This is a genomic window from Gemmatimonadaceae bacterium, from assembly GCA_030647905.1.
Classification (GTDB): Bacteria; Gemmatimonadota; Gemmatimonadetes; order Gemmatimonadales; family Gemmatimonadaceae; genus UBA4720.
Window position 1 is genome coordinate 1 of the sequence record JAUSJA010000017.1, and the last position, 57,671, is coordinate 57,671.

Annotated in this window: 55 protein-coding genes (1 of these 55 running past the window's edge); 41 read left to right on the plus strand and 14 right to left on the minus strand. The window is 63.0% G+C overall.

What is annotated here, in order from left to right; translation table 11 throughout:
* Positions 1 to 338 precede the first annotated feature (338 nt).
* Together Q7S20_02990 and infA are read left to right on the plus strand one after the other, a co-directional pair.
* Positions 339 to 548, plus strand: coding sequence for a cold-shock protein (locus Q7S20_02990; protein ID MDO8500785.1), 210 nt, complete (start codon positions 339 to 341; stop codon positions 546 to 548).
* A 101-nt stretch (positions 549 to 649) separates the two neighbouring features.
* Positions 650 to 871, plus strand: a complete 222-nt coding sequence (gene infA, locus Q7S20_02995) for a translation initiation factor IF-1 (protein MDO8500786.1) — start codon at positions 650 to 652, stop codon at positions 869 to 871.
* Between the two features lie 23 nt (positions 872 to 894).
* Here the strand turns inward: infA and Q7S20_03000 are convergent, their stop codons facing one another.
* The 8 genes from Q7S20_03000 to Q7S20_03035 all read right to left on the minus strand — a co-directional run bounded on the left by Q7S20_03000 (position 895) and on the right by Q7S20_03035 (position 10,729).
* Positions 895 to 1,098, minus strand: coding sequence for a dodecin family protein (locus tag Q7S20_03000; GenBank protein ID MDO8500787.1), 204 nt, complete (start codon positions 1,096 to 1,098; stop codon positions 895 to 897).
* Positions 1,099 to 1,251: 153 nt separating this feature from the next.
* A complete protein-coding gene (locus tag Q7S20_03005; GenBank protein ID MDO8500788.1) occupies positions 1,252 to 1,470 on the minus strand; it encodes a DUF2283 domain-containing protein in 219 nt (72 codons plus the stop codon).
* Between the two features lie 79 nt (positions 1,471 to 1,549).
* Complete coding sequence (locus tag Q7S20_03010) at positions 1,550 to 2,248, minus strand: NYN domain-containing protein (GenBank protein ID MDO8500789.1); 699 nt, start codon at positions 2,246 to 2,248, stop codon at positions 1,550 to 1,552.
* Positions 2,249 to 2,375: 127 nt separating this feature from the next.
* A complete protein-coding gene (locus tag Q7S20_03015; GenBank protein MDO8500790.1) occupies positions 2,376 to 5,699 on the minus strand; it encodes a hypothetical protein in 3,324 nt (1,107 codons plus the stop codon).
* A 9-nt stretch (positions 5,700 to 5,708) separates the two neighbouring features.
* Entirely contained in the window at positions 5,709 to 6,911 is a 1,203-nt protein-coding gene (locus Q7S20_03020; GenBank protein MDO8500791.1) for a patatin-like phospholipase family protein, read from the minus strand.
* A 33-nt stretch (positions 6,912 to 6,944) separates the two neighbouring features.
* Positions 6,945 to 8,363 (minus strand): M20/M25/M40 family metallo-hydrolase, encoded by a 1,419-nt coding sequence (locus Q7S20_03025; protein ID MDO8500792.1) that lies wholly within the window; start codon positions 8,361 to 8,363, stop codon positions 6,945 to 6,947.
* 89 nt (positions 8,364 to 8,452) lie between these two features.
* Positions 8,453 to 9,595, minus strand: coding sequence for a glycosyltransferase family 4 protein (locus Q7S20_03030; protein ID MDO8500793.1), 1,143 nt, complete (start codon positions 9,593 to 9,595; stop codon positions 8,453 to 8,455).
* Positions 9,596 to 10,729 (minus strand): glycosyltransferase family 1 protein, encoded by a 1,134-nt coding sequence (locus Q7S20_03035; protein MDO8500794.1) that lies wholly within the window; start codon positions 10,727 to 10,729, stop codon positions 9,596 to 9,598.
* Between the two features lie 70 nt (positions 10,730 to 10,799).
* Here Q7S20_03035 and Q7S20_03040 point away from each other — a divergent pair, with 70 nt between their 5' ends.
* From Q7S20_03040 to Q7S20_03050, 3 genes are all read left to right on the plus strand, one after another.
* Positions 10,800 to 12,065, plus strand: coding sequence for an aminotransferase class I/II-fold pyridoxal phosphate-dependent enzyme (locus Q7S20_03040; GenBank protein MDO8500795.1), 1,266 nt, complete (start codon positions 10,800 to 10,802; stop codon positions 12,063 to 12,065).
* Between the two features lie 62 nt (positions 12,066 to 12,127).
* A complete protein-coding gene (locus Q7S20_03045; protein MDO8500796.1) occupies positions 12,128 to 13,207 on the plus strand; it encodes a hypothetical protein in 1,080 nt (359 codons plus the stop codon).
* Entirely contained in the window at positions 13,200 to 14,189 is a 990-nt protein-coding gene (locus Q7S20_03050) for an NAD-dependent epimerase/dehydratase family protein (GenBank protein ID MDO8500797.1), read from the plus strand. Before Q7S20_03045 ends, Q7S20_03050 begins: the two co-directional genes overlap by 8 nt.
* On the opposite strand, the gene Q7S20_03055 is transcribed toward Q7S20_03050, so the two are convergent.
* A complete protein-coding gene (locus tag Q7S20_03055; GenBank protein MDO8500798.1) occupies positions 14,168 to 15,166 on the minus strand; it encodes a flippase-like domain-containing protein in 999 nt (332 codons plus the stop codon). The genes Q7S20_03050 and Q7S20_03055 overlap by 22 nt on opposite strands.
* A 348-nt stretch (positions 15,167 to 15,514) precedes the next feature.
* On the opposite strand from Q7S20_03055, the gene Q7S20_03060 reads away from it, so the two are divergent.
* Complete coding sequence (locus Q7S20_03060; protein MDO8500799.1) at positions 15,515 to 16,207, plus strand: hypothetical protein; 693 nt, start codon at positions 15,515 to 15,517, stop codon at positions 16,205 to 16,207.
* Here the strand turns inward: Q7S20_03060 and Q7S20_03065 are convergent.
* Positions 16,195 to 17,430, minus strand: a complete 1,236-nt coding sequence (locus Q7S20_03065; GenBank protein MDO8500800.1) for an MFS transporter — start codon at positions 17,428 to 17,430, stop codon at positions 16,195 to 16,197. The genes Q7S20_03060 and Q7S20_03065 overlap by 13 nt on opposite strands.
* Before the next feature lie 26 nt (positions 17,431 to 17,456).
* The gene (locus Q7S20_03070; protein MDO8500801.1) at positions 17,457 to 18,845 is read right to left on the minus strand and encodes a hemolysin family protein; all 1,389 of its coding nucleotides are present in this window, start codon (positions 18,843 to 18,845) and stop codon (positions 17,457 to 17,459) included.
* 32 nt (positions 18,846 to 18,877) lie between these two features.
* On the opposite strand from Q7S20_03070, the gene Q7S20_03075 reads away from it, so the two are divergent.
* The 21 genes from Q7S20_03075 (at position 18,878) to Q7S20_03175 (ending at position 41,759) form a co-directional block, all read left to right on the plus strand.
* Positions 18,878 to 20,251, plus strand: a complete 1,374-nt coding sequence (locus Q7S20_03075) for an ATP-binding protein (protein ID MDO8500802.1) — start codon at positions 18,878 to 18,880, stop codon at positions 20,249 to 20,251.
* A gap of 11 nt (positions 20,252 to 20,262) precedes the next feature.
* Entirely contained in the window at positions 20,263 to 21,633 is a 1,371-nt protein-coding gene (locus Q7S20_03080) for a sigma-54 dependent transcriptional regulator (GenBank protein ID MDO8500803.1), read from the plus strand.
* Complete coding sequence (locus Q7S20_03085) at positions 21,630 to 23,303, plus strand: tetratricopeptide repeat protein (protein ID MDO8500804.1); 1,674 nt, start codon at positions 21,630 to 21,632, stop codon at positions 23,301 to 23,303. Before Q7S20_03080 ends, Q7S20_03085 begins: the two co-directional genes overlap by 4 nt.
* A 225-nt stretch (positions 23,304 to 23,528) precedes the next feature.
* Entirely contained in the window at positions 23,529 to 23,900 is a 372-nt protein-coding gene (locus tag Q7S20_03090; GenBank protein ID MDO8500805.1) for a prepilin-type N-terminal cleavage/methylation domain-containing protein, read from the plus strand.
* Positions 23,901 to 24,121: 221 nt separating this feature from the next.
* A complete protein-coding gene (locus Q7S20_03095; protein ID MDO8500806.1) occupies positions 24,122 to 24,466 on the plus strand; it encodes a prepilin-type N-terminal cleavage/methylation domain-containing protein in 345 nt (114 codons plus the stop codon).
* The gene (locus Q7S20_03100; GenBank protein ID MDO8500807.1) at positions 24,457 to 25,386 is read left to right on the plus strand and encodes a type II secretion system protein; all 930 of its coding nucleotides are present in this window, start codon (positions 24,457 to 24,459) and stop codon (positions 25,384 to 25,386) included. Before Q7S20_03095 ends, Q7S20_03100 begins: the two co-directional genes overlap by 10 nt.
* The gene (locus Q7S20_03105) at positions 25,383 to 25,832 is read left to right on the plus strand and encodes a hypothetical protein (protein MDO8500808.1); all 450 of its coding nucleotides are present in this window, start codon (positions 25,383 to 25,385) and stop codon (positions 25,830 to 25,832) included. Before Q7S20_03100 ends, Q7S20_03105 begins: the two co-directional genes overlap by 4 nt.
* 78 nt (positions 25,833 to 25,910) lie before the next feature.
* Positions 25,911 to 26,942 (plus strand): type IV pilus assembly protein PilM, encoded by a 1,032-nt coding sequence (gene pilM, locus Q7S20_03110; GenBank protein ID MDO8500809.1) that lies wholly within the window; start codon positions 25,911 to 25,913, stop codon positions 26,940 to 26,942.
* Between the two features lie 24 nt (positions 26,943 to 26,966).
* Complete coding sequence (locus tag Q7S20_03115; GenBank protein MDO8500810.1) at positions 26,967 to 27,731, plus strand: PilN domain-containing protein; 765 nt, start codon at positions 26,967 to 26,969, stop codon at positions 27,729 to 27,731.
* Between the two features lies 1 nt (position 27,732).
* Positions 27,733 to 28,362, plus strand: a complete 630-nt coding sequence (gene pilO, locus Q7S20_03120) for a type 4a pilus biogenesis protein PilO (protein MDO8500811.1) — start codon at positions 27,733 to 27,735, stop codon at positions 28,360 to 28,362.
* Positions 28,359 to 28,826, plus strand: a complete 468-nt coding sequence (locus tag Q7S20_03125; protein ID MDO8500812.1) for a hypothetical protein — start codon at positions 28,359 to 28,361, stop codon at positions 28,824 to 28,826. The genes pilO and Q7S20_03125 overlap by 4 nt, the downstream gene beginning before the upstream one ends.
* On the plus strand, positions 28,823 to 30,901 hold the full coding sequence (locus Q7S20_03130; protein ID MDO8500813.1) for an AMIN domain-containing protein: 2,079 nt from the start codon (positions 28,823 to 28,825) through the stop codon (positions 30,899 to 30,901). The genes Q7S20_03125 and Q7S20_03130 overlap by 4 nt, the downstream gene beginning before the upstream one ends.
* Positions 30,902 to 30,903: 2 nt before the next feature.
* Entirely contained in the window at positions 30,904 to 33,348 is a 2,445-nt protein-coding gene (locus Q7S20_03135) for a hypothetical protein (GenBank protein MDO8500814.1), read from the plus strand.
* Between the two features lie 85 nt (positions 33,349 to 33,433).
* The gene (gene aroC, locus Q7S20_03140) at positions 33,434 to 34,627 is read left to right on the plus strand and encodes a chorismate synthase (protein ID MDO8500815.1); all 1,194 of its coding nucleotides are present in this window, start codon (positions 33,434 to 33,436) and stop codon (positions 34,625 to 34,627) included.
* Positions 34,617 to 35,138: a shikimate kinase gene (locus Q7S20_03145; protein MDO8500816.1), complete on the plus strand. Its 522-nt coding sequence runs from the start codon at positions 34,617 to 34,619 to the stop codon at positions 35,136 to 35,138. The genes aroC and Q7S20_03145 overlap by 11 nt, the downstream gene beginning before the upstream one ends.
* A gap of 88 nt (positions 35,139 to 35,226) precedes the next feature.
* The gene (locus Q7S20_03150) at positions 35,227 to 35,463 is read left to right on the plus strand and encodes a DUF494 family protein (GenBank protein MDO8500817.1); all 237 of its coding nucleotides are present in this window, start codon (positions 35,227 to 35,229) and stop codon (positions 35,461 to 35,463) included.
* 3 nt (positions 35,464 to 35,466) lie between these two features.
* Positions 35,467 to 37,896, plus strand: coding sequence for a type I DNA topoisomerase (topA, locus tag Q7S20_03155; GenBank protein MDO8500818.1), 2,430 nt, complete (start codon positions 35,467 to 35,469; stop codon positions 37,894 to 37,896).
* Positions 37,893 to 39,272 carry a methylenetetrahydrofolate--tRNA-(uracil(54)-C(5))-methyltransferase (FADH(2)-oxidizing) TrmFO gene (trmFO, locus tag Q7S20_03160; GenBank protein MDO8500819.1) on the plus strand — a complete coding sequence of 460 codons (1,380 nt, stop codon included), beginning with the start codon at positions 37,893 to 37,895 and terminating at the stop codon, positions 39,270 to 39,272. Before topA ends, trmFO begins: the two co-directional genes overlap by 4 nt.
* Positions 39,273 to 39,276: 4 nt before the next feature.
* Positions 39,277 to 40,203, plus strand: a complete 927-nt coding sequence (locus Q7S20_03165; GenBank protein ID MDO8500820.1) for a tyrosine recombinase XerC — start codon at positions 39,277 to 39,279, stop codon at positions 40,201 to 40,203.
* A gap of 87 nt (positions 40,204 to 40,290) precedes the next feature.
* On the plus strand, positions 40,291 to 41,049 hold the full coding sequence (locus Q7S20_03170) for a cytochrome b/b6 domain-containing protein (protein ID MDO8500821.1): 759 nt from the start codon (positions 40,291 to 40,293) through the stop codon (positions 41,047 to 41,049).
* Positions 41,046 to 41,759: a molybdopterin-dependent oxidoreductase gene (locus Q7S20_03175; protein ID MDO8500822.1), complete on the plus strand. Its 714-nt coding sequence runs from the start codon at positions 41,046 to 41,048 to the stop codon at positions 41,757 to 41,759. Before Q7S20_03170 ends, Q7S20_03175 begins: the two co-directional genes overlap by 4 nt.
* A 4-nt stretch (positions 41,760 to 41,763) precedes the next feature.
* On the opposite strand, the gene Q7S20_03180 is transcribed toward Q7S20_03175, so the two are convergent.
* On the minus strand, positions 41,764 to 42,159 hold the full coding sequence (locus Q7S20_03180; GenBank protein ID MDO8500823.1) for a hypothetical protein: 396 nt from the start codon (positions 42,157 to 42,159) through the stop codon (positions 41,764 to 41,766).
* A gap of 26 nt (positions 42,160 to 42,185) precedes the next feature.
* Here Q7S20_03180 and hslV point away from each other — a divergent pair, with 26 nt between their 5' ends.
* The 9 genes from hslV (at position 42,186) to Q7S20_03225 (ending at position 51,477) form a co-directional block, all read left to right on the plus strand.
* Positions 42,186 to 42,737, plus strand: a complete 552-nt coding sequence (hslV, locus tag Q7S20_03185) for an ATP-dependent protease subunit HslV (GenBank protein MDO8500824.1) — start codon at positions 42,186 to 42,188, stop codon at positions 42,735 to 42,737.
* Positions 42,734 to 44,185 (plus strand): ATP-dependent protease ATPase subunit HslU, encoded by a 1,452-nt coding sequence (hslU, locus tag Q7S20_03190; GenBank protein MDO8500825.1) that lies wholly within the window; start codon positions 42,734 to 42,736, stop codon positions 44,183 to 44,185. The genes hslV and hslU overlap by 4 nt, the downstream gene beginning before the upstream one ends.
* 20 nt (positions 44,186 to 44,205) lie before the next feature.
* A complete protein-coding gene (gene argF / locus Q7S20_03195; GenBank protein ID MDO8500826.1) occupies positions 44,206 to 45,126 on the plus strand; it encodes an ornithine carbamoyltransferase in 921 nt (306 codons plus the stop codon).
* 36 nt (positions 45,127 to 45,162) lie between these two features.
* The gene (locus Q7S20_03200; protein MDO8500827.1) at positions 45,163 to 45,693 is read left to right on the plus strand and encodes a pyridoxamine 5'-phosphate oxidase family protein; all 531 of its coding nucleotides are present in this window, start codon (positions 45,163 to 45,165) and stop codon (positions 45,691 to 45,693) included.
* Positions 45,694 to 45,820: 127 nt separating this feature from the next.
* On the plus strand, positions 45,821 to 46,936 hold the full coding sequence (gene gcvT, locus Q7S20_03205; GenBank protein MDO8500828.1) for a glycine cleavage system aminomethyltransferase GcvT: 1,116 nt from the start codon (positions 45,821 to 45,823) through the stop codon (positions 46,934 to 46,936).
* A 1-nt stretch (position 46,937) separates the two neighbouring features.
* The gene (locus Q7S20_03210) at positions 46,938 to 47,444 is read left to right on the plus strand and encodes a MogA/MoaB family molybdenum cofactor biosynthesis protein (protein MDO8500829.1); all 507 of its coding nucleotides are present in this window, start codon (positions 46,938 to 46,940) and stop codon (positions 47,442 to 47,444) included.
* On the plus strand, positions 47,441 to 49,030 hold the full coding sequence (locus Q7S20_03215; GenBank protein ID MDO8500830.1) for a sigma-54 dependent transcriptional regulator: 1,590 nt from the start codon (positions 47,441 to 47,443) through the stop codon (positions 49,028 to 49,030). The genes Q7S20_03210 and Q7S20_03215 overlap by 4 nt, the downstream gene beginning before the upstream one ends.
* Before the next feature lie 84 nt (positions 49,031 to 49,114).
* Entirely contained in the window at positions 49,115 to 49,852 is a 738-nt protein-coding gene (locus Q7S20_03220) for a hypothetical protein (protein ID MDO8500831.1), read from the plus strand.
* A 443-nt stretch (positions 49,853 to 50,295) separates the two neighbouring features.
* Entirely contained in the window at positions 50,296 to 51,477 is a 1,182-nt protein-coding gene (locus tag Q7S20_03225; protein ID MDO8500832.1) for an HD-GYP domain-containing protein, read from the plus strand.
* Here Q7S20_03225 and Q7S20_03230 read toward each other — a convergent pair.
* On the minus strand, positions 51,466 to 54,609 hold the full coding sequence (locus Q7S20_03230; GenBank protein ID MDO8500833.1) for an AAA family ATPase: 3,144 nt from the start codon (positions 54,607 to 54,609) through the stop codon (positions 51,466 to 51,468). The two genes, Q7S20_03225 and Q7S20_03230, sit on opposite strands and share 12 nt — an antisense overlap.
* A gap of 124 nt (positions 54,610 to 54,733) precedes the next feature.
* Positions 54,734 to 55,048 carry a BsuPI-related putative proteinase inhibitor gene (locus Q7S20_03235; GenBank protein MDO8500834.1) on the minus strand — a complete coding sequence of 105 codons (315 nt, stop codon included), beginning with the start codon at positions 55,046 to 55,048 and terminating at the stop codon, positions 54,734 to 54,736.
* A gap of 399 nt (positions 55,049 to 55,447) precedes the next feature.
* Between Q7S20_03235 and Q7S20_03240 the strand changes: the two genes are divergently transcribed.
* From Q7S20_03240 to atpF, 5 genes are all read left to right on the plus strand, one after another.
* Positions 55,448 to 55,726: an AtpZ/AtpI family protein gene (locus Q7S20_03240; protein ID MDO8500835.1), complete on the plus strand. Its 279-nt coding sequence runs from the start codon at positions 55,448 to 55,450 to the stop codon at positions 55,724 to 55,726.
* A 5-nt stretch (positions 55,727 to 55,731) separates the two neighbouring features.
* Entirely contained in the window at positions 55,732 to 56,076 is a 345-nt protein-coding gene (locus Q7S20_03245; GenBank protein MDO8500836.1) for a hypothetical protein, read from the plus strand.
* Entirely contained in the window at positions 56,066 to 56,911 is an 846-nt protein-coding gene (atpB, locus tag Q7S20_03250) for a F0F1 ATP synthase subunit A (GenBank protein MDO8500837.1), read from the plus strand. Before Q7S20_03245 ends, atpB begins: the two co-directional genes overlap by 11 nt.
* 144 nt (positions 56,912 to 57,055) lie before the next feature.
* Positions 57,056 to 57,331, plus strand: coding sequence for an ATP synthase F0 subunit C (gene atpE / locus Q7S20_03255; protein MDO8500838.1), 276 nt, complete (start codon positions 57,056 to 57,058; stop codon positions 57,329 to 57,331).
* A gap of 111 nt (positions 57,332 to 57,442) precedes the next feature.
* On the plus strand, positions 57,443 to 57,671 hold the 5' end (the start) of the coding sequence (atpF, locus tag Q7S20_03260) for a F0F1 ATP synthase subunit B (protein ID MDO8500839.1). The gene runs 350 nt beyond the window's last position; 229 of the gene's 579 nt are visible here — the first part of the coding sequence; its start codon is at positions 57,443 to 57,445; its stop codon lies beyond the right edge, outside the window.

Below are 57,671 nucleotides of genomic sequence, written 5' to 3' on the forward strand. Positions count from 1 at the left end.
CTGCTGAAGAAAAGCGGCGGCAACGCGTGATGTCCTTCCAAACCCCGCCAGCTGAGCAGTCAGAAGTTCCAATAACAACATGAACCCAAGGGGACATTTCTACTTTGTTAAGACGGGGGACATTTCTACTTTGGCTTGACATCTTCATTGACATGCCGGCCCGGTTGCGGTAACTTTGATATCTGTCGCACACATGCGTGCGACAACGACTCGCCAGTGAACACACAAGGGGACCTGGACATTACCAGGTCTCTTTTCAGTTTGGCGAGCCAGAACAAAGGTCGGCGGGTACGGCAATACCGGACTTCCGACGAACATCAACACGAGGAAGTACCAGTATGCGTACCACAGGAACTGTGAAGTGGTTCAACGATGCCAAGGGTTTTGGCTTCATCACCCCGGAGAACGGACAGAAGGATTGCTTCGTTCACCACTCCGCCATCAATGGCAGCGGCTTCAAGTCGCTCGCCGAGGGCGAGAAGGTCGAGTTCGACGTCGTGCAGGGCCAGAAGGGTCCCGCGGCCGAGAATGTAACGAAGGTTCGTTGATCCCACTCGCAGGTAGAGTGTGACAGAGGCGGGGCCACTCTGGTTTGACCAGGGTGGCCCCGTTCTTTCATCGTTAGGTAAACATCAGAGCACGGAGATTTATGGCCAAGGAAGAAGCGATCGAGCTGGAAGGAACCGTCACCGAAGTGCTGCCTGACGCGACGTTTCGCGTGCTCGTGGCGAACGGGCACGACGTTCATGCGACGATCGCCGGAAAGATGCGGCGGTTCAGAATCCGCGTGCTCGCCGGCGACCGTGTGACGCTCGAGGTTTCGCCGTACGACCTGACGCGCGGCCGCATCACCTTCAGGCACAAGAGCTAGCGCGCCAGACCGCTCGGCCGACTCTAGTCCGCCAGGACGAAAGTCACCTTCAGCAGTACCCGGTATTCGGTGATCTTGCCGTTGGCGATCACCACCTTCTGGCCCTTGACCCAGGCCCCCGTGACGTTCCGGAGGGTCTTCTCCGCCCGCGCGATGCCCACCTTGATCGCGTCGTCGAAGCTCTTTGTGGATGAGGACTGGATCTCGGTAACCTTTGCGACCGACATATGACGCTCCTTGGGATGGGAGTGTTGCGGAGAGCATGTATTTCCGATCCAGTTTGCATCAAGAAGCACACCCGGTCAGCAGAGAACCCCCGTCAGGCTACTTCAGGTTCCTGCGCATCGGCGCGAGAGCGACGCCGGGTGCGGTCGAGTGGACTACCCGGCGATACGTTCGATCAAGCTGGGCATGTGACTCACCACGAGCCTCTCGAGCTGCACCTTCCGACTCGCGTTATCGATGTCGATGCCTACGAGATTCCCCTCGGCATCGTAGTCTAGCACCACGCCCTCGGATATCTCCTGGCTGTCGGTGCTTGGACGTTCCGACAAGTCGATGTAGAGCGAGTCGGTGTCCGCGTGGTAGTTGAGCTTCATGGCTTGAATCTGCCCGAATTAAGCGTGATGCGATACTGGGGCAGCATAGGCACCCATGAATCCTGAACATCCTTCAGACTCACCATTCCGCGGGTTTCGTGATGGTTACGCCGCTCGCGCTTCGGAAGCTCGCTGGAAATTGATGGGACTGGTACTGCCGGGCTCCGATCTTCACATGCCGCGTTGCAAGCCGCTCGAGCTCGCGGTTGTGGCGGTGGAACGGAAAGACTACAGCTATCTCGGCGCCCGGATATAAGCGTCTCGCCGTTCGGATTGCAGGTGCGAGGTCTGTATCCCCTGTGACCAGAGCGACTCCGTCGCATCGACTGAGAGCGAGCAACTCCATAAGTTTGCATGCGATTGCGACGTCGGTCTCCTTCTCTTCGTGCGTCTGATAGGACAGCCTCACCGTCCGCGCGGGGATGCGGAGCCAGCGCTTGAACGGCGCAATCTGCATCCGCATTTCCGAAAGGTTCTTGATGTGCTGTTTCCGCTTGAAGTCAGCGAGGGAGATGTCCACCCCGCGCGCTTCCAGCGCGGCGATGAGAGCCAGGTGCCTCCGAACGACATCCGGCTTCTTCGATTCCAGATGTCTCGCCAGCGCTGAGAAATAGTGGATCCCGTCCATCGCATACCCGGGTCCGAACGAACTACGCACGATTGTGGTGCACATGGCGTGGATGTCGAGCCATCGAAGGGGCCCGGCCCCCAGATGCCTTTCCGCAGCCTTAACGGAATGGTAGAGATTGAACCCGTCGACGAGGAATCTGATTCGCATGACAAAAAAAACCCCGAGGCCGTAGCCTCGGGGGGGCCGGCGGCCGTAGCCGCCGGGGATGATCTGCTTTGAAAATACTACCGCAGTCGAAGCTGGTCAACCGAATCTACGTTCCCCCGCGGCGAAGTCAGGCAACCTTTCTTGCCGCCTGGTACCGTCCCGCCGCGTCGACCGTGATTTCGCCCATGAGAGCGAGCGTTTCGAGGTGACGGACGATTAGATCGCGGCGCGCTCCCTTGAATGCGGACATCGCCTCGTCAGGCGTGACTGCCCTCTGAGCGACAAGCGATCCGATCGTTGAGAGCTGCTCGACAGCGGTAGCCGGCCAGGTTCTCGGCTGCTCCCCTTTGACTGCCACGGATATTTCCTTCTCGGGCTGAGTCGACTCCGGCTGCTGCGCCGCGGGCGCGAAGCGGGGGATCTGGTAGTCGGGCCTGAGCCAGCGGATGATGCCTCGCTTCTCCTCTTCGACGCGTTCGTCGTGCAGCGCGACGAGCCGCTCGAGGATTTCCTCCTTCTCCATCGGCCACGGCCACCCGTACGCCTCGGCCACGAGTGCATCGAGCTCGTTGTGGATGTCGCGAAGAACGCCGCACGCAGCGATCTCGTGGATCGCGCGCTCTTTCGGCGTGAGGCGCGCGCCGGAGCGGAGTTTCGCGACGACGTTGTACATGCCCGTCATCGTGACGCGCTCGTCGCGGGCGATGGCGGCTTTGCGGTGGGCGTCGAGGCGCTCGGCAACGGCGGAAACCCTGTTAGCAAGTTCAGGCTGGCCGACAGGAAAGCAGTACGGATCGAAGCAAAGGGTCTTAGTGTACCGTGGGCGATCCTCCAGAGTCGCTCCAGCGGAGAGTGCCCACGTCTCGTGCAGTTTGGATGACAGCACTCCAAGAATTGCGGCATTGTCAATGGCGATAGCGACAACGCTGTGGTCGGGCGCGATCGCTGCATCGACGAACTGGAAATGGCGAAACTTTGCTGTCTCGGTAGTGCCGATGTATCTCGAAAGTCCATGCAACGCTTGTCGAAGCTCCCGTCTTGGCCAGCCGAACTGCCACCATTTTTCCCTGAGAACATCGCGTGCATTCGCTGCTCTTTCGGGTTTCACGCGGTCCCTTACGATCTCAAAAGCTTGAACGAAGGAAGTGGCTTCCGACTCCTCCATATATCCGAAGTCGATGACCCAGCGGTCGCGGGAGCGTTGAGTAAGATCTTTCCCAGCGACCATCGGTCTCACAATCTTGGTCAACGAAGGGCTCTGACGGAGTAGGGCGGCTGCTTCCTCTGCGGTAAGAAGGAACCCCGCGCCGTGAAGCGCGAAGCCCATTGATGCCACGCCCTTGTTGGCAAGGACGCGTTGTTCCGTAGCTTCAGAAACATCCGCGCTTGCTGTAAGATCGTCGTTAAGCTGGGTGGCGGTCTGTATGCTGCCAACGGACCCCGCATCGTCGATACTTACGAGTCGGGCGTTGTCAATCGGTTGTCCAAGTACGGTTAAAGCGACTCGAACGGCAGCCCCATCAACATCGTCATTCCACGGATGATTGGGAATAGCCCAAATAACTCGTGCACCTAATTCACGTACTTGCTGGAGTACCGGGCGTGCGTGCACCTGAGTTATCGAGTTGGTCGTGATAATGCCTGCTCGAGCGACTGCACCAGACGCAACCGCAACACCTGCCTTGTACCACCAATAGAGGACAAAATCCGCGCTCTCTGGGATGGTGGCGTACACGGTTCGAAGCGCATCGACGTAGCCGTCTCCCAAGGCGTCGCGCATGCGCTTTGAGCCCAAGTACGGTGGATTCCCGACAATGAAATCTGCCTTCGGCCACTCCGCCTGCCTCGCGCCCAGATACTCATAATACGGCAGCTTCGCCTCAGGGTCCGGCACGAGCTCTCCGGTCACCGGATGCACGACGCGCGGCGTCGGATCGGGACGATCCCTCTCCGGCCGGTGCACGATCTCATCCCACGCCAGCACCGCGTCGCGGCACTCGATCGTCCCAGTGTCCTCGAGTATCGGATCGGGCGGCGTACGACCACCATGCGACTCGCGCCAGAACTGGTGATAACCGATCCACAACGTCAGCTCGGCGATCTCACGCGCCCACGGCTTCACCTCGATACCGTGAAACTGCCGCGGATGCACCTCGTCGAGAACGAGCGCGCCCTGACCGCCCGACAACCGCGTGATCTCGTTCAACACCTCGAGCTCGATCCGCTTCACCGCCGCCATCGTCACGTAAAGAAAATTGCCGCTCCCGCAGGCGGGATCGAGAAACGACAGCCCGCGCATCCACTCGTGAAAATCGCGAAGCTGCTTCACAGCTGCGGTCTTGTCCTTCGCCTTCCCGGTCTCCTCGAGCTGAAGCACCGCAGCCTGCACCGCAGTCCATCGCTCGCGTATCGGCTCAACCACAGTCGGCTCGACCAGCCGCTCTATGTACGCCCTTGGCGTATACTCGGCCCCCAGCCGATGACGTTCCTCCGGATCGAGCGCGCGCACTAGCAGCGTTCCGAAAATTGACGGCTCGACCTGCGACCAGTCGTGCTTCGCCGCTTCGATCAGGAGATCCACATCGCGCGCCTCGAGAGGCAGCGCCTCCACCGTTTGAAAGAAGTGTCCGTCAAAGCGATGCAGCATTTCTGCCCCGAACATCCCACCCGTATCCATCGTCTTCCAGAGGGAATCGAGGGCGAGAGTCAGCCGGTCCTTGTCCCGCGCGTGTCGCGCGGTCTCGAGCGTTCGACGAAAGAGATTCTCTGGCAGGAGCCCGACATCTTCAGAGAACAGAGAGAAAACGCAGCGCATGAGGAACCGCCCGACACGCTCGGTGTCGAATCCGCGCGACTCGAGCTCAGCCGCCAGCTCGGCGAGTCCACCGGCGATCTCCTTGCTCACGGCCTGAGCCTTCCCACGGGGATCGCGCGCCGCTGGCTGAGCGAAGATGTCGAACAGCAGCGCGATATCGTCGTGCCGCTCGTGCAGCGTCGAGAGCGCGATGCGGCGGCCGGCGGCGAAATCCCCGTACGCTCCGCTCCACCGGTCCCACACTATCAGCGTGCGCGACACGTCGAGCACCATCAGATATGGCGGCGGATCACCGGAAACGTGCGCGACGTAGTTGCGAACCTGCCCGAACGCCTTGCGGAGCAGGGAATCGTTGCGCGGACCCTCACCCGACGATTTCGCCTCGAGCGCGAAATACCCGGCCTTCCAGCAATCGATGTAATTGATCGATTCGCGCCCTTCCCGATCCACGACCGACACCGGCAATTCGAACCGATAGTCGTTCGTCGGGGGGTCAGGCTTCTCCACGCCGAGCGCGTCGCAGAAGCGCAGCATCCAGGTCTGGAAGGATGCTCGTTCGTTGACGCTGGTTTCCGCCCAGTCCTGGGCGAGCCCCGCGAGACGCGACGCGGCTTCGCGGGGAACGGATTCCGTCACGCGCCCAATCTATGGAATAGGGGTATCAGCAGCAGCATCTGCCCCTTCGATGAACCCCCTGATCTGCTCCGACTGCGCCTCCGCGTCCTCTTCGCCAAGCTCGATCAGACGGCGCAGATAGTCCTCCTGGAACAGCACGAGGCTGATGAAGTCGGGGCTGGTCGTCTCCTTCGTTCCCAGCCCTCTCGTGAGATATCGCACCGCAGTCGGAAGCCGCGGCTCCAATTCGCGCGCGAGGCTCCCAAGCTCGCGCGATGGACGCAGCACGAGAATGTTGACCACGCGCGTCGACTCCCGATGCTCCGGCGGCACGTGCCGAAGAAGGCGGTTCACCTTCTTCAGACGCAGAATGTCTTCCTCGATGATATCGAGAAAAATCGAGCTGTAGAGCACGCCGAGCACCTGCGCGGGCGGCGGATACCCGGCCGTCATCGGCACGTCCGCCTCGGCGCGAGTCTTCTGATGCTTGGTGGAGATCGTGAGAATGCGCGACGCGCCGAGATGCAGCGCCGGAGAAAGCGGCGCGGTCAAACGAACACCGCCGTCTCCGAACCACTCGCTTCCGACTTTCACGGCGGGGAAGAGCATCGGCAGAGCGCTCGACGCCATCACGTGCTCGACGGTCAGCCGCTCCATCTTGCTCCGCCGCTGCGGACGCTGCCACAGGTCAATGTCCTTTCCTTCGATCCACGTCACGGACTGCCCCGTCATGTAGCTCGTCGCGGACACCGCCACGGCCTGCAACGATCCGCTGGCGATCCGCCGCGCGATGCCGGGAAGCGTTCCGTCGGCATTCCGTTCGAGGCTCCCCTCGAGAAACTCCCTCAGTGGCTGCGTATCCATCATTCCGCGTATGGGCTCGCGCGCGTGGCGCGTGCCGCCCGACGTCAGCCGCACGCCCCACGTCACCATGTTCCTGAGTAGCGGGCCGGCGCGAAGGTCGTACACCTGTTCAGGTGATAGCGAGAGCCAGAGCTTCACGAGGTCGTCGGCCGCACGCTCGAGCGAGCCCTCGTGCGCTGCGAGATGCACCGTGTTCACAGCGCCAGCCGAGATGCCCGTGAGAATCGGGATCTTGAGCTGTGGATAGATTCGCGCGAGCCCGCGGAGAACGCCCGCCTGATAAGCGCCACGCGCTCCGCCGCCGCCGAGCATCAGGGCGAGGTGTCCTGGGTTCTCGCGGTCCGTCTCGATCAACGGATTCTCAGCCACGGCGATCGCCCGTCGTCGAGCGCAGCGACGGCTCTACTGCACGTACCTCAGAATGTCGTACACGTATTTCACTCCGAACCCTACGTTCTCGATCGAAAGCCGCTCGTTGTTCCCATGCACGCCCATCTGCCGCTCGGCCTGCTCGGTCCTGAACGGATCGATCGCGTAGGTGATGATACCGAGCTTGCGATACGTCGGCCGGTCGGTCGCTCCGGTCTGCATCGGCGTCGTGACGAACGCGGTCGGCTCGCGCTCCTTCGCTGCCCGCTCGATCGCGCGGAAGAGATCGGTATCTGTCGGGCTCTCCAGCGGCGTCTTGGGTTGAAGGATCGTGCTCCAGTGTACCGCGGTGTCGCCGACGATGCCCTGAAGCGTGGCGAGCATTGCCGCCGGATCGGTGTCGGGCAGCAGGCGGATGTCAATTTCGGCCGTCGCTTCGGGCGGAATCACGTTCGTCTTGCCCGATCCGTTCAGCCCCGTCAGCGAGATCGTGTTGCGGAGATACGCGTTCCAGTACACGTCGCTCAGGATCCACTCGCGCGCTTCGGGATTATCCAGCGCCTTCGTCACGTCCGCCAGCCAGCTCTTCTTTGGCTCGGGATAGAGACGCGAGATGTCGCGGAAGAACTTGTCCACTCCCGGCGTCACGTGCAGCGGAGTCTCGTACTGTGCGATCTTGTCGAGCGCCGCGACGAGACGCGGTACGGGGTTCTGCTTTGTGGGACGCGAGCCGTGCGACGGAACTCCCTTCACGGTGAGACGCTGCCAGAACGTCCGCTTCTCGGCCACACCGACCGCGAAATATTTTACCTTGCCATCGACCACCGCGTTCTCTGTCGCCTCGGTGATGAGGTACTCGACGTCCTTGAGGAGATCGGCGTGATTCTTCACGAACGTCAGACCGCCGGTTGACGTGAACTCCTCGTCGGCATTGGCGATGAAGACGATGTCGCGGTTGAGTGGCACGCCCGAGCGCTTGAGCGCGATCATCGCCATCAGATGCGCGACGGCCTCGCCCTTCATGTCTATCGCGCCCCGGCCCCAGATGTAGCCGTCCTTCACCTCGCCCGAGAAAGGATCCACCTTCCACTGCGACGGCGTGGCAGACACGACATCCATGTGATGCAGCAGCGCTATCGCTTTCTTCTTCCCGTTGCCCTTGAGACGCGCGTAGAGGTTCGCCCGGCCCGGTCCCAGATCGGCAGTGTCCACGATCTCGGCGGGGATTCCTTCCTTGTCGAGAATGTCCTTCAGGAAATGCGCTGCGGCGAGCTCGTTGCCCGGTGGATTCGTTGTGTTGATGCGCAGGTACTGCGAAAGGATTCCCTGCGCCTCCTTCGCGATGGCGTCCCAGTCAACCGGACGCTGCGTGGCGCGCTGCGCGCCGGCGAGAGAGGGAAGCGCAACGAATGCGAGCATTGCGACGAGACTGAATCTTCTGATAGTCGGCATGTTGTCGGAACGGGTGCGGGAGAAGAGAAGTGAAATTGGGCGCGGAGCGGCGCGCGCCGCAATCCTCGGCGTCCCGTCCGCCGCTGTAATCAGCGGGGGCCCTCGACCAGCTCTCGCATCACCTCGATGTATCTGTCCGTCACCCCCGCCCATCCGAATCGCGAAGCGGTATGCAGGCGCGCGCGGACCGACGCTACGCCGAGCCGATCCGGGTTGTCGTAGTAGCGCATTATCGCCGCGCGGAACTCCGCGACGCTGCCGCTTTCAACCAGATGGCCGTTCTCCCCCTCGGTGATGACGTCGGCAATTCCCTCGAGCTGTGACGCGATCGTCGGCAGCCCGCACAGCCCCGCCTCGAGCATCACCAGGCCGAACCCCTCGATGTCACCCGGCACCGGCACGTTCGGCATCACGAACAAGTCGGATCCGCGATAGACGACCTCGAGCTCCGAGTCGCTAACGGCGCCGGTCAGCTTGACGCGAGCGCCGAGGTCGTGGTGGCGGATAGTGTCCTCGATGCGTGTGCGCTCCGGACCGTCGCCGACGATCAGGTAATGGACATCGGCCGGAAGCAGCGGCATGACGTTGGCGACGAACCACGCCACTCCCTTCCGCGGCACGAGCCGTCCGACGCTGCAGAGAATCAGTCGCGGTGCGGTTGCCTCGGCATCCGCGTACGCGGTGTGAATCCTCTCCCTCGCCGTGGCGTGATCTTGTTCTGGAGAGAACCTGTCCAGTCTGATGCCGAGTGGGACGACGGTGCACCTGGTGCGCGCCAATCCTCGCGCTTCGCTCGCCGCGGCGGTTGCGCGACTGATCGGCAGGGCGAGGTCCAGCGTCTCAAAGGTCCGGCGGACCAGCGATGGATAGGGCCACGTCGGGGTCGTCACGTCGAGGCCATTCACGATGGACGCCGTGACGATGCCGTTCCGCTTCAGAACGCTACGCAGTGGAACGACGAGCGCTGCGGTGACCATCGAGGAAAAAAGTATCGCGTCAACGTCGCGGCTCCGCGCGAGGCGGCGGATCTCCCGCAGCGCGGCTCCGAGGAAGACCGGCGTGCGCCAGGCGCGCTGATTCCATGGGCTTCGCAGGACGAGCGTAGTGACGTCGGCACCACGGTGCGTGAGCAGACTGTCGTGCAGATCCAATGAGACCCGCTGCATGCCGCCTACGTTCTCGAGTGGCCGTCCGCGCGGGGGAAGGGAATGCGAGACGAAGAGCAGGCGCATCTAATTCAACTCTTCGTAGTATGAAGCAAGCTGACCGAGAATCCTGCTCCACTCGTATCCCTCGGCAGCTTCGCGTGCGGCTTTCCCCATGCGCGCCCGCAACGAAGCGTCTCCGATCAGCATCGCGACGCGGTCAAGAAATGCGCCGGTATCGCGCGGCGTGGCGAGAAATCCCGTATCTCCGTCATGCACCAGCGCATTGCTTCCCGTCGCGTCGGCGACCACCGCCGGGAGTCCCGATGATAGCGCCTCCAGCGTCACGTTGCCGAACGTCTCTGTCTCGCTCGGAAAGAGGAAAATGTCGGAGGATGCATACGCCGTGGCGAGCGCCTCTCCGGTGACATGTCCCTCGAAGATCGCCCCTGGAAGCGCGGCTTCCATTGCCGCTCGCTCGGGGCCGTCGCCCACGATCAGAGCGCGGTGAGGAATCCCTCTCTCACGCAGGCCCGAAATGACACCGGACACCACCCCGAGTCCCTTCTCCGTCACGAGCCGGCTCACGAACGCGACAACCACTTCGTCATCGCCGATCCCGCGTTGGCTTCTCCACGCAGCAGAACGTCGCGAGGGCGCGAACAGCGCCGAATCAACTCCCCTCGGCCAGAGCCGAAGGTCGCCCGCAATACCCCGGGACCGGAGGACCGCGAGCATTGATGGAGTCGGAACATAGACCTGGCGGCACCGCGAGTAGAACCAGCGCAGGTATCGCCAGGTCGGCGCTTCGAGCATCCCCAGACGGTAGTAATCCAGATAGGAGGCGAAATGGGTGTGGTAGGACGACACCACCGGCGTCCCCGTGCGGCGAGCGATGCGAAGCGCCGTCAGCCCCAGGATATCGGGGGTCGCGATGTGAAACAGCGTGGGACGAAATCGAGTAAGGGAAGCGCGGGCCCTCGCCGACATGCCAGTGGATATCCGGTAGTCGGGCCGACCCGGCGCCTGTACGGATGGTACTGGGACGAGGGTTCCGGCGTGCTGCAGCGCGGGGACGGGAACGGTGGGAGCGTAAACCTCGACAGCGGCACCCTTTGCCTCGAGAAATGCGACGAGCCGGTTGAGGGTAAGGGAGACGCCGTCCGCTATATGGTTGTAGGCGCCGGTGAAGAGCGCGATGCGCATTTCCGAAATCTTCATATAATTAGGTGGGTAATCATACGGCGGAGCGCGTTCCGCAACCTGGCCTAACACCGGAGACCGAGCTTTCGTGAATCCGAGACACCAGCGCAGAATGCGCTTTCCCGACGCGTCCGGCCCTGTTGAAGGGGTGCCCGCGGACGGCGCCCCCGCGACCACCGACATGCTGGCGAAGGCCTACGCCTATACGCGCCCGCAGGAGGTCAAGGCCCTCGGACTCTATCCGTATTTCCTGGCCGTGGAACAGTCGGATGCCACCGAGGTCATGGTGGAAGGTGTCCGCCGGGTGATGGTCGGCTCCAACAATTACCTGGGGCTCACCAATGACCCCCGTGTTCTCGAGGCGGCGAGCGCCGCGCTCCGGAAATACGGCAGCGCGTGCACGGGGAGCCGATTCCTCAACGGCAATACCGATCTTCACGACCGCCTCGAGACGGAGCTGGCGCAGCTGATGGGAAAGGAAGCGGCGCTCGTTTTTCCGACCGGCTATCAGGCCAACCTCGGCGTCATAGCCGCGCTCGCGGGCCCGGGTGACGTGCTGCTCCTGGACAAGCTCAATCACGCCAGCATCGTGGATGGCGCGGTGCTTTCTGGCGCGGAAGTCGTTCGCTTCAGGCACGGCGATCTGGCGCACCTCGACGCCCGGCTGAATCGCGCCGTCGGCCGGCCGAAGATGGTGATCGTGGAAGGCGTCTTCAGCATGGAAGGCGACCTCGCGGACATCCCGAAGATCGCGGATCTCTGCGATTCGCATTCGGCGCTGCTCGTGGTTGATGACGCCCATGGAGTGGGCGTCTTCGGGGAGACCGGCGCCGGCGTGTGCGAGCATTACGGCGCTGTGCCGCGTGTGGACCTCATCGTCGGCACGTTCAGCAAGTCGTTCGCGTCCATCGGCGGATTCGTCGCCGGCGACGAAGCGGTCATATCGTATCTGCGCCACACGGCGCGCCCGCTCATCTTCAGCGCGTCCATTCCCGCATCGGCGTGCGCGACCGTTCTCACGGCGATCGAGATCATGCGGCAGGAGCCCGAGCGGCGGGAGCGCCTCTGGCAGAACGCCCGCCGGATGCAGCGCGAGCTTTCGGGACTCGGCTTCGATACCCTGGGCAGCCAGTCGCCGATCGTTCCGGTGATCGTCGGCGGAACGCTGCGCACGTTCGAGCTCTGGAAGCGGCTGCTCGACGCCGGAGTGTTCACGAATCCCGTCATCGCGCCGGCCGTTCCGGCCACGTCAGGGCGCATACGCACGTCCTACATGGCGACGCATACGGACGCGCAGCTCGACTTTGTTCTTGACGCGTTCCAGCGCGTCGGCCGCGAGATGGACCTGATCTGACCACCATCGCTGAACGCATCCGCGTCGAGCCCGTTCGCTCGAAGCCGGACCGGCGGGACTTCGTGGAGCTGCCGTTCAGGTTGTATCGCAACGATCCGCACTGGGTGCCGCCTCTCCGGCGTGACGTCCTCGAGCTGATCGATCCGTCGAAGCACCCCTTTCATCGGCATGCGACGGTGGAGCTGTTCCTCGCTCGCCAAGGGAAAAGAGTCGTCGGGCGGATCGCCGCGGTGCAGAACGATCTTCATATCGAAACGCACGGCGATCGTACCGGTTTCTTCGGTCTTTTCGAGTCGGAGCGGGACCGGCGCGTGTCGGCGGCACTGTTCGACGCCGCGCGAACATGGCTCGTCGCGCGAGGGCTCGAGACCATGCGGGGGCCGGCAAGCTTCTCACTGAACGAGGAATGCGGCCTGCTCGTCAGCGGATTCGACGGACCGCCGGTGGTGATGATGACGTACAATCCCCCCTGGTACGAGGAGCTGGTGGAGGGATACGGGTTCACGAAGACGAAGGACCTTCTCGCGTATTATCTGCCGGGTGCCGCGCCCACCGAGCGCCTCCTCCGGGTTGCAGACAAGCTGCGCGAGCGTTATCGGATCAGTGTTCGTGCGCTCGACACACGCCGCTTCTGGGACGAAGTCGCTCTCGTGCGGCAAGTGTATAACGAGGCATGGGAGGACAACTGGGGGCATGTACCGATGACCGAGGCCGAGCTCACCTACATGGCGAAGCAGCTCAAGCCGGTCGTGGATCCGTCGCTCGTCGTCTTCGCGGAAGTGAACGGCGAGCTCGCCGGGTTCGGGCTCGCTCTCCCGGATCTCAACGTTCCGCTCAAGCGCATGAACGGGCGGCTTCTGCCGTTCGGATGGGCGAAGGCGCTCTGGTATTCGCGAAAGATCAGCACGGCGCGCGTGCTGACGCTCGGCGTGCGGAAGAAGTTCCGGCGCAACGGAGTCGCCGAGCTGATGCAGCTCGAGCTGATGAAGAATGGCAATGCGCGGGGCATCGTGAACGCCGAGTTCTCGTGGATCCTCGAGGACAACACGATGATGCGCGCTCCTCTCGAGAAGATGGGCGCCCGTGTGTACCGCACTTATCGCATGTACGATCTTCCCACCGCCATGGGCTCCCATGCCTGAGCGTCCGCGCGTAGCGCTCGTTACGGGCGCATCGGGGTTCATCGGCAGCCACCTCGTCGAGGCGCTCGTTGCCCGCGGCTGGCGCGTGCGCTGCCTGGTACGGCGATCGAGTGTGCTGCGATGGCTTCCGACCGACGATGTGACGCTGATAAACGGGGACATCGCAGTGCCGGGCGAGGATCTCGAGCGCGCCGTGCGGAATGTCTCGGTCGTCTTTCATCTCGCCGGCCTCACTTCGGCGGTGAACGAGCAGTCCTACACCTCGGCCAACGTCGAGGGAACGCGCAATATCGTGGACGCCATGCGCCGCGCCGCGCCTGACGCTCTTCTCGTGTTCTGCTCGAGTCTTGCCGCGGCTGGCCCCGCGCCCAAGCGGCGCCCGTTGAACGAAACGGACGAGCCATCTCCGGTGAGTGCCTACGGCCGGTCGAAGCTCACCGCCGAGCGCATCGTCGTGGAGTCGGGCCTGCAGTATCTCATCGTCCGGCCGCCCGCCGTTTACGGACCGCGAGACACGGACATCCTCGCCGCGTTCCGCCTCGCCGCCCACGGGCTCGCGCTCCGCGTTGCGCCCGAGTCGCAGCAGCTATCGCTGGTGCACGCAGCAGACCTGGCGCGCGGCTTCGTGTGCGCGGTGGAAGCGGAGGGTCGCGGACTCTACTACATGACGGACGGGATGATCCACACCTGGGACGCGGTGATGGAGTACGTCGCGCGCGGGGTCGGTCGAAAGCCGAGGGTATTCGCGGTTCCCCCCGGAATTGCCGACGCGATCTCGCGGGCGGAACGACTGAGAGGATTGCTCACCGGCAGCAAGCCGCTCCTCACGCCCGACCGGATTCGCGAGCTGTCCGCGGGCGACTGGACGTGCGACGACACGCGTGCGCGACTGGATGTGGACTACGAATCCACGATCACGCTGCCGGAAGGATTGCGGACGACGGCGGAGTGGTACCGCTCTCAGGGCTGGCTGTCGCGATAGGTTCCGGGCGAGCGCCGCGTCGCCAGCACGAGCAGCAGCCCGATCGCGATCCATGAGAGTTCGCGCAGCCGGCTGATCACCGCCGCCGCCAGCCCAAGCCGGGCGGGAAGCCCGAGTGCCGCGAAGATCACGTACAGCCCTCCCTCTTTCGAGCCGACGTTGAACGGCATGAAGAAGAAGAGATTCACGACGAGGGACGAGAACCCGCCGATGATGAACGCGCTGCCGAAGCTCACCGGGTGTCCGACCGCGCGGGCGATGATGAAGAATTCGAACATCGAGAGCACCCGCGCGCCGTATTCCGCGGCGAGCGACACGTAATAGCGCAGCGGGCTCGCGTGGTGGAAGGCGCGGAGCTGCCGGTCCACCTCGATGAGCGCCGCCCGGCGCGGCTCCAGTCTGCTGGCCAGCCGGCTCAGGAACGGAAGCCGGCGAGCGAGATCGAACAATCGCTCTATCACGCCTTCGCGGTGAATCGCGAACAGAAGCGCGCTGAGCAGAAGCAGGACGGCGGTGATGAGCACGAGGAGCACCGTCGCGATCGTCCCCGCCGGCAGAAGGATGAACGCGAGGGCGACGCCGGTGAGGAACACCAGCAGGTGCGCCTGCATGTGCACGAGCCGGAAGTTGAGTACGGACGCGGCGCCGTTGCGCGCGCCCATCCATTGCGACGCCGCGATTATCTTGAACGGCTCGCCGCCGATGCTGGCGAACGGCGTCATGTAGTTGATGGCGAAAGCGGCGACGTTGATGACGTACGCGCGCGAGAACGAGAGCCGCGGCGTCTCGATCATCGTGAGACGCCAGGCTACGGTGTTGAGCGCGTAGACCACGCCGTAGACCACGACGATTGCCGGGACCGCCCAGCCGGCGCCGCGCACGTCGGCGACGAGCTGTGCCGGATTCGCGCGGGCGACGAGCACGGTGAGCGCAATCGCCCCGATCGCGAACAGGATGAGCTGCGCACGCCGGCTCATCGTTCGATTTCCTGTCGCCGATCCATGCGACAACATGAGCCGTCCGAGCTTTCAGATCAACGGGCCTCCTCTTGCGTGACGCCGCGGGGCCCGCTGTCCGCTACCCGCTACCCGCTGCCCGCTACCCGCTGCCCGCTACCCGTTGCCCGCTGCCCGTTGCCCGTTGCCCGCTGCCCGTTGCGACGAACATCGGCGATGCGAGCGCGCATAACGGGGTACAGGCAACGGGTCACAGGTAACGGGTCACAGGTAACGGGTCACAGGTAACGGGTCACAGGTAGCGGGTCACAGGCAACGGGTCACAGGTAACGGGTCACAGGTAGCGGCGAAGGCGATTATGATTCGGCGATGGCAGAGGAACGGCACATCCAGGTCAAGCGGTCCGCCCGCTACTGGCTGCTTGGCGACATCGGACCCGGGATCGAGGACGTCTGGTTCGTGTGTCATGGTTACGGCCAGCTCGCGTCGGATTTCGTGAAGGAGTTCGAGTGCATCGCCGATCCCCGGCGGCTGATCGTGGCCCCCGAGGCACTTTCACGATTCTACATCTCCAGCGGCCCGGGGTTTCACGCGGCCGACGCGAAGATCGGCGCCACCTGGATGACGCGCGAGGATCGGGAGGCCGAGATCGCGGACTACATTGCGTACCTCGATGATCTTTATGCGGAGATCATGGGGGCCCTTCAGCGCGATGACATCGCGGTGACCGTTCTCGGATTCTCGCAGGGTGGGGCGACGGCGAATCGCTGGCTGACCCGCGGAACAGCGCGTGCTGGTCGCCTCCTCATGTGGGGATGCCTGCTGGCGAGCGATTCCGACCTGTTCGAGGCGGCGACGTTCTTTCGGAACGTCGAGCTGTCCATCGTTTACGGGACACGCGACCAGTTCGCCGACACCGGAATGATCGAGGGCTACGAGAAACTGCTCGAGAAGCACTCGGTTCCGTATCGGCTCGTCACGTTCGAAGGCGGACACCGAATGGACCGCGACACGCTGATGCGTCTCGCGTCACCTGTGTCAGCCGCGAATCAGCCGGGCTGAGGTGGTATCAGCGGTCCGAGTTTTCTCAGCTCGGGCCACGCCGCCGCCGCCCCGGCGACGACGAGTATGGTCCCGATTCCGCCGCCCACCACGGCGACAGTCGGACCCACCACCGCGGCGAGCGCACCCGACTCGAATCCGCCGAGCTCGTTCGACATGTCAATGAATACGCTGTTCACGGCGGACACGCGCCCGCGCATCTCGTCCGGCGTCCATAGCTGAACGAGAGTTCCGCGAATGATCATGCTGATTCCATCCAGCCCGCCGAGGATCAGCAGCATCGCGAGTGACAGTCCAAAGGACCGCGAAAGACCGAACACTATGGTTGCGGCGCCGAATCCCGTGACCGCGAGAATCAGCGTCCATCCCGTGCGCTTCATCGGCCGCCTGTGCGCGATGACAACCATCACGATCAGCGCTCCGACGGATGGCGCCGCGCGGAGCCAGCCGAGACCCTCGGGTCCGACTTGCAGGATATCCTTCGCGAATATCGGTAGCAGCGCGGTGGCGCCGCCGAAAAGCACGGCGAACAGATCGAGCGTGAGCGCGGCGAGAATTACCTTCGTGTCCTTCACGAATCTCATCCCGGCGGCAAGCGACTGCAGCGTCATCGGCTCACGCGGCCTGAGCGCCATCGCGCTCGTCGAATCCGGGCTCATCCCTGCGTCGCTTCGGATCGCCAGCAGCATGACGAGGTAGATGGACGTGAGACATGCATCAATCACGTATGCGCCGGTGGCGTGGTGTTGCAGCGCGATCACAAGCCCGCCGATCGCCGGCCCCACGACAGCCGCCGTCTGGAACGCGCTGCTCGACCACGTCACGGCATTGCCGAACACTTCCGCCGGTACGAGCCGCGGCAGCAGCGCCGATCGCGCCGGATTGTTGTACGCCTGCGCGACGCCGCGCACGAGCAGGATCGCGTAGACGATGACGATCGGCCCGCGCGAAAAGGACACAGCCGCGAGGCAGAGCGACATGAGAATGAACACAAGCTGCGCGCCGACGACTATTCGCTTGCGATCCATCCTGTCAGCCAGGTGACCAGCGGGGAGGGCCAGCAGCACCACCGGAATGGCCGTGACGAGACCGACCATTCCCAGCGCCAGCGCGGAATGCGTGCGCTCGTACAACTCCCATCCGAGCGCGATCTGCAGCATCTGCCACCCGATGACACCGAGGATCCGGCCGATGAGAAACAGCCGGAAATCGCGGTGCCTCAGGGCGGCGTACGGGTCGTGCGCGGCTGTTATTTGCGGTCGCTCGCTGGCAGAGGATCGAGCGATCCGTTCGGCGGTGTGGGATGCGTGCGATGCACGCGAAGTGCGGCGATCCTCCGCCCGTCCATCGCGATCACCTCCAGCTCCCCCCCGGGCACGGGTACCCGGTCTCCCATGCGCGGCAGACGGCCGAGCTTTGCGAACGCGTATCCACCGAGCGTCGTCCAGTCGCCTTCGGGGATCTGGAGCCGATGATCGGAGCGAACGTCAATCAGCGACATCGTTCCGTCGAGTTCGAGCACGCCGTTGGATTCGATCGCGCTGCGCGACGCCATGTCGTACTCGTCGGCGATGTCGCCGATCACCTCTTCGATCAGATCTTCCATCGTGATGATGCCGGCGGTACCGCCGTATTCGTCGAGCACCACCGCCATGTGCGCCCGCGTGCGCCGAAGGTCGTCGAGCACTCGCTCGGCCGCCCTGCTATCGGGCACATACAGCGGCTCGCGGGTCAGTTCGGCAAGCGAGAACGGCGCGCTGCTCGCGCGGAGCCACAGGTCCTTGGCGAGGAATACGCCGATGACATCGTCGAGCGACTCGCGGTAGACAGGATAGCGCGAGTATCTCTCCTCACGCACCACCGCCCACACCTCCTCCTCGGTGGATTCGACGTCGAGCGCGACGACGTCCGTGCGCGGCCGCATCACGTCGCGCGATTTCTTCTCGTGGAAGTCGAAGACACCCGCCAGCATCGCGCTGTCCGACTCGTTCAGCGTCCCATGCGCGCGCGCTTGCATCACGAGAAGCCGAAGCTCCTCTGGCGAGTGGCTCTGAACCTCCGACGTGGAAGCAATTCCGAACAGTCGCAGGAACGAGCGGGCGGCCCCATTGAACAGCCAGATCATCGGCGCCATCACGCGCGAAAAGAACCGCAGGGGGGTGGTTACGACCTTGGCTACGCCCTCCGGATTGACCAGCGCGAGTGATTTCGGAGCCAGCTCCCCGAGCACGATGTGAAGGAAAGTGATGACGAAGAAGCCGAAGCCGAGGGCGACTCCGCTGTGCACGCCACCTCCGGCCGGCGGCAGACCGAACAGTCCGAGGATGCCGTCTATGAGAGCCGCCATCGCCGGCTCGCCGACCCAGCCAAGGGCGAGGGACGCAACGGTGATTCCGAGTTGCGTTCCGGCGATGTAGCGGTCCAGATGATTGAGGGCCTTCTGGACGTTTCTTGCCGCCCGGTCGCCCGCGTCGGCCATTTCATCAATGCGGCTCCGGCGGACGGCGACGAGTGCGAACTCGGCGGCCACGAAGAACGCGTTGACTGCTACCAGAAGCAGTACGACACCCAGACGCGCGGAAACTGCACCGGCGCCCAGGTGTTCGACGGGACCCTGCTGGAGGGCCAGGAGATTCATATCCCTGAAATCTATATAGTAGTGGAGCAGAATTGACTGAATCGGCCGTCCCCGCCAACTTGCACCGCTTCGACCATCCGGGAGAAGCAATCGGGACAGAAGCTCGCGCCACATCGGTGACCTTCAGTCAGCGGCGGCTCCTTCGCGGGCTCTATATCGGACGTCTGGTGCTCGCCGGCGCCCTTTTCCTAGCGGTGACCGGTGCGGGACTGGCAATAGTCGGGTCCGCCAGGATGATCGTTTCCCTGGCGCTTGTCGGCGCCATCGGTTTCACGGCCGCTTCGTTCATCTGGACCGACCTCAGGAAACCCGACCCGGGGATGACGTTCCTCTATCTCCAAGTCACGTTCGACATGCTGCTCGTGACGGCGGCTGTCCACGTCACCTGGTCCGGTGGCCAGTCCCAGCTTGCGCCGCTCTATATTCTCGTGATCGCGGTGAGCGCCCTGCTCGTCGCTCCCTCCGGCGTGCCGCTCGTGGCGAGTCTGGGGATGGTGCTCTATTTCGCGGACGCGATGCTGGCGCACGGCGGGAACGCCGACAGCGGTCTTCTGATCCAGCTGATGGTGTTCGCGATCGTCGCGGTTACGAGTGGCACCATCGCGGCCCGGCTTCGCGCCGCTGGCTCCGCGAGCGAGCAGCTCGCCGCCGAGCTGGCGAAATTCCGCCTGAGGGAGGCCGACGTGCGCAGCCTGACGCTGCGCGCCGAGCGGTTGGAGGGCGTGGCGGAGATGAGCGCGTCGCTCGCGCACGAGATCAAGAATCCGCTTGCCTCCATTCGCAGCGCGGTCGAGCAGCTTTCGCGTATGCCGCGGGCGTCGGAGGACGAGAAGACGCTCAGCACGCTGGTGCTGAGGGAGTCGGACCGGCTGGCGCGCGTGCTCACCGAGTTTCTCGATTTCGCGCGCGCCGGGATGACGCGCGTGGAGTCTCTCAACATCGCCGAGATCGCTCGCAACGCGGCGCGGCTGGCGAGCTCGCAGCCGGACATCGCGCCGGGGGTGAAAGTCGTCTATTCCTTCCCGGCGGCTCCGATGATCATCGAGGGCGACGAGGATCTCATTCATCGGGCCATGTTCAATCTGATTCTCAACGCCGTGCAGGCGTCGCCGCCGAACGGAGAGGTGAGGATAGAAGGGGGCGAGCTGCAGCCGCACCAGCTTCCCCCGGGTAACCAGGAGTTCGCCGCTGGAGCGTACGGCATAGTCGTGATCAACAAGGGCCCCGGAATAGCGTCGCAGGTTCGTGACCGATTGTTCGATCCCTTCGTCACAACAAAGCCGGGCGGCAGCGGGCTGGGGTTGTCGATCGTTCAGCGCGCTGTCCAGGCTCACGGTGGACTCGTCACGGTGAGCCCTCCCGGCGAAGAGACACGGTTTACGGTCGTCCTCCCCAAATCGGGATAAGCGCCATAGTAATGCAATCAACCGAAACGCGGCCCACCGTCCTGATCATTGATGATGAGTCCGCGATTGTGGATACGCTGAGAATCCTTCTCAAGAATGAAGGATTTGCGGCCCATGTCGCGTTTGGCGGAAAGCAGGGTCTGGAGCAGATCGCGTCGATCCATCCTGACATCATCATTTCCGACATTCGCATGCCGGCGGTCAGCGGTCTCGACGTGCTTGCCGCGGCGCGCGCTCAGGATCCGGACGTACCGGTGATCCTGATCACCGCGCAGGCCTCGCTTCAATCGGCCATATCGGCCGTGAACGACGGCGCATTCCATTACGTCCAGAAGCCGTTCCAGAACGACGCCCTCGTGGCGATCGTGAAGCGTGCGGCCGAGACGCGCCAGCTGAAGACGGAGAACCGCGCGCTCAAGCGCGAGATAAGACTGCGCGACAACGTTGGCCGGCCGATCGGCAACAACCGCGCATGGCTCGATATTCTGAACGTCGCCGAGACCGTCGCGGCGAGTGATTCGACAGTGTTGCTGCAGGGTGAGTCGGGCACCGGAAAGGGCGTCGTCGCGCGCTACATCCACGAGCTGTCCACACGAGCCGCCGGCCCGTTCGTATCCATCAACTGCGGCGCCCTGCCCGAGAGTCTGCTCGAGAGTGAGCTGTTCGGGCACGTGAAGGGCTCGTTCACCGGCGCCGTGAAGGACAAGACGGGAATGTTCTCCGCGGCGGAGAAGGGAACGTTCTTCCTCGACGAGATCGGTGACACCACACCGGCGACGCAGGTGAAGCTGCTCCGCGTTCTTCAGTATCGCGAGGTGATTCCCGTCGGGGCGACGGAGCCCATTGCGATCGACACCCGCCTCATCGCGGCGACGAATCGCAATCTTGACGAAGAGATCGCGCGCGGGAATTTCCGTAGCGATCTCTTCTATCGCCTCAACGTCATATCGATCGAGATGCCGCCACTGCGTGAGCGTCGCGACGACATTCCGCTTCTCGCCGAGTCGTTCCTCGCGGAAATTGCGAAGAAACGTGGTGAAGATCAGAAGAAGCTGAGCCCCGAAGCGGCCGAGCAGCTCCAGGAGTACTCGTGGCCCGGGAATGTCCGTGAGCTGGAGAACGCGATCGAGCGGGCAGTCATTCTCGTGAGCAACGGGACGATCCTGCCTGGTGCGCTTCCCGACAAGGTCCGGCAGCGAAAATCGGAGCCCTTGATGGCCGAGCGTGTCGCGGCGAACCCGTCGCTCGAGACAATTGAGCGCGCGTATATCATGTGGGTGCTCGGCGCCGAAGGCGGCAACAAGTCGCGAGCCGCCGAAGTGCTTGGCATCGATCCATCCACACTGCATCGGAAGCTCTGCAAGTTCGGGATCGAAGTGTGACCCGCGAAGGTGGGACTTGGCGCTCCGAGCACTACTCCAGATACCTGTGGGTGCTCATCGCGGCGCTCGCCGTGGCTGCGTCTATCACCGGGCTTCGCAACGGATTCGCGTTCGACGACGTCGACGTGATCATAAAGAATCCGCGGCTGCACACTTTCGCTGCGCCGTGGGGATTGCTCGTCGAGACGTACTGGCGAGCGGAGATGGGTTCGATGCTCTATCGCCCGATGACAATGGTCGTCTTCGCCGCGCAGTGGGTCGTCGGCGGCGGTTCGCCGCTGCCCTTCCATCTGACCAGCATCCTGCTCTACGCAGCTCTCTCTGTAGCGGTGTACCGGCTGGCGATTCTGCTGATGCCCGCGCGGGCCGCGTTCGTCTCGGCGGCGCTGTTCGCGGTTCATCCAGTGCACGTGGAAGCGGTCGCGAACATCGTCGGCCAGGCCGAGCTGTGGGTCGCGTTGCTGCTCGTCGTTCTCGTTGCCTGGTATGTGTGGATCCGCAGGGCAGGTCCGCTTCGGACGTCTCATATCGCGCTGATCTCGGTCGGATATCTGATCGCGTGCGGATTCAAGGAGCACGCGATCGTCCTTCCAGCGCTGCTGCTTGCCGCGGAGCTTCTCGTGGTGGGCGACGAGAGACCGCTGCGCGCGCGCGTACGGAATCTCATTCCGCTCTGCATCGCGATGGCGATTACCGGACTCGCGTTCCTGGCTGCGCGTTACGCGGTGCTCGACGGGGTCGCGATCGATTCGAGAGCGCAGATACTGAAGGAGCAGCCGTTCGGAACGCGCTTCTTCACGATGCTCGATGTCGTCGTCGAGTGGGTGCGGCTCTTCTTCTGGCCGATGAGCCTCTCCGCCGATTACTCGTATCCGCGAATTCGCACGCACACCACATTCGAGATCTCGATGCTTCCGGCCGTCGCGGTGCTTGCTGGCATCGCATGGATCGCATGGGCCGTGCGCAAGCGCTTGCCGGTCGTGACTTTCGGAATCTCGTGGACCGGGCTTGCGCTGCTGATTCCGAGCAATCTCATCGTCGTTACGGGATTTGTTCTGGCTGAGCGCACTCTGCTGCTCGCAACGGTGGGCTTTGTGCTGTGTGCGGGCGTCGCCGTTCACGAAGCGCTGACCGCGGCGGACAGGTCGGGCGGCATCGCGAGGCCGCTTGCCGTCTCTGCGCTGGGAGCTCTTCTGCTGGTGTTCGCGGGACGAAGCGTGACGCGCAGCCCCGTCTGGCGCGACAACGAGACCCTGGTGCTTCAGACGGTTCGCGACGTGCCGTCGAGCCATCGCGCTCACTGGATGCGCGCCGCCGATCTTGCCGGGAAGAAACGGACAGCCGAAGCTTTGGACGAGATGGATCTCGCTGTCGCGCTTGGGCGTCGGGACGATCCGTTGCTGCTGGCGTACGGCGGCGACATGTTCGCGATGGCGGGACGCTGCCCGCGCGCGCTCACGCTGTATCGTCGCGCTCTCGCTCTGGCGCCGGGCAACATCCAGTTGAGAGTGAACACTTCCTGGTGTCTTCTCAATGTCGGGAAGCTCGAGGAGGCGAAGGCGATGGCTCTCGATGCGGGCGGGAATGCGGGCGACATCAGGCTGCAGGAGGTGGCCCGAGCCGCCGACAGTCTGCAGCTCGTTCGCGCCAGGAAGCTCGCTTCACGCTGAGCTACGGCGGACATGAGCTACGGCGGAACCTTGCAAATTGCAAGGATCGTTGCAGTTTGCAAGGCCAGTCCTATCCTGGGCCAATCCTCCCGAAAATCGTAAGTGAGTGCAGTGTGTGAGGTTACGAGATGGCCCCGGCTCTGGCATGCGCGTTGCCTTTCCCGGTGCCGCGTCGTCTTCCCCCCGAAGCAAACGCAATGTCTCCACTCTTTCAGGAGCAAGGAAATGTTAAGCAAGAAGAAGGGTTTCACGCTGATCGAGCTTCTCATCGTCGTCGTCATCATCGGCATTCTGGCCGCGATCGCGATTCCGAAGTTCGCCAACACGAAGGAGAAGGCCTATCTGGCCGCAATGAAGTCGGATCTTCGCAACCTCGCGACGTACGAAGAGAGCTTCGCCGCCGACAGCGCCGGTCTTTACTTCAGCGGTACGGCGAGCGGAACGACCGCTGTTAATGGCTTTTCGGCTTCGCAGAACGTGACCGTGACCGCGGTCGCGTCTAGCACTCCGCCGGCCAGCTGGACGGCCTCGGCGAGTCACCTGCGAACGGCCAAGACCTGCCTTTCGACTGCGACCGGCCTGATCACCTGCACCTGATTACGGTATCCTGACAGGGTGGACAATCGCGGCGGCGTAACGCCGCCGCGATTGTCCGTAGGATAAGCGAAACGATGGGGCGGCCGAAAGGCCGCCTTTTTCGTTTCGGCAGGAAAACGAAAAGACGGAGCGCGGCTAAGACCTGAACCGGTGGGCTCGTTCGATTCCTCGCGACTGCGTCCGGTGCCTGTCTCCTCTTCGCTTCGCGCTAGCGTCATCACATGTTCCCTCGGCGCGCGGGCCTCACTTTGATTGAAGTCGTCGTCGCAATCCTTGTATTCGGCGTCGGCGGACTCGGGCTGGCCGCCGGCGCCGCCGTCGTCGCCCGACAGATTTCACTGAGCTCGCTGCGCGGGCGCTCCGCGTCCATCGCGCGATCGAGAGACGAGCTGGCTCACTCGATGGCGTGCGGAAGCTTTGCCGGCGGAGAGGAGCGGCGATTCGGCGTGCGATCCATCTGGGACGTCAGCGCCGGGCCCGTAACCATGCTCGATCAATCAATCGAGCGCACGACCCGTTCCGGACTGCATGCCGACCGGTATCTCTCCGCCGTACCATGCGACTGACCCGCCGCGCGTTCACGCTGGTCGAGCTCGTCGTCGCCACTGCTCTCGCGGGTCTCGTCGGCGCGCTGATCACGGGGACGCTCGTCCGCCAGCAGCGGTTTCACGCAGCCGCGAGTGAGATGCTCGATGTCCGCGCGCAGCTGCGCGATGCCGCTGACGTTCTCGCTACAGATATCCGCGGCGCGGCGGTGGCGACCTTCGGTCTTCCAGTCATGACCGACTCGGCGATCGAGATGTACGCGACAATCGCCACGTCAGTCGCGTGCGCCGCGCCGGCAGGCGCAACGATCGGCTTGCCGCCGGCGTCACTCGCCAGCGGCAATACTCTTACGTCAGTACTCGCACAGCCCGACACCGGTGACCTGGCGATGCTCTATGGCATTCCTTCAGGCGTGCCGGACTCGGGGCGATGGGAAACGGCCCGGGTCACCGCATTCACGTCGCGCGCGGTTACAACCGCGTGTCCGGCATCCACTGGTTTTACGACAGCGGCCGACGCCGCCGCATCCGGCTACGTCGTAACGCTCGCGACCGCGCCGAGCATCGCCGTGCGCACCGGTGCTCCCATACATTTCCTGCGCCGGGTACGCTACAGTCTCTACCGGTCCTCGGACGGCATGTGGTACCTGGGCTACCGCCGCTGCAATGTCGCCGGTCCACCTGCGTGCGCGGTCATCCAGCCGGTGAGCGGACCGTATAGCGCGTACTCCGGATCGTCAGGCGCGAGCGGGCTGTCGTTTCGCTACTACGATTCCTCGGGAGCTGAGCTCTCCGCGGGCATTTCCTCGACTGCAGTCGCGCGGGTGGATATCGTCATGCGCGGCCAGACGGCGCGGGCAACCGCGCTTACCGGAGACGCGCGCACCGCGTATCGCGATTCCGCGGTCATAACGGTGTCTCCGCGCAACAGGACCCGATGAGAGCGCGCGCCGGATTCGCGCTTGCAGCCGCGCTCGTCGGCATCGTTCTGATTGCTGTCCTCGTCACCGCTTCGCTGTTCGCCAGCATCCAGGAAACCCATGCGAGCGCGGCGGAGGTGCTCGATCAGCAGGCCGCGGCATACGCGGAACGTGCGGCGCTCGCGACAATCGCGTTCTGGAGTTGTCCGGAATGTGACGCAATGTGGGTGGGAGGCGTCATTATCCGAAGTCCTGCTGCACAACAGCCGCTCGAGAGCACGGTGTTCATCACCCGTCTCGACAGCGCGCTCTTTCTCGTCACGGCTGAGGGACGAGTGAACGCATCCGGCGCCGCGAGATTGCGCCGGCGCGTCTCCATCGCGGTGATCGCATCCCGCGACGCGCGCGGCGTTCCACAGGCGTCGCGTGTCAGCGAGCAAGCGTGGTCGGCGGCATATCAGATGTGACGTTTTGCGCTGTTACCTCGCCGCCATGTGAATCGTTTCTAGCGTGCAATCACCTGAAGTCTCCTACCCTTTGGACTCATGGCACTCTTCGGCCGCAGGAAAATCACAGTCGGACTGGATATCGGATCGGGCCTCATAAAGATCGCCGTCATCGATCACGGCAAGGGCGCGCCCGAGCTCGTCAAGGTTGCGATCACCAAGCTGCAGCCCGACGCGATCGTCGAAGGCGAAGTGATGGATCCGGGCATCGTGTCCGACGCCATTCGTGCCGCACTCGATTCCGCCAACGTCAGCTCCAGGCACATCGTCACCGCCGTCGGCGGACGCGACGTAATCATAAAGAAGATCCAGACGGAGCGCGTGAAGGAGAAGCAGGCGCGCGAGCTCATGCGCTGGGAAGCGGAGCAGCACGTACCCGACGTCGAATCGGTCGAGCTGGATTTCCAGATACTGGACGCCGGCGAAAGCTCTGATGAAATGAACGTCCTGCTCGTCGCCGCCAAGCGTGACCTGGTTGACGCGAAGCTGCGCATCCTCGCCGACGCTGGCGTCACGCCGACCATAGTGGACGTGGACGCTTTCGCATTGCACAACGCCTTCGAGGTGAACTACCCCGAGGCGATGCAGGGCTTCGTCGGTCTCGTGAACATCGGCAACGAAGTCACGAACGTGAATATCATGGACAATGGCGTTCCGGTGCTGACACGCGATCTGCCGCTCGGCACGCGCCGCTTCAGTGAGGACCTCCAGCGCCAGCACGGCATGGCCGCGCGCGACGCGGAGAACCTCGTCCGCGGTTACGATCGCGCCCCGCAGCTCGATGCGGTTCTCATGGTGCGCGTCGAAGAGATCGCCGTCGGTGTAGAGCGGGCCGCGGGCTTCCTCGCGACTTCGAAGAACGCGGCGCAGCTGCGCGCGGTCTATGTCTGCGGCGGCGGCTCGCGCACCCCGGGCCTCTCCGAGATTCTCGCCGACCGTCTCAAAATCACAGTCGAGCACGCCAATCCGCTCGCCCGGCTCAACATCCGCGACGGCGCACTCGAGTCACTCATCACCGACGAGGTGGCGCCGCTGCTGATGCTCCCGATCGGCCTCGCGCTCCGCCAGTAGCCGCCCGCATCGGATACCATAAACATGATCCAGGTCAATCTTCTCCCGGGAAGCGCGGGCAAGTCGCGCGACGGTGGTTTCAACCTCTCCGGAATCGTCTCCGGCGCGGTCTCGAGCGTCAACGACAAGTTCTTCGTCGCGGCGGTCGGCACGGTCGCGTCGGCGGTGCTCGCCATCGGATTCTTTTTCATCGGGCAGAGCTCGCGCGAGCGCACGCTCACCGAGCGGGAGACCCGCGCCGTCCAGGACTCAGCCAGATACACGGTCGTCCTCCAGGCCAAGGCGAGCGCCGAAGCGACGCGCGATTCGCTCTACCAGCAGGTCGCGATCATCAGGTCCATTGACGACAGCCGGTATCTGTGGCCGCATCTTCTCGAGGAGATCAGCAACGCTCTTCCACAGTACACGTGGCTGACGCTTGTCACGCAGACCAGCGCGGCGCCGAGCTCGGCGGCTCAGGACACCACTAAGAGGACAGCCTCAACCGACGGCAAAAAGTCGAAGGAAGCCATCGCCGCCCAGAAGAAGGCGCACGCCGACTCCGTCCTCGCCGCGGCTTCGCGCGCTACGAAGTTCCGCATTGTCGGACACACGGTGGACATCCAGGCGCTGACGCTGTTCATGAAAACGCTCGAGGCGTCGCCCTTCATTCAGAACGTGCAGCTCACCCGGTCAGACCTCGTCCTTGTGGATAACAAGGAAGTGACCGAATTCCAGCTCGAGGCGGAGTCGCAGAAGCCGCCCGCCTTCCTCATCAGAACGGTGGCGATGTCCCTGAGAGAGAACTGACATGGCAATCGGCGCCAACCTCACTAAGCGCGACCAGGTCCTGGTCTCGATCACGCTCCTGACAATCGCGATCGCCGGCGCGTATGGATACTTCCTCTACATGCCAAAGCGTGAGCAGCTCGCGGCGGTAGAGGAGCATGTCAACGCGCTCGACAGGAAGAACGCGCGGGCTAAGGCCGATCTGGCCAACGGCAGCGTCGAGCGTCTCAAGGCGCAGGCGGCCGAGTACGAGGCAAGTCTCGCCGTGCTCCGCCAGCTCGTTCCGACGACGAACGAAGTGCCGGCCCTGCTCGAGAACGTATCCACGGCCGCGCGCCGGGTCGGCCTCGAACTCGCTTCAGTCGAACCGATGCCGGTTATCGTGGGCGAGCAGTTCGACACCTATCGCTACAAGGTGTCGGTGAAAGGCGGCTACCATGCGCTCGCCGGATTCCTCACCAACGTCGGATCCCTGAATCGTATTGTCGCGCCGGTCTCACTCGACGTGAAGCAGATGGCGCCCAACGCCAGGAAGAAGGCCCGCCCGAAGGACGGCGAGTCTTCGCTCGACACCGATTTTCAGATCCAGACCTACATAGCGCATCCGTCGTCAGCCACGGATAACGCAGCAACTGGGGAGACGAATCAATGACAATGAACAGGAGCATTGCGATCGGCTGCGCGACGGTGATCCTCGCCGGAGCGGCAAGCGCGTTCGTTGCACGCGCCCAGACGCCCGCGAAGCCGCGCGTCGTGCAGGTCGCGTCGAAGTCGGCGACGCCCGAGCTGTTGATCAATCGCGAGACGTATGTCTACCCGGGCGCCGGTCGCCGCGACCCGTTCGTGTCCCTGATGGATACCGAAGAGCTGCGGCCGCTCCTCAGTGATCTCAAGCTCGTCGCCGTGGCGTTCGACGCCACGGGCCGCAACTCCGTCGCCATTCTGCGCGACGTGACGACGAAGGAGCAGTACCGCGTCAAGGTCGGGCAGGAGCTCGGCCGCATGCGTGTCGCGGCGATCCACGAAAAGAACGTGGTGTTCAGCATCGAGGAGTTTGGCTACAGCCGGCAGGAGTCGCTGGCGATGACGGATTCAACCAAAGTGAGGACGCAATGAGGCAGTTCCTGTCGGCTTGCGCCGGTCTCGCGCTCATCCCGGCAGCCGGTGGTCTTCAGGCAGCCGCAGTCGGCTCGAGCAGAACGGTGTCTGGCCATGAAGCTCTGAATGCTCCCGCCGTCAAGTCGGTGAGCGTCGTTCCGGCAGCCGGCCGGGCCGAGATCGTGATTGGAGTAGACGCTTCGGTAGAGGTGGACGACTTCGCGCTCGAGGCCCCGTACCGCGTCGTCGTTGACCTCAAGGGAGCAGTGCTCGGCGTCGCCGCGCGCTACGACCGTCTGGCTCGCGGCGGAGTGACCAACATCCGCGCAGCCCAGTTCAAGCCGAATGTCGTCCGCGTCGTGATCGACATGGATGCGGCGCACTCATATGAAGTGGCGCGCAGGGATGGCGAAGTGCACGTGACAGTCTCCGGCGCCGCCGGCGACTTCACCGCGTGGCACTCGTCGCCCGAGACCGCCGCCCGCTATGCCGCGGCGCAGAAGACCACCGACGCGTCCGCGCAGCCCGTGGCTCAGCAGAATTACCGGAGCCCCGCCGCAGCCGATACAGACTATCCGTCGGTGACGCCCGATGCGAACATCACACGGCGCGACTCCGGCGACGGCGCTTCGCCGTCCGAAGGCGCTGCGCTTCGGATGTCGCCCGCGGCCGCGTTGTCCGACCAGCCGCGCATCACCGTTACATATCAGGACGCGGACATCCGCGACGTCATCGCCGCGTTTGCCGCGTTCTCCGGCCGCACCATCGTCGTCGGCAAGGATGTCGCCGGCACGATCACGGCCGAGATCAAGAACCAGCCCTGGGACGTTGCGCTCCGCGCGATTCTTCAGGCACAGGGACTCGCCGCTGCCGAGGATGCGCTGTCCGGCATCATCACGGTGGATAGCTACAGGAACATCGCGTCCAAGCAGGCGTCCGAGCCGCTCGTCACCCAGATGGTGGCGGTCAATTACGCCAACGCCGGATCGCTCGTTCCGACGCTCCAGAATCTCCTCGCGCGTGATTGCACGCCGGGAAGCGTTCCGCAGTCGCAGCAGAACACGCAGACGAGCTGCTACGCCCGCGGCGCAGTGGCAGCCGACACGGCGACCAACACTCTGCTCATCACCGAAACGCTGTCGCGGATGTCCGACCTGCTGTCGTACGTCAGGAATCTCGACGTGCGCACGCCGCAGGTCGCGATCAAGGCGAAGATCATCTTCGTCAACCGCACCGACATCGAGGAGCTTGGCCTTTCGTACGACCTGGGCACGGGCAACGATCAGTTCTTCAGCCAGCTCGTGCAGCGCATCGATCCCACGACGGCCAAGCCGGTTGACACGAATGGCGACGGCGTGCCCGACGCATTCGGCGGCGGCACTTCGTTCACCGGCGACCGCGTGCTGCTCGGCGGCAATGCTCTTTCGGCGATCGCCAACGCCAACGCGCGCGTCGTCAATCCCGCACTCAAGCTCGTGTTCTCCGCGGCACTCGGAAAGTTCCAGCTCACCAGCTTCCTCGACGCCCTCCAGGAAGTCCGCCTCGCGGACCTCCAGGCGGAGCCGAGCATCGTCACGCTCGACAATCGCCGCGCCGAGATTCTCGTCGGACAGGAGATCCCGATCCGCGTCCTCGACGCCGGATCGCAGGGCCAGGGCGGTGCGCAGGGCAACAACATCGTTCCGCGCGCCACCGTTCAACTGAAGGAAGTCGGCATTATCCTCAGCGTGACACCGCACGTCACCAACAACCGGCAGATCCTGCTCAAGCTGCACGCCGAGAACTCGGATGCGCAGCTCGCATCGTCCGACGTCGGCTTCATCTTCGGAAAGCAGCGCGCCGACAACCAGCTCCTCGTCGCCGACGGCGAGACGGCCGTCATCGGCGGTCTCACGGTTACCCAGGTGACCAGTTCGAAGTCGGGCATCCCGTTCCTCGTTGACCTGCCGCTCATTGGCCGACTCTTCGGCGTGACGCGCACCTCGGAGCAGAAGCGCGACCTGCTGATTCTCGTCACACCGCACATCATTGACGAGGGAGAGCGCCAGCTCACTCCTCGCAACATACCCGCGGCTCCCGCGCCGAGACGGTAGGAATGCAAATGCTGAAATACACATTCGGCCGCGCCAGGCGCGGAGCGGGCCTGGCCGCCGCCGCCGCGGCCATGCTCGTGGCGGCGGCGTGCAGCGACGCCACAGGGCTTGGCGGTGATACGAGCGACAAGTCACCGCCCACGGTCCATCTGTCCAAGGGAGGCACCGCGCCGGACACGGTGATCACCTTCCAGGTCGAGGTGAAAGACAACCTCGGCATCAAGACCATCAAGGTGAATGTCTCCGGCGGGCTGACGCTCGCGTTCGACACAACGTTCACCAGCCCAAATACGGACGCGATCGTTCCGTTCACGGTCCCGGTCTCACGCAGCGTTCCAAAGGGCACGTCGGTCGTGGTGACTGCGTTTGCTCTCGACGGCGCACTCAACAAGTCCCAGACCGACACGCTGAACCTCACCGTCGGCAATGTGCCCGCGGCCGAGGTGAAGGTAACCAGCCCCGCAACGGGGACGGTCGCCGTCATTGGCAAATCGATAGTGCTCTCCTTGAGCGCCCGATCGGCTGTCAGGGTGAAATCGATCGGATTCCGTACCACGGGCAGCTTCGTCACCGGCGATTCTTCCAGTTACTCGAGCCCGCTTCCCGACTCTGTCGCGATTTTCGACACGCTCACCGTGCCCGCAAACGCTGCCGCGGGCCTACTTCAGATCACACCATTCCTCCTTGATTCCCTCGGGCAAAGGACGCTCGGGCCCGTGACGACGTTGAACGTCCAGCCGTTGAGCTCGATCAACTCCACACCGGTAGTCAGCTTCAGTCATAGCCCACGGGTCGAAGTTGAGGACACCATTCAAGTCCAGGCGACGGACCAGGCCGGAATCACCGCTCTGGGTTATGAGGTGCGCCGCGTGCCCGGCGGGGCAGTTGATGCAAGAGATTCCGTTACGTCAAACGGAAGCTTCAGCTCGCAGATCACGACTTTCGCTATTCACCTGCCATACACCCAGTTCCCCACCACGGTCTATGTCCAGGCTTTCGCTCGCAATTCGAACGGCGTTCGCGCTTATGCCAAGCTGGCGGGCGGTGCAGAGCGGATCGACACCGTCATCGTGGTCGCCGGCTCGACTCGGTTGCTCCCCCAGGGAGGCAGCGTCGCCGACGCGGTCTATCACCCGCGCACCGACCGGCTGTACCTGACGAACATCCAGCGCAATCAGCTCGAGGTGTTCAGCCTTTCCGATTCGTCGTTCAAGTCACCGGTGCTCGTCGGATCGCATCCGTGGGGCATCACACTCTGGCCGCGGGATCACTCTGGCGCCGTGGGAGACACTCTTCTTGTAGCGAATTCGGGCGGTACGGACATCAGTTATGTGGACCTCAACGTGTCGGGAAGTGGCCGGGAGGCGAGTCGCTACGCTCTTCCGAACATCATCGCTTTCACTGTCACTTCCACGAGAAGCGAAACCACCAGTCAGATAATCCAGCAACGCACGAAGTACGATTTCAGCGATCGTCCGCAGTTCCTCGCGGCGACCTGCGACGGAACCGGCGCTGCCTGCGGTGACGTGATTCTGACCTACTCGACGACTCCCACGGGCGGACAGAGCGCGCCATTCGACAAGAGAAACGGCACACTGCGGTGGGAGAACCTTTCGCGCGGGACCTCGCACCTGTTCTTCGAGCAGGCTATCGGACAGTCGGAGAATCGTTCCGACACTCTGGAAATCCGGCGCTATGACGGAAGGACGGGCGAGGAGACTATCCTCGTTCCCTACCAGCAATTCGTGGAGGTGCGTCCGGCCACTGAGACGTCGCCCGCCAAGGTTGATACACTCAGCGTCGTCATTCGCCTGCCAGAACTCGGTTTCCGCGACACGACGTTCGTTCGCAATTCAGGCGATTTCCGCCGCGCAGTGTTCGGTGAATCGGGAAATGCGCAGGGCAGCCGCGCGCTGACCTACGATGCTACGCGCGGCCTGGCGACGACCTTCGTCTCGTCCACCGGGGCAGTGTTTCCGATTCCCGTGCCGACGACCGACCGCGGAGTCTCGCCCGCTGCTGACGTGTCGGACTTCATCGCCAACGCGTTCGCCAGGGTCATGGGAGTCGCAATGAATTTCGATGGGTCGCTCAGTGGAATCCGGGCCGACTCGACTTACCTCCTGAATCCTGCGCTTCGACTCCAGGGAATTCTGCCGACAACTCAGAGCAATGCGGGCCTCGATTTCCATCCGCAAAACAGCGGGCCCAACTCCTTCCCGCTCTCCTCGAGGCTCGTGTTCGCCGCCTCGGCCGAGCCGGTGATCGAGATCTTCGACAGCTACTGCTACAAGCGGGTGGCCACCGTCCCGATTCGCGACCCGATAGTGGGCCCGATCAAGGCGGCGCTCCGTCAGTCCACCGGCCAGATCGTTCTCGTCGGCGCAACGGCGCGAGGGGTTGTGATCGTAACTCTTCCGAATACGTTTACGACAAGCTGCCTGTAGCTCGGCGGTCCGCATCAGCGGACCACTTCAGATTGAAAGTTGACCGCGAGCCCGGCTTACCGCCGGGCTCGCGCGTTGGAGGCCCATGCTTCGATTCACGACTGCGGGAGAATCGCACGGACCGGCACTCGTCTCGATACTCGAGGGCGTGCCGGCGGGCATTCCGTTGCTCGCCGCCGACGTGAACCAGCAGCTCGCCCGTCGCCAGCAAGGGTACGGCCGCGGACGAAGGATGCAGATAGAGCAGGATGCCGCGGAGCTTCTTTCGGGGGTTCGCGCCGGCTTTACGATTGGCTCTCCAATCGCCATGCTCATCCGCAATCGCGATTGGAAGAACTGGACGGAGATCATGGATCCCGCTCCGATCGCGGATGACGCAAACGGCCCGCGGAAGCGCGCCGTGACGCGTCCCCGCCCCGGGCACGCGGATCTCCCCGGAATGCTGAAGTACGATCGCGACGATGCGCGCGACATACTCGAGCGCGCATCGGCGCGCGAGACCACCGCACGCGTCGCCGCCGGAGCGGTCTGCCGCAAGCTGCTCACCGAGATTGGCGTGACGATTGGCAGTCATATAGTAGAGCTGGGCGGCGTCGTCGCGTCGTCGCCCGCCGAGCTGCCCGCCGATCTCAACGAGGCTGCGGACACGTCGCCGCTGCGCACACTCGACAGCGCTGCGGAAGCGGAGATGATCGCTCTCATAGATGCCGCGAAAAAAGAAGGCGACACGCTCGGCGGCGTGTGCGAGGTAGTATGCCGCGGCGTCCCGATTGGACTCGGATCCCACGTCTCGTGGGACCGCAGGCTCGACGGCCGCATCGGCGCAGCGATGATGTCCATTCCCGCGGTGAAGGGAGTTGGAATCGGCAGCGGCTTCGACGCTGCGCGGCGCCGCGGATCGGAGGTGCACGACGAGATTCTCGCGGTGTCCGACCGGCGCCGCTCGGGCAATCTTCAGCGCCTTACCAACAGAGCCGGCGGCCTCGAGGGCGGAATGACGAACGGCGAGCCGCTCGTAGTGCGAGTGGCCATGAAACCGATCAGCACGCTGATGCGCCCCCTCGCGACGGTCGAGATGAAGACCGGCGAGGCCGCAGCAGCGGTTGCCGAGCGTAGTGATGTGACGGCGGTCCCCGCGATGGGCGTGATCGCCGAAGCGATGCTGGCGTTCGTGCTTGCGCAAGCCGTGATCGAGAAATTCGGCGGGGACTCCCTCAGCGAGGTCAGGCGGAATCTCGAGGGCTATCTGGCGAGGATCGCCGAGCGGCGTGGAAGCTGACCGGCCCAACATCGTTCTCGTCGGGCTGTCGGGGGTGGGGAAAACATCCATCGGCCGCGCCGCCGCCCGCCATCTTCACTGGCCGTTCATTGATTTCGATACCGAGATCGAGCATCGCGAGCACGCATCGGTCGAGGAGATATTCGCGTCCCGCGGTGAGGCGCACTTCAGGTCGTTGGAGCAGGCGCTCACCCGGGAGCTCGTGACCTGCAAGGGTACGATCATGTCGGCGGGGGGAGGATGGGTCACCAACCGCGAGTCCGTCGCACTTTTGCGCGCGACCGGGCGTATCATATACCTTAGAGCGTCGCCCGAGCTGCTGGTTCGGCGTCTGGCGACGGCGAGGGTCCGGCGTCCGCTCCTCCAGGGTCCGGATCCTCTGAACACTCTGACTACAATGTATGAAGCGAGGCGGTCCCTCTACGAAGAGGCAGACCTCGTGATTGAAACTGAAGTCTTTGACAGAAAACAACTTATAGATCAGGTTCGGCGATACGCCCAGTCGCTTTGACCCGTGCTTTCGCCGTGCTTTCGCCGTTCTTGCCGCTCACTTTGTCCACAACCAGGTTACGCGAATGGATGACCGTTTGTCCTTGCCGATGACGTTTCGGGTCATGGGACCCCACGAAAGAGGCCGGTTCGCCCCGGAGGCCTGGGGACACCTGCTTTCGCTGAGCGGGTCGGGCGCAATCAACCCGATCGAGCTGGAGCACATCATCGAGCGGGCCCTCATCCAGATAGATGGCCGAATCGCACTCGAGGACCTGCGCGGCATGCTCGAGGGATCCGGTCTCGAGGACAGTGGCGGCGCGGGTGACAATCAAACCGTCCACTAGATAATGGCCACCGCCAGAAAGACCGCCACGAAGAAGGCCGCCGCAAAAAAGACCGCCACCAAAAAGGCGGCCAAGCCGCGCGCTCGGAAGTCCGCCGCGGCGGTTGACGAAGGTCCGGCTCCCGAGCCCGGCACGACGACGCTTGTAATCGTCGAATCGCCTGCCAAGGCGAAGACGATCGGCAAATACCTCGGCCGCGGATATCGCGTTCGGGCAACGATCGGTCACGTGCGCGATCTCCCCGAGAAGAAGATCGGAATTGACATCGAGAACGGATTCGAGCCCGAGTACGTCACCATTCCCGGCAAGGAGAAGACTCTCGCCGAGCTGAAGAACGCGGCGAAGGATGCGCGAGAGATTCTGCTCGCGACAGATCCTGATCGCGAAGGCGAAGCAATCGCGTGGCACGTGGCCGGCCAGGTGCGTCGCAAAGGCGGCGCTCCGATCAGGCGGGTCCTGTTTCATGAGATCACCAAGGAAGCGGTGCAAAGCGCGATCGCCCGGGCAGGCGAGATAGACGAGCGCAAGGTTGACGCGCAGCAGGCGCGCCGCGTGCTCGACCGCCTCGTCGGATACAAGGCCAGTCCCGTTCTCTGGAAGACTGTAAAGAAGGGAATATCCGCGGGGCGGGTGCAGACGGTCGCTCTGAGGCTGCTCGTCGAGCGCGAGCGCGAGATCAAGGCGTTCAACCCGGTCGAGTACTGGACCGTCGAAGCGCTGATGAAAAAGGCGGGACAGGAGTTCGTCGCCAAGCTGCATCATATAGATCAGAAGAAGGCGACCATTCCCGACGAGGCCGCGGCGCAGAAGATTCTCGCCGATCTCTCGGTGCTCAGGAAGTTCGGCGTCACCGAGGTCAAGCGCCGCGAGCGCCGAAAGAATGCCGCGCCGCCGTTCACCACCAGCACGCTCCAGCAGGAAGCGGCGAAGAAGCTCGGGTTCGGCTCCAAGCGCACGATGCGGCTCGCGCAGGATCTCTACGAGGGAATCGAGATCGGGCCCGAGGGCTCGGTCGGCCTCATTACGTACATGCGCACCGATTCCGCACGCGTCTCCGAAGTGAGCGCGGTGCAGGCGCGCGATTACGTCGCTTTCTCGTACGGCAAAGAGTACCAGGCGCCCGCGGTTCAGCTTTACGGCGACGGCAAGTCGAAGAACGCGCAGGACGCGCACGAGGCCATTCGTCCCACCGATCCGACCCGCCGTCCCGAGCACATGTCGAAGTACCTCAAACCCGACCAGCTAAAGCTCTACCAGCTGATCTGGCAGCGCTTTATCGCATCGCAGATGGCGCCGGCGGTCTTCGACACGACCACGGTTGATTTCGATCTGTCCAACCCGCGCGAAGCCGGCGCGCCATCACTGCCGTATCTCTTCCGCTCCACCGGCAGCATCAGAAAATTCGACGGCTATCAGAAGGTGTATCTCGAAACGCGTGAGCAGGGTGACGGACACGGCAAGGCGCTGGAAGAGGAGCAGCCGCTGCCGATGATGGAAGCGGGCGACGACGTCCCCGTGAAGAAGATCATCCCGTTGCAGCATTTCACCGAACCACCGCCGCGCTACTCCGAGGCCAGCCTGGTGAAGGAGCTCGAGCGGCTCGGCATCGGCCGTCCGTCCACGTATGCTTCGATCATCTCCACTCTCGTGGACCGGCGGTATGCGCAGCTCGAGCAGCGGCGCTTCTTCCCCACCGAGCTGGGCGATCAGGTCGAGCGCGTGATGGTGAAGTCGTTTCCCGACATCTTCAACGTGAAGTTCACGTCGCATATGGAGGGAAATCTCGATCGCGTCGAGGACGGTGACGTGAACTGGCGCCGGATGCTGAAGGATTTTTACGGCCCGTTCGCAACGGCGCTGAAGGAAGCGGACATCGAGGGCCTCATCGCCGAGGCGCACGATCTTTCCGCGCTGGAGACGGAGCGGTGTCCGGTGGACGGCGGCCGGCTCGTCCCGCGCGGCGGATTCTTCGGTCCGTTCATCGCGTGCGAGAATCATCCGAAAACGTGCAAGTACACACGTCCGCTGCGCGGCGAGCGGAAGGCGGCGGTGCTCACGGATCAGATCTGTCACGAGTGCGGCACGCCGATGGTCATTCGTCACGGTCGCTCCGGCGAGTTCCTCGGCTGCAGCCGATTCCCGAAATGCCGCGGCACGCGCTCGATGCCTACCGGTGTGAAATGCCCGAAGGATGGCGGCGACATCGCGGTGCGCAGGTCGAAGAAGCGCGGCAAGGCGTTTTATGGATGCGCAAACTACCCGGCTTGCGATTTCGTCATCTGGGACAAGCCGGTAGCCGAGGTCTGTCCGGAGTGCGGCTACATCGGCGCTGAAGCCAAGTCAAACAAGACGCGCGGAGAGTACCGGCGATGCATCAGCTGCGCGAACGAATGGGAGCCTGCGGAGATGCCCCCCGAAGCAGTTGCGGTGTGACGCCTTCGAGTGGTGACGGCGCGGGCGATCGCGCCGTGGTGACGGTCATCGGCGGCGGGCTCGCCGGATCCGAGGCCGCCTGGCAGCTCGCGGAGCGCGGACACAGTGTGGTGTTGCATGAGATGCGTCCGGTGCGCACTACACCCGCCCATCGCACGGACCGGCTCGCCGAGCTCGTCTGCTCCAACACCTTCAAGAGCACGGAGACGACGAACGCGCACGGTCTCCTCAAGGCCGAGATGCGCGTGCTCGGCTCGATGATTCTGGAGTGCGCCGACGAAGCGCGCGTTCAGGCGGGAAGCGCACTCGCGGTGGATCGCGACGTGTTCTCCGCGGGGGTTACGCGGCGCATCGAGTCGCATCCGAACATCGAGATCAGGCGCGAGGAGGTGACGCGCATCCAGAGCCCGTGCGTCGTCGCTACCGGGCCGCTCACCTCGGATGCGCTTGCCGAAGCGATTCGCGAGCGCCTTGGCGTCGGTGCCCTCGCGTTCTACGATGCCATCGCGCCGATAGTGTCCCGCGAATCCATTGACGAGTCCATCGCGTTCACGGCATCACGGTACGACCGCGAGACGATGGAGGGCGCGACCGCAGAAGGCTCGTATCTCAACTGCCCGATGAATCGCGAGGAGTACGAAGCGTTCATCGAGGCGCTGACCACCGCCGACCAGTTTCACGGGCATGAGTTCGACGAGGTGCCGTACTTCGAGGGATGCATGCCCGTCGAGGTCGCTGCGAAACGCGGCCCCGACACGCTTCGCTTCGGTCCGCTCAAGCCGGTGGGCCTCACCGATCCGCGTACTGGACGACGCCCGTGGGCGGTGGTGCAGCTCCGGCGCGAGGATCGTAACGGCAACATGTGGAACGTGGTCGGATTTCAGACGCGCCTGAGAATTCCGGAGCAGCAGCGAGTGCTGCGCATGATTCCCGGTCTCGCCGGCGCCGAGTTTCTCCGATACGGCTCGATCCACCGGAACTCGTATCTCAACTCGCCAGCCGCACTCACGCCGCATCTCTCCGCGCGTGACGACGACCGGCTTCTCTTCGCCGGCCAGATCACCGGAGTGGAGGGTTACACGGAAAGCTCGGCTACCGGGCTGCTCGCGGGGATCAATCTCTCCCGCATGCTCGGGGGCGCATCAGTCGAGCTTCCTCCACCGGTGACGATGCTGGGCGCACTGTACCGATACCTGCGTGAGGCCGACCCGAAGCACTTCCAGCCGATGAACGCCAACTTCGGGCTGCTCGACGATCTGCCGGAGCACATCCGGGACAAGAAGCGGAAACGCGAGATGTTCGCTTCGCGCGCGCTGGCGGCGATGACGGAGTGGGCCGACGCGCACGCGCGGGCACCGCAGCATGCGGCTGGCTGAGCGCATGGCGGAGTCGCCCGAGGTCAGCGAGTTCCTTCTGCATCTGGAGAAGGAGCGCGACGTATCGCCCAACACGCTCAAGGCGTACCAGCGCGATCTCGATGAGCTTCTGAAGTATCTCGGGAACTATTACGGCGAACGCGCATGGAGCTGGCAGGGGATTGACCGGCTTGCGCTGCGCGGATTTCTCGCGCACCTCAATCGTCGCAACCTCAGCAAGCGGTCCATCGCGCGCGCCCTCTCGGCGGTACGGAGCTTCTACTCCTGGCTCAACCGCAACGAGATCGTGGACGCCAACCCCGCGCGCGGCGTGAGCAGCCCGAAGCTCGAAAGGTACCTCCCCGGCTATCTCGATCGCGCGCAGACAGATCTGCTGTTTCAAAGCGCCGCGCTGCACGCTCAGGACGGGAAATTCACCGACGTTCGCAACAACGCCATGCTCGAGCTCTTTTACTCGACCGGCATGCGCCTCTCCGAGCTGCGCGGCATCAACCGCGCCGACCTCGATCTCCTGTCGCAGCAGGTGAAAGTGCGAGGCAAGGGAAGGAAGGAGCGCATCATTCCGGTCGGTGATCACGCGTCGCTCGCTCTGCGGAATTACGAATCGAAGCGCGACGAGGTGATGCGGCAGGGAGTGAAGGGCGCCGACCGCACGGCATTCTTTCTCTCGAGTCGCGGGACGCGCATCTCCGTACGCGCGATCCAGAACGCCGTCACCGGATTTCTCGATCGGATAGACGAGGACGCCGGGCTGTCCACGCACTCGCTCCGCCACACTTTCGCCACACATCTCCTCGACGCCGGCGCGGACCTCCGCGCGGTGCAGGAGCTCCTCGGTCACGCGTCCATCTCGACGACCCAGATCTACACCCACACCAGCGTCGAGCGGCTCAAGGAAGTGTACAGGAAGGCGCACCCGCGGGGGGAGTGATCCGACGCCGGACAGCCAGCGTACAAGCACGACAGGATCTTCTCGCGCCGGGCCACAGCCAGCGCCATCTTACGCCGCGGAGGCGCAATGGTTAAGCCGAGGCATCACTGGATCGTCCGGCTCACGCACTGGGTCAATGCGCTCGCGCTCACGATCATGGTGGCGAGCGGGCTCCGCATCTTCAATGCGTATCCGAGATTCGCGCGCCGCGGCGAGACGTTCTGCTGCTATCCCTGGGAAGGGATGCCCATCCCGAAAGCCCTCACCTTCGGCGGCTGGCTCGCCGGAGCCCGAAACTGGCACTTCGCGATGATGTGGCTCCTTGTCGTCAACGGCCTGGTGTACGTCGGCTTCGTCTATCTCCACGGAGAATGGCGCGACCTCGTACCGCGGCGCGGTTTTTTCCGCGACTCGGTGGCGATGCTCCGCTTCTACCTGTTTCTCAGAAAGGATCACCCCGTCCAGGGCAAGCACAACGCGCTGCAGCGCGGCGCCTACTTCATCCTGCCGTGGGCCGGGTTGCTCGCCGTGCTGACGGGAATCGCGATCTGGAAGCCGGTGCAGCTCGCGCCGCTCACCGACCTGTTCGGCGGATACGTGTGGGCGCGCTACTGGCACTTCGTCGCGATGGCATTGCTCGTCGCGCTGAGTGTCGTCCACATCTTCATGGTATTCGCTGTGGATCCCTACTCGCTGCGATCGATCACCACCGGCGGATACAACGAGGAGAATTCGCCGGAAGCGCGCAACGCGCGCCCCTTCCAGAATCTTCTTCCCAACAGATTCCGCCGCCGGCGTGACACTCCGCGCACGCCTTCCGACTCCAGCACCGGAGCACCGGCATGACGATCGACCGCCGCAAATTCGTCACCGTCACCGGCTCGGCGCTTTCTGCCGCGATACTCGCGTCGTGCGATTCGCGCGGGCCGCGATCAGCGGAGCGACTGCTCAGATACGCCGAGCGAAAGAATGAAGCGCTGGAGCGCGCGCTGTTCAGGCATACGTCAATGGACGCACCGCTGGCGGGAGCGCGTCTCGCCGGCAATGCGCTGCCGAGCTACTTCATCTCGAAGACGGTTCCGGTCTGGGACGAGAGCGTGCGAGGAGCGTGGACGCTCGACGTCGGCGGGCTGGTGGACAAGCCGATGCGTCTTACGCTCCAGAACCTGCTCGATCTCCCACGCACACACACGCGTGTGAACCACTACTGCGTCGAGGGTTGGACGGCGGTCGAGCAGTGGACCGGGGTTCGGCTTGCCGATCTGGCGAAGCTCGTCGGAGTGCACCGCGACGCGCAGTACGTGGACTTCGAATCGTTCGACGACGGATTCCACGAAAGCTGGGACATCGAGAGCGCGATGCACCCTCAAACGGTCGTCGCGTACGGCCTCGATGGCCACATGCTGGGCCCCGCCCACGGCGCGCCGGTACGCGTCTTCTCGCCCATCAAGCTCGGCTACAAGAACACCAAGTACCTGACGCGGATCATGTTTCTGCCCAATCGCACCGGCGGGTACTGGAGCGACATGGGGTACGAGTGGTACGGTGGCGTGTAAGACGTCACCGGATGCGCAGTCTCGGCTCCTCGGGGCCGGGGACGTTCTTCGCCTCGGGGGGCGTCTCCATTTCTTCCGTGCGGCGGGCGGCGCCCCTGAACAGGAGCATTTCCCGCAGGTAGGCGCGGTTCAGGATCGCGCCGAGCACGAGTAGCACCACCCCGCTCAGCACGGCGATCGTCCCCCATCGCCAGTTTTCGCTTCCGATCAGGGCGGCGCCGAGGCAGGCGGTGCCCAGCCCGACCAGCCACTCGCCGGCGGTGTCCGGCTCGGCCCGCATGCGCCGCCTTCGCTCGCGAAACGGACGGCTCTGCTCCGGGCTTGCCGCGTCGTATATGATGGCGGCCGCGATGAGCAGGACAATCGCGCCCAGCACTATAGGGATGTACTCCAACCGCATGGGGCCGCCCTCGTTAGTTTTGAACCATGAACAGAACTCTCCCGCGCGTCCGCTCGACCACCATCCTTGGCGTCCGCCGCGACGGCAAGGTCGCCCTCGGCGGCGACGGTCAGGTCTCCGTCGGCGAGACCATCATGAAATCGAACGCGATGAAGGTCCGCACCCTCGCAGGAGGCAAATTGCTGGCCGGATTTGCCGGGGCCGCGGCCGACGCGTTCACGCTCTTCGAAAAATTCGAGGAAAAGCTTCAGCGCCACCCCGGAAATCTGTCCAAGGCGGCCGTAGAGCTGGCCAAGGACTGGCGTAGCGACAGGGTTCTGAGGCGCCTCGAGGCGCTCCTGGCCGTGACCGATGCAGAGAGGGGATTCATCATCTCCGGCACCGGTGACATCATCGAGCCGGACGATGGAGTCCTGGCGATCGGATCCGGGGGAACGTACGCCCTCGCCGCGGCGCGCGCTCTCATCGCGAACACCGATCTTTCCCCGAGCGAGATCGTTCGCAAGGGTCTCATGATTGCATCCGACATCTGCGTTTACACCAACTCGAACATCACAGTGCTGGAACCGACCGCGTGACATCTCCCAGAACACAGAATGCGCTCGCGCGACTTGCGGACCTCACTCCAAAGAGCATCGTCGCCGAGCTCGATCGTTACATAGTCGGACAGTCCGACGCCAAGAAATCCGTGGCGATTGCCCTGCGCAACCGCTGGCGTCGCCAGCGCGCGCCCGAATCCATTCGCGACGAGATCTCGCCCAACAACATCATCCTCGTCGGACCCACCGGTGTGGGGAAGACGGAGATCGCGCGGCGTCTTGCAAAGCTTGCGGGCGCGCCGTTCATCAAGGTCGAGGCGTCGAAGTTCACCGAGGTGGGCTACGTCGGCCGCGACGTCGAGTCCATGGTGCGCGACCTGGTCGAGAGCGCGATCAACATGGTGCGTAGCGAGCGTGAGGCGGAGGTGGAGGATCTGGCGCACGACCGCGTTGACGACCGGCTGCTCGAGCTCCTGCTGCCCATTCCCGCGGACAAGAAATCGGCGACCGCGCCCGAAGCCGCGTCCGGTGGCGACGCACCGATATTCCTCGTCTCATCGAGCGGCAACGTCTCGCCGGAGATGGATGTCGAGCACGAGCGTTACAAGCGAACCCGTGACAAGCTCAGGCAGCTTCTTCTCGACGGCCAGCTCGAGGGGCGTGAAATAGAGGTCGAGGTCGCGCAGCACGCTCCGATGATGTTCGACATGATGGTGCCGCAGGGCGCGCCGGAAGGAATGGAGAATTTCTCCGACATGCTTCAGGACATGCTCCCGAAGCGGACGAAGAAGCGCTCTGTGAAAGTCTCCGAGGCGCGACGCATTCTGCTCGAGCAGGAGCTGGACAAGCTGATTGATGAGGAGGATGTCACCGGGGACGCGCTCGAGCGTGTGGAGCAGATGGGAATCATCTTCCTCGACGAGATAGACAAGATCGCCGGCGAGCGCTCGGCAGGCGGCGGGCCCGACGTCTCGCGCGAGGGAGTTCAGCGCGACCTGCTGCCGATCGTGGAAGGGTCAAACGTCCAGACCAAGTACGGCATGGTGAAGACGGATCACGTTCTCTTCGTCGCGGCGGGCGCGTTCCACGTGTCGAAGCCGAGCGATCTCATCCCCGAGTTACAGGGCCGCTTTCCGATCCGCGTCGAGCTCAAGCCGCTCAATGAGGCCGACTTCGTGCGCATCATGACCGAGCCCGAGAACGCTCTTACCAAGCAGTACGGCGCGCTCGTCGAGGCGGAGGGGGCGAAGCTGATATTCACCGAGGATGGAATCGCCGAAATCGCGCGCATCGCCGCACACGTGAACGACAGAATGGAGAACATCGGCGCGCGCCGCCTGCACACCGTGATGACTACGCTGCTCGAAGACGTGATGTATGATCTTCCCGACAAGGGAGTGGGCGAAATCACGGTGGATCGCGCGCTCGTCATCGACCGGCTCAAGGCGATCGTCGAGGACGAGGATCTGAGGCGGTATATTCTCTAGCCCGGCAACCCGCACACTACATGAGCGCAGAGAACCATCGCGATTTTCTCGCGATCCCCGACTATTCGCGTGAAGAGCTGATCGGCCTTTTCGACCTCGCCGAGCGCATGCGCGCTGGCGAATACAAGGACAAGCCGCTCGCCGGGAAGTCGCTGGCGATGATCTTCATGAAGTCGTCCACGCGCACGCGTGTGTCGTTCGAGGTCGGCGCGTGGCAGCTCGGCGGGCATGCGCTGTTCCTCTCGCCACGCGACGTTCAGCTCGGCCGCGGCGAACCGATCGCGGACACTGCGCGAGTGCTGTCGCGCTACGTGGACGGGATCATGATCCGCACGTTCGCTCACGCCGAGGTGGAAGAGCTGGCGAGGTATGCGACGGTGCCGGTGATCAACGGGCTCACCGATCTGCTGCACCCCTGCCAGATCCTCGCCGACATCCTCACCATCCGGCAGCACCTCGGCGGTCTCGATGGCCGCAAGGTCGCGTGGATCGGCGATGGCAACAACATGGCGAACTCGTGGATCAACGCCGCGTATCGCCTGGGATTCGATCTCACTCTCGCGTGTCCCCAGGGATACGATCCCGACGATTCGCTCCTCGCGCGCGCGCAGTCGGTGGCGAACGTGCGCGTGGTGCGCGATCCCGCGGAAGCGGCGGATGGTGCAGACGTGGTGAATACCGACGTGTGGGCGTCCATGGGTCAGGAAGACGAACAGGCAATTCGCGAAAAAGCGTTCAAGGGTTACATCGTGGATGCGGCGCTGATGAGGCGCGCGAAGCCGGAGGCGATCTTTCTGCATTGCCTGCCCGCGCACCGCGGCGAGGAAGTGGCCGCCGATGTGATTGACGGACCGCAGAGCGTAGTGTGGGACGAGGCGGAGAACCGCCTGCATGTCCAGAAGGCGGTCATGGCGAATACGATGGGCGGCGTGGCGCTTTAGCATCCATCCGGCACGCCTCATGCAATTTCGATGGGCATGCCCGCATCACACAAGAAACTCGAGGAGTTCGACAAGCTCATCGAGGGAATCGAGACCGCCATGTTCACCACGAGGCGGCATGACGGCCACCTCGTCTCGCGCCCGATGGAGACGCAGAAGCGCATCAGCGGCGCCGATCTCTGGTTCGTGACCGATGCCGAAACGCGCAAGCTCGATGAGCTGCTGCGTGATCCGCACGTGAACTGCTCGTACTTCAACAACAAGTCGCGCGAGTGGGTGTCCGTGAGCGGCGTCGCGCACATCAGTCGCGACCGGAAGCGGATTCGAGACCTGTACCAGCCGGAATGGAAGGCATGGTTCGACGACGAGGGCGGACGGCGGGACGGCGGCCCCGACGACCCGCGCATCGCCCTGATCCTGGTCGAAGCCGATTCCGTAGTGTACTTGAAGAACGACAAGCCCCGCCCGCTCATCCTCTGGGAAGTTCTCAAAGGGATGGTCACCGGCTCGACCCCGGACGCCGGGGAGATCCGGCACATCGGCGGCGGCGAGCTGGCCGACCGGTAGCCTCGGCCGGACCGAGGCCCCGGCGGGCGTCCGCCGTCCTGCGGGGACTCCCCACCGCCCGCCGGCCCTGCCATATTGACTGGCCGGGGGCGAGTCGGCCCCGACCCACAGCCGGAGCCCCAGAAAGATGGCGCAAGCCGAACTCACGGAAACACTTAAGCGCACCCCGCTGACCGAGACACACACCGCGCTCGGCGCCAAGCTCGTCCCCTTCGCCGGCTATCTCATGCCGGTTCAGTACCCTTCCGGAATCACCGCCGAGCACAATGCCGTGCGCCGGCACGCGGGCCTCTTCGACGTCAGCCACATGGGCGAGTTCATCGTGACCGGCGCGGGTGCGATGGACTTCGTGAACTACGTCACGACGAACGACGTCGCCGCCCTCGCAATCGGCCAGGCGCACTACTCGACCATCCTCAACGACCGCGGAACGATCGAGGACGACTGCCTCGTCTATCGCTCCGAAGACCGGATCATGATGGTGGTGAACGCGTCCAACGCAGCCAAGGACTTCGCGCACATCTCGGAGCACCTCGACAGGTTCGATGCTGCTCTCGAGGACGTTAGCGACGCCACCGCGCTTCTTGCGCTTCAGGGACCGAAGGCGGCGGAAATTCTCCAGCGCCACACCGGCACCGACCTCTCGGCGATCAAGTACTACCACTTCGCGTTCGGCACGGTTGCCGGTATCGGTGGAATTCTCATCTCGCGCACCGGCTACACCGGCGAAGACGGCTTCGAGCTGTACTTCGCCAACGAGAACGCCATCGCTGTGTGGAACGCGCTCACCGAGAGTGGCGAGGTGATGCCTGCCGGGCTCGGGTGCCGCGACTCGCTGCGCCTGGAGATGGGGATGGCGCTCTACGGCAATGACATTGACGACACAGTCACGCCGCTCGAGGCCAACCTCCAGTGGCTGGTGAAGCTGAAGAAGGGTGAATTCGTCGGCCGCGACGCCCTCCTGAAGCAGAAGGAGGAGGGGGTTCCGCGAAAGCTCATTGGATTCGTCGCGCGGGAGCGGTGTTTCCCGCGCCACGGGTATCCCGTGTTCGTGAACGGAAGCCCGAGCGGCGAGGTGCGAAGCGGGACGATGAGTCCGTCTCTCAACATTCCGATCGGCACCGCGTACGTGCCGACCGCCAGCGCCGGTCCCGGTTCGACTCTCCAGATCGAGATCCGCGGCAAGCGCATCGCGGCGACCGTCGGGAAGATGCCGTTCTACAAGGATGGTACGCATCTCTAGCATGCGTGTCGCGATTCTGACCGTGTCGGATTCGGTGGTCGCCGGCGAGCGCGACGACACGTCGGGCGCGGCGATACTCGACTGGTGCGCGAAGCGCGGCGCCGCGGTCGTCCATCATGAGCGCGCCGCCGACGAGACGTCGGTGATCGCACCGATGCTGGCAACGTGGTGCGACTCGGGCGACGTGGATCTCATTCTCACGACGGGCGGCACCGGTCTCGCGCCGAGGGATGTGACGCCGGAGGCGACACTGGCGGTGATCGAGCGCGAGGCGCAGGGGATAGCGGAATTTCTGCGGGCATCGAGCTTCGCGAGCTTCCCGAGGGCCGCGCTGTCGCGAGGCATGGCGGGAGTACGCGCCGGGACGCTGGTCATCAACCTTCCTGGCTCGCCCGGCGGCGTGCGCGACGCGCTTTCGGCTCTCGAGCCGATCGTGGATCACGCCATTGATGTTCTCACGGGGAAAGTGACGCGTCACGACGCGCCTGCGGAGAGCGAGGCAAAGTGAAGGCGCTGATCACGCTGACCGACGTGGAGTGCGCGGTGCGCCTCAACGCGGGACTCGAGCAGTCGGGCGTCGAGACGGTGATGGTGTCGCCACTCGATGACATCCGGCGTGAGATCAAGCGCGCAAAGCCCGACACCATCGTTTTCACCGGTGGAATCGCCGACCCGAACGTCGTCCAGCTCGTGCGCGAGCAATTGTGGGATGGCGTGTCGGTGATCGGTCTCGCTGACGTGGACGACAACGAGCTTCGCGAACGGCTGCGGTCGATCGGGTTCGTGGATGTGTACGCCAAGCCCGTCTCGACGCAGGATCTGCTCGACATTGTGCGGCGGTCACTCGACAGACAGCGCCTGGTGAAGGCGACCGGACTCATCGGCCAGTCGGATGCGATCCGCGAAGTGCTGGTGAAGATCGAGCAGATGGCGCCGGTGTCGAGCACGGTGATGATCGAGGGCGAGAGCGGGACGGGGAAGGAGCTTGTCGCGCGCGGCATTCACCGCCTGAGTCCGCGGCGCAGCAAGCCATTCATCGCGGTCAACGTCGGCGCGCTGGCGGAGACGCTGGTGGAGAGCGAGCTGTTCGGCCACGAGAAGGGTGCGTTTACCGGCGCCGCGGAACGTCGGCTCGGGAGATTCGAGCTTGCCAACGGCGGTACGATCTTCCTCGACGAGATCGGTGAGATTCCGTCCGCGACTCAGGTAAAGCTGTTGCGTGTGCTCGAGGAGCGGGAGCTGACGCGCGTGGGCGGTGTGACTCCCATCAAGGTGGACGTGCGCGTGGTAGCTGCGACCAACCAGCCGTTGCGACAGCGCGTGGAGGAAGGACTGTTTCGCCCCGACCTGTATTACCGGCTCAACGTGCTGAGCATGTATCTGCCCCCGCTCCGTGACCGGCCTGACGACATTCCCATCCTGATCCGCCAGTTCGTGAAGGACTATTCGGCGCAGCACGACCGGCCGTTCCACGGAATCTCCGCCGAGGCGATGCAGATACTCGTGGGTTATTCGTGGCCGGGGAATGTGCGCGAGCTGCGCAATCTGGTGGAGAGCATGGTGGTGCTTGCGCCCGGGCGTGAGATCACGGCGGGGGACATTCCGCGTGAGATCAGGGAAGGAGGTGGCGGCCGTTTTCTGCCGGTGCGTGTCGGGCCAGTGCTGCGCGGCTCGATGGCGGCGAGTGGGAGGGAGATGGAGTTCATCGTGCGCAGTCTGGTCGAGCTTAAGCTTCAGATCGAGGAGTTGAGATCGCGGGTGAACGAGATGGGCGCGTCTCGGCAGATTCTGGCAGACGGTGGAGCGCAGGCAGGGCAGGCGGCGCGGCGCGTGATTGCAAGCAACGGGTCTCTGGCGGCAGAGCCTGTGGAAAATTCTGCGCGGATAGGTGCGCTGGAGCCGAGGGATGCCGGGCCGTCGCCGGCGGTCGTGACGATCACTCCGGGCATGACAATGGCGGAGATCGAGAAGGTGGCGATAACTGCCGCATTGGCTGAAACGAAGGGCAACCGAAGGAAGGCGGCCGAGCTTCTCGGTATCGGGGAGCGGACCATGTACCGGAAGTTGCGGGACTACGGCATTCCTTCACGTTGATTTTCTTGATAAAAGGGTATGCCCGTTGAATATTGATTCCCGTTTCTCGCGGGTCAGGCCGGGCCATCATTTCCCAGGGTACCATTGACGTCACCGATAGCGGGCAGTGTTCTCCCGATCAAGCGTGCGGAAGAGCTTATTCTCACGCTGCCTGGTGTGATTTCGGCGCGGATAATCGCGGGGGACAGCGGGGCCATAGATCAGATCCATGTGCTTGCGACTTCGGAGGTGACGCCGAAGCAGATGGTGCGGAACATCGAGAGCGCGCTGATCGCGCATTTAGCGATGCGTATTGACCACCGGAAGATTTCGGTGGCGACGACGAACGAGACCAAGCCGAAGTTGCTTGAGCCGGAGTCCAAGCCATCGGCGCCGGTGCAGGCGGGGGTCGTTGAGGGCCAGCAGTCGGGAGCCTCAGCGCCGCGCACCGGACCATTCGCTCGGCGGTTCTATTTCGAGGATGTGGAGGTTCGGGGCTCGCGTTCGAAGGGTCTTTCGTGCCGTGTGACGTTGCGGAAGGGGAGCGCGTCATATATCGGGGAAGCTCTCGGAATCGAGGGTGACCGTTCGCGTGTGGAGTTGGCGGCGAGGGCGACATTGCTGGCGATTGCCGACGCGGACAACAGGGAAGGTCAGCTGGGAGTTCAGGGAGTGAAGGTGTTCGACGCGTTCGAGCGGACGTTCGTGTTTGTGGCGGTGAGCGTGCGGTCGGGGCGTGAGAACAAGGTATTGACGGGGAGTGTCGAGATGCGCGAGAGCGCGGAGAGCGCTGGGGTGCTGGCGGTACTCGATGCGACGAACAGGTGGATCGAGCACAACTGACAATACGAATTAGCGGTATGAGCCGCGTGAAGAAATTGAAGTTGCTGTTTCACCCTTTAGCAGGGTACACAACGGATTAATAAACCCCCTCCCTCAGAAATGAGCGGAGTCGAGCGGGCAAGACATTTTTTGAGCTGAGCCAACCGATTGCGTGATGAAGCGAGCGCTGATTCACGACAGACGTTACGGGAGGTGACGCAAAATGGCATTTCTTGCTGCTCTGATCGATGGGATCCTGTCACTGGCAGATCACCAGATTTGGACATGATCTGAGGAGCGGGGGGTTTCTCTCTACTATGTTCGACCGAATCCGGGTTTACGTCATTGGCTTAGTAGCGCTTGCGTGCGCGACTGCAGGTTGGGTTTACTGGATAAACCCAATCCCGACGTGGCCATTGGCGCGAGCCGCGATTCTGTTCGCCGTTCTGTCGTGCGTGTCCGGCATGCTGGCATACAAGAAGGCCGCCAAGAGCGAAGCTGGCAGCATTGCATTCCTTCCCATGTTGGCGTCCGTTATGGTATCGCCCAATTGGCTGACTGTATTGGCGGTCGCCATCGCGACCACGGTCGTTGAAATCACGAGTAAGCGGGTAGCGTTAAAGGCTACTTTCAACGTAGCGCAGGCCGTCCTGTGGGTGGCTGCGGCAGTCCTCGTTTATCTCAGCCTGGGCGGCACGCCGCTTGTCTCCGCTGGTCTTCGCGTGAACTACCCCGCATTCATCGCGGCGCTTGCAGTTTTTGCGACTTTCAATTCCACGGCTGTTGCCGGCGCAATCGCTATAAGCGAGAAGCAGCCCTTCGTTCAGGTGTGGTGGTCACGTTTGCGTGCGACATTCGTATACGACCTGTTTGCACTTCCGTTCGTATATCTCTTCGCACTCTGTTACGTCTACTGGGGACTCCTAGGTGCACTGGGCTTCTTTATTCTGGCGCTTGGGCTGCGTCAGCTCTACAAGGTGAACTCGCAGCTCGAGCAGACGAATCAAGAATTACTTCAGCTCATGGTTGCTGCAATCGAGGCACGTGATCCGTACACCTCCGGACACTCACGCAGAGTTGCGTGTAACGCTCGTCTGATTGCGCAAGCCATCGGCCTCCGGGATAAGCAGGTCGAACGCGTGGCAATCGCCGCGCTGCTGCACGATGTTGGCAAGATTCATGAGGTGTTTGCACCTATTCTCAGTAAGCCGGGTCGCCTAACGGCCGAGGAAAATGCAATCATGCAGACTCATCCGATCAAGAGTGAAGAACTTGTTCGGACCGTCTCACAGCTGAGCGATGTTGTTGCTCCGATTAGACATCATCACGAAAACTGGGATGGTACAGGATATCCGGACGGCCTGATTGGCCACAATATCCCCGTCGCGAGCCGTATCATCATGTTCGCAGACACCATCGATGCGATGACGACAGATCGTCCATATCGGGCGGCGTTATCTGAAGCTCAGGTGAGAGCTGAATTCGTCAAACTTCGGGGACGTCAGTTTGATCCGCATATTTGCGATAAGCTGCTCGACAATCCAATTTATCCGAGATTGTTTGATCAGGATGTTCCGTTGGCTCCGGCCATCGCCGAGCAGGATCGACGGAACCGAACTTCAGCCACGCCGCTGCTAGCTGGCTAGTCGTTTCGCGACTCGCGTAAGAGACGCGAGCAAGTGTTCCGGAACTGGCCACGGTTCTCTGCGGTGTTCCGCAGTGTAGGAATTGAAAAGGGACTCCGCTAACTCGGATTGCCCTGCGCTCGCTAGAGCGACCTTTAAGACGCACGCCGAAAAGGCTTGGTGGAGACCCTTTTTCGAGTGGTCGAATGCGTCGGTGAGCGATTTCAACATATCTGCCGTTGTCGCGCCATCTCTGGCTAGGTCCGTGGCGACCTGGAGCGCGCAATTATAAGTACGTCGATGGAAAATTGGATCGGTCTGTGCCTCTTTTCGAGTTAGCATAATCCGCCTGCGTGCCTCGTTGGCATCGCCCACCAACAGCGCAAGCCTGACCCCAATCGCCCCGATTTCTAATTGGCCGAACCGATTGGACGGATGAAGGTTTAGCGCCGTGAGACGATTGAACCAAGAGGTCGCTTCAGCGATCAGACCTCGCTCCAAGGCCATATTAGCCAACATCGGAAGGGCGCGGACCATGGACAATTCCAGTCTATGGCTCTCTGCTAGCTGTAGAGCTTGCAGCAACGATTGCTCGGCATCGTCAAACAATCCCGCGACTCGAAATGTTACTGCCGCGTTGCAATGGGCGCGAAAAAGATCAGCGACATTGCCTCGAGTTCGCTGCTCCAGCAGTAGTGCCTGAGCTGCCCTAATGCCCTCCGCCAAATCCCCAAACCCAGTGTGAAATACCATCTGGGATTCCAATCGAAGAGAGAATGCTACATCTGACTCGCTGCATAGCAGTTCAACTTGGTCGTAGGTGGCCGTCATGGCGTGGGTTTCTCCTTGGAAGCCGAGAAGCATCATTGCCATGATACCTGCTTCGACGCGATGTCGAGCAGTCGCCTCGGACGCATTTAGACAAGCGGTAGCCTTGCGGGTGATTTCCTCCCATTGGAGTGACTGCCATTCTGCACGCAGGTCCATCAGCTCCAGCTCATCGTGGGTTGATTCATTCGGACGGATCCGCGACTTAAGCGTTCGAACAACGGCCGCAAGATCCCTAACTCGCTGCCAGTCACTTACCCTATATGACGCTAGAGTCTCCCCCTCCAGCACTTCCGATCTTTGTTGATCCGTAGTACAGAGAGGGAGGCACTTCGAGTATGCATCGGCGGCGGCCTGCGGTAGGCCAACTTTCATAAGGTGGTGAGCGCAGGATAGCGCGAGAGACAGGCCCCTCTGAGAGTCGCCGGCGAGATGCCAATGCTTTGCGCAATCCCACAAGACAGAGGTCGAGAAAAGCGAATCTACCTCCTGTTCTAGAACGAGGCCGGCTCGCCTATGCAGGAATGCCTTCGCCGGATCGCTAAGCCGAGACAGCGCGACATTCGACAGCAATTCGTGCTTGCTGGCGATGCGACCTCGTGCAGCACCGTCGCGGTCGTCCTGTTCCAAGACTATCATCCCGGCTTCGCCCAGAGTAGTGATGCTGGTGAGAAGCCGATGAGCTTCGTACTGGAGTACAAGTTCTAGTCGATGCAACGTTGAGTTGTTTTCTAGGAGCGCGCAGGTCTGAAGAAGCTGGAGCGAATCCCGATCGAGACGATCAACGCGCCTGTCTAAAAGAGCGGACAGTGATGCCGGAACCTCATGGGCGCCTCCGCTCTCGACCCAATGGGCCGCGAGCTCCTGGAGAAAGTATGGATTACCCTCGCCAACCCTAACGCACCACGCACCGTCGTCAGAATTGATCACGCGCCCGCGCTTTCTCGCCATACTAAGCACAAGTTCGTTAGCGTCTTTTGAGTCAAGCGGGGTAAGGACAATTGTTCTAATCCAATCCGGGAAGTTGTCTTCCCACGCCTCGGGTGGTTCTCGTCCCGTTAACGCAAATAGGACCGCACGGCTCCTTGCCCACGCTATCATGTCCCCGAGCACTTGCGAAGATGTCGCGTCGAGCCAATGCACGTCTTCGATATGAATCACAAGCGGAGTCTCTTCCGAGACGGCATCAACGATGTCGAAGAGTGCTCGCTGCACACGACCGTAGACCCATTCGGAGCCGCTGTCGGTTTCGTGCGTCGTTTCATTCAGAGGCCGATGCTGCGTTAGCCGATCTATGTATGCGAGTGTATCTGGGGAACAACCAATCGCTCCTCTCAATCCTCTGAGAGCAGGCGCGAGCTCGACGAAGAGTGACAGCGGGCGGCTCTTATGGCTTGGTCTGCAGTGAACTCTTTGAACACTTACGCCTTTCAAGGCGGCGAAGCGTGAAAACTCCGCGAGTACTCTGCTTTTCCCTATCCCGGCTTCGCCGAGCACTAGGCAGGTCTGGCCGCTTCCGGCACGTGTGGTCGATAACATCGAACCGAGCTCGCTGAGAACGCCGGTCCGTCCAATGAAAGGTGCGTCATTACTCTCAGGATCGGTCTGCGGAACTGCATTCCCCGCGATCCGTCGTTTCATCAGCGCAGCCTGACGACCTAGGTCGCCGTTATGGTGTCCCACCTCGTCCAAATACGCGTCGAGAATACGGACTGCCTGAAGCTTCGAGCCACGCATCGCAAATGATTCTGCGAGAGCAATGGTAACCTGCTCGTTGAATGGCTCGACTTGACTGAGGGTTGTTGCGACTGATTCGACTTGTGCCCATTGCGCCGCGCTCCGGTGTTTGGCAATCGCCTCAACCAAGACGGTGGCGATTTGCGAGCCGATATCCCGCTTCCTATCATCAAGCCAGTCAAGGTATCGGGGAGAAAAGCGAGGTTCATATCCCGGTAACAGCACGAGATTGTCCCTTTGTGCCTGTTCGCTCGGTGCCCGATTCTCAATGAAGTCCACGAAATCACTTATGATGACCGAATGCCCAAGCTTGATGCGGGTCTTGCCGATCGAATCGACTGCAATACCGGATCGGCGAAGTCTATGAATCGTCTGTCTTAACCGATGTGAAGCTGAAACCGCGGCGATGCCTGGCCATAGGATGAGTTCCAATTCGCGCCTGGTGACTGAATTGTTGCCTTGGAGAATGAGATACAAGGCAGCGGCAAAGACCATGGTGGCCGTCGGCTCGATCTGCCGCACCGGCGTCTCTATCCTCGCATCCCCCAACACGAACAGCCGAATCGGCCCCGCCGAAGTCGTCTTCATGCGCCCGAAGATAAGACTCTTCCGTCACACTCGCGTCAGCGGACGCTCCGCGACACCGAAGGATTCCCGCAGATAACAAAAAACCCCGCTTTCGCGGGGTCTCGGCTCCTTCACAAAACAACCACTACTTCAGCTCGAACTCCACCCGCTCTTCGATCGGATGATTGTCACTCGTCAGCATCGCAACAGCGGTAAACCTGCCGTGCATCTTCTCCGCATCCCAGCCGTCACTGAATACCGCGACATCCCTCGACTTCAACAGCTTGTTCTGCATTCCCTGCGTGAACATCCGCGACGCGCTCCAGCGCCACACTTCCTTCCCGGTCTCGTCCTGCACCACGAAGTCATGCGTCTTTCCACTGGGAAAGCAAAGCTCGACCATCTTCGCGCTGTTGTTGCGAACGTCGAGCGTGAACTCGACTCGATTGCTCGCGTTCACAGAAAACTTCGAGGTTATCACGGACTTCGAATGACGGTCCGACACGGACGCTGCGAGAGTCGACCTATGCCCCACCGTGCCACGCGCGAACGCGACGACGGATGCGGCACACAACAACGGGATGATTAGACGATTTGTCATCACTTCAGAGCGACCAGCTCGCGCGACATGGTGCACATCACAAACTTCTCCTGCGAACGGCAGTGAACTTATCAACAATCAGACGATCGTGCAATACTGAAGTAACGCGTAAGTCCTGAGATACTCAGCACTTGCGAGAGCCATAGATCTTCGGCCTGTCTTCGGTTTGTCCACAAACATGCTGCCTCAAGCACCGACTCCCCAACACCCGGACCGAGCTTGTGAAAAATGTCACAAGCTCATAAATTTCTCGCCTGAATGAGGGACGACACACCCCGCAACCCGAGCCCCCAAAAGGACGGCGAGATCAACCTCGGCTCCTTTGCCGGTGTGGGTCTCCAGTTTGCCGTGGCTATCGTCCTGTTCCTCTTCCTGGGACAGTGGGTGGACCGGAAACTCGGAACATCCCCGGTCTTCCTCCTCGCCGGGGTCTTCATCGGAGGAGGAGCCGCGTTCTACGGCATGTACCGGCGCCTGACGACGGCCCAAAAGGCCGACGACGAGCGCCGGAAACGCGAAAAGGAGTCACGAGGGTGAAAGCGATGACGCGATTCGCACTGATGCTCGTCGCGCTGATCGCCGCCACCGGATGGCTGCTCTCGCTGGGCTTCAAGACCGACGCCGACCGGCACGCGCTCCTCGTGAGCGCCTGCTTGGCGACAGCGGTGCAACTGGCGACGTTCGGACTGGTCCAGCTCACCGGACGCCGAAACGCCCTCGCCGGCTGGGGGATGGGAGCGATCCTGAGAGGGACGGTGCTCGTGCTTTACGGGCTTTTCCTCTCCAGGTTCCTCGGGCTGCCGCTCACCGCGGCACTCACAAGCTTCGCCGTGTTCCTGTTCGTCTCGATGCTGCTCGAATCTCTGCTGATATCATATGCTCGCTAGCCAGGACATCATCACCCCGCACATCACGGACGCCCACTACCTCGAGGTCCCGTGCCTCGAGCCGGGCTTCGCGTGCGAGGTGGACCTTCCGCGGTGGGATCCGATCCACATCGGCCGCCTCACGCTCGACCTCTCGCCGACCAAGCACGTCGTCATGCTGCTCGTCGCGGCGACACTCTGCCTGGTAACGCTTCTCCTCGCCGCCCGCGCCCACAAGCGCCAGCACGCGGCGGTCGGACGGCCGAAGGGGTTCGCCAACGGGATCGAGGCTCTCGTCCTCTACATCCGGCAGGAAGTGATCCTTCCGAACGTCGGTCATCATGGCGAAGCGTACGCCCCGTTCGTCCTGACGCTCTTCTTCTTCATCCTCTTCGCCAACCTGCTCGGCCTCATTCCCTACGGCTCGACGGCGACAGGCAACATCTCGGTCACCGCGACGCTCGCCATCATCACGTTCTTCGTCATTGAGCTCGCCGGCATGCGCACGCTCGGCAAGGGCTACGTGAAGACGATCGTGTACTGGCCGAGCGACCAGCCGTTCATCATGAAGGTGTTGCTGACGCCGCTCATGACGCCCATCGAGCTCATCGGAAAGATCACCAAGCCGTTCGCTTTGGCGATCCGTCTCTTCGCGAACATGACGGCTGGACACATCGTCGTTCTCGCCCTCATCGGGCTGATCTTCACGTTCGGAAGCTACGCGCTTGCGCCGCTGCCGCTGATGATGGCGCTGGCGATCATGGTACTCGAAGTCTTCATCGCGTTCCTGCAGGCATACGTCTTCGCGCTTCTGGCCAGCGTCTTCATCGGCCTGATCCGCGAGGGAGCACACTAGAGCAGTCGTTTCACCGCGGGCCTCGCGCCCGCGCCGTACCTGGCTGAGTGGCCGGGGAAGCCCGTTGGAGCTTCGGCTCCGCTGACGGGCAGCGCGGGTGGCGCGATCTCCACCTTCAACGAATTCGATTCGGAGCTTCTTGCAATGACGATCTTTCCCCTTCTTCAAGCTACGGTGACGTACACGAAGGAATTCTCCGCCGCGTGGGCGCTCATGGGCGCCGGCATTGGCGCGGGCATCGCGGTGATCGGAGCCGGCATCGGCATCGGCCGCCTCGCCGGTCAGGCGATGGATGGCATGGCGCGTCAGCCCGAAATGGCCGGCCGCATCCAGACGGGCGCGATCATCTTCGCCGCGCTCATCGAAGGCGCCGCGCTGTTCGCGATCGTCGTGTCGTTCCTGATTCAGGGCAAGTTCTAACCAGTTACCCGCTACCAGTTACCCGCTACCAGTTACCCGCTACCAGTTACCCGTTACCCGATGGCTCGCGCAGAAAATGCGTGAGCCGTCGGAACCCTCACTGTTACGACAATGTCTACGCTTCCTTTTCTGATGCTGATCCAGGAGCATGCAGCCGCTGCCGGTGAAAGCGCCGAGGCCGCCAAGGGCGGCCTTCTGTCACCGTCCGGCGGACTGATGTTCTGGACGCTGATCATATTCGTCATCCTGTTCTTCGTCCTCTCGAAGTTCGCATTCAAGCCGATCACCGAGGCGGTGGAGAAGCGCGAGAAGTCGCTCGAGGACGCGATCGCCGGCGCAA

Bases quoted from the DNA above. Each gene is read 5' to 3' on its own strand.
- Q7S20_03130 (MDO8500813.1), top strand. From the start codon at position 28,823: ATGAGGCAGTTCCTGTCGGCTTGCGCCGGTCTCGCGCTCATCCCGGCA.
- Q7S20_03180 (MDO8500823.1), bottom strand. From the start codon at position 42,159: ATGCGGTTGGAGTACATCCCTATAGTGCTGGGCGCGATTGTCCTGCTC.
- Q7S20_03125 (MDO8500812.1), top strand. From the start codon at position 28,359: ATGACAATGAACAGGAGCATTGCGATCGGCTGCGCGACGGTGATCCTC.
- pilM (MDO8500809.1), top strand. From the start codon at position 25,911: ATGGCACTCTTCGGCCGCAGGAAAATCACAGTCGGACTGGATATCGGA.
- Q7S20_03095 (MDO8500806.1), top strand. From the start codon at position 24,122: ATGTTCCCTCGGCGCGCGGGCCTCACTTTGATTGAAGTCGTCGTCGCA.
- Q7S20_02990 (MDO8500785.1), top strand. From the start codon at position 339: ATGCGTACCACAGGAACTGTGAAGTGGTTCAACGATGCCAAGGGTTTT.
- Q7S20_03100 (MDO8500807.1), top strand. From the start codon at position 24,457: ATGCGACTGACCCGCCGCGCGTTCACGCTGGTCGAGCTCGTCGTCGCC.
- Q7S20_03210 (MDO8500829.1), top strand. From the start codon at position 46,938: ATGCGTGTCGCGATTCTGACCGTGTCGGATTCGGTGGTCGCCGGCGAG.
- Q7S20_03150 (MDO8500817.1), top strand. From the start codon at position 35,227: ATGACGTTTCGGGTCATGGGACCCCACGAAAGAGGCCGGTTCGCCCCG.
- gcvT (MDO8500828.1), top strand. From the start codon at position 45,821: ATGGCGCAAGCCGAACTCACGGAAACACTTAAGCGCACCCCGCTGACC.
- Q7S20_03025 (MDO8500792.1), bottom strand. From the start codon at position 8,363: ATGCCGACTATCAGAAGATTCAGTCTCGTCGCAATGCTCGCATTCGTT.
- Q7S20_03035 (MDO8500794.1), bottom strand. From the start codon at position 10,729: ATGAAGATTTCGGAAATGCGCATCGCGCTCTTCACCGGCGCCTACAAC.
- Q7S20_03200 (MDO8500827.1), top strand. From the start codon at position 45,163: ATGCCCGCATCACACAAGAAACTCGAGGAGTTCGACAAGCTCATCGAG.
- Q7S20_03135 (MDO8500814.1), top strand. From the start codon at position 30,904: ATGCAAATGCTGAAATACACATTCGGCCGCGCCAGGCGCGGAGCGGGC.
- Q7S20_03090 (MDO8500805.1), top strand. From the start codon at position 23,529: ATGTTAAGCAAGAAGAAGGGTTTCACGCTGATCGAGCTTCTCATCGTC.
- Q7S20_03165 (MDO8500820.1), top strand. From the start codon at position 39,277: ATGGCGGAGTCGCCCGAGGTCAGCGAGTTCCTTCTGCATCTGGAGAAG.
- Q7S20_03245 (MDO8500836.1), top strand. From the start codon at position 55,732: ATGACGCGATTCGCACTGATGCTCGTCGCGCTGATCGCCGCCACCGGA.
- Q7S20_03005 (MDO8500788.1), bottom strand. From the start codon at position 1,470: ATGAAGCTCAACTACCACGCGGACACCGACTCGCTCTACATCGACTTG.
- Q7S20_03115 (MDO8500810.1), top strand. From the start codon at position 26,967: ATGATCCAGGTCAATCTTCTCCCGGGAAGCGCGGGCAAGTCGCGCGAC.
- Q7S20_03050 (MDO8500797.1), top strand. From the start codon at position 13,200: ATGCCTGAGCGTCCGCGCGTAGCGCTCGTTACGGGCGCATCGGGGTTC.
- Q7S20_03230 (MDO8500833.1), bottom strand. From the start codon at position 54,609: ATGAAGACGACTTCGGCGGGGCCGATTCGGCTGTTCGTGTTGGGGGAT.
- pilO (MDO8500811.1), top strand. From the start codon at position 27,733: ATGGCAATCGGCGCCAACCTCACTAAGCGCGACCAGGTCCTGGTCTCG.
- Q7S20_03170 (MDO8500821.1), top strand. From the start codon at position 40,291: ATGGTTAAGCCGAGGCATCACTGGATCGTCCGGCTCACGCACTGGGTC.
- Q7S20_03105 (MDO8500808.1), top strand. From the start codon at position 25,383: ATGAGAGCGCGCGCCGGATTCGCGCTTGCAGCCGCGCTCGTCGGCATC.
- Q7S20_03055 (MDO8500798.1), bottom strand. From the start codon at position 15,166: ATGAGCCGGCGTGCGCAGCTCATCCTGTTCGCGATCGGGGCGATTGCG.
- topA (MDO8500818.1), top strand. From the start codon at position 35,467: ATGGCCACCGCCAGAAAGACCGCCACGAAGAAGGCCGCCGCAAAAAAG.
- hslV (MDO8500824.1), top strand. From the start codon at position 42,186: ATGAACAGAACTCTCCCGCGCGTCCGCTCGACCACCATCCTTGGCGTC.
- Q7S20_03000 (MDO8500787.1), bottom strand. From the start codon at position 1,098: ATGTCGGTCGCAAAGGTTACCGAGATCCAGTCCTCATCCACAAAGAGC.
- atpB (MDO8500837.1), top strand. From the start codon at position 56,066: ATGCTCGCTAGCCAGGACATCATCACCCCGCACATCACGGACGCCCAC.
- Q7S20_03225 (MDO8500832.1), top strand. From the start codon at position 50,296: ATGCTGGCATACAAGAAGGCCGCCAAGAGCGAAGCTGGCAGCATTGCA.
- infA (MDO8500786.1), top strand. From the start codon at position 650: ATGGCCAAGGAAGAAGCGATCGAGCTGGAAGGAACCGTCACCGAAGTG.
- Q7S20_03070 (MDO8500801.1), bottom strand. From the start codon at position 18,845: ATGAATCTCCTGGCCCTCCAGCAGGGTCCCGTCGAACACCTGGGCGCC.
- Q7S20_03175 (MDO8500822.1), top strand. From the start codon at position 41,046: ATGACGATCGACCGCCGCAAATTCGTCACCGTCACCGGCTCGGCGCTT.
- Q7S20_03010 (MDO8500789.1), bottom strand. From the start codon at position 2,248: ATGCGAATCAGATTCCTCGTCGACGGGTTCAATCTCTACCATTCCGTT.
- Q7S20_03060 (MDO8500799.1), top strand. From the start codon at position 15,515: ATGGCAGAGGAACGGCACATCCAGGTCAAGCGGTCCGCCCGCTACTGG.
- argF (MDO8500826.1), top strand. From the start codon at position 44,206: ATGAGCGCAGAGAACCATCGCGATTTTCTCGCGATCCCCGACTATTCG.
- Q7S20_03030 (MDO8500793.1), bottom strand. From the start codon at position 9,595: ATGCGCCTGCTCTTCGTCTCGCATTCCCTTCCCCCGCGCGGACGGCCA.
- aroC (MDO8500815.1), top strand. From the start codon at position 33,434: ATGCTTCGATTCACGACTGCGGGAGAATCGCACGGACCGGCACTCGTC.
- Q7S20_03080 (MDO8500803.1), top strand. From the start codon at position 20,263: ATGCAATCAACCGAAACGCGGCCCACCGTCCTGATCATTGATGATGAG.
- atpE (MDO8500838.1), top strand. From the start codon at position 57,056: ATGACGATCTTTCCCCTTCTTCAAGCTACGGTGACGTACACGAAGGAA.
- Q7S20_03240 (MDO8500835.1), top strand. From the start codon at position 55,448: ATGAGGGACGACACACCCCGCAACCCGAGCCCCCAAAAGGACGGCGAG.